The following is a 54,053-nucleotide window of genomic DNA, read 5'->3' on the forward strand; positions in this document are numbered from 1 at the left end:
TGCTGCGCGGCCTGGCGCAACCCACGGGCACGCTGATCGCGCGGCAGGTAAACGGCTGGACGCCCAAGGCCGACGTGCGCTGGCCCTACGACGCCAAGGCCGCGCAAAAGCTGCTGGCCGATGCCGGCTACCCCAACGGCTTCGAGGTCGACTTTGCCTGCAGCGCCGGCCGCTACATCAACGATGAGCAGCTGTGCCAAGCCATCACTTCACATTGGGCCAAGGTCGGCGTCAAGGCCAAGCTGCGCTCGCTGCCGTTTGCCACCTATTTCCCGATGATCCAGCGCAACGAGGCCAGCATCTACCTGCTGGGCTGGGGCGTGCCGACGTTTGACGCGTTCTACTCGCTGCAGTCGCTGATCCGCTCGCCGGGCGCGGGCGGCGACGGCAACTTCAACCTGGGCCGTTTTTCGAACCCGCAGCAGGACGCGCTGATCGAGCGCATCCAGAAGGAAACTGACGCGGCCACCCGCAACGGCCTGATCGAGAAAGCCCTGGTGCAAGACCATGAACTGATCTCGCACATCCCCCTGTACAACCAGGTGATCCCCTGGGCCGCGACCCAGAAGGTGGATGTGCCGCACCGTGCGGACAACCGCATCGACTGGCGTTATCTGAAGGTGAATTGAGCGGTTGCACGCACCCATTGAAAAAAGCCCCGGCGCTGGCCCAGCACCGGGGCTTTTTTACTGAGCGGACACACGTCTCAGGCGAGGGCGCTTTGCACCGCAGGCCGTACCGCCACGCGCTCGAAATGCGCGGCGACCTTGGGGAAACGCGCGATGTCCACGCCATCGCTGGCCAGCCAGCCGGCGATGGTGAAGAGGTACCCATCCGCCACGGTGTACTGCCCGCCCAGGACCCAGGGGCCTTCCTCTGCGTTCACGAGGTAGTGCGTCTCGATGAGGTCAAAACAGTCGGTCATGTTCTGCGGCACCTTGCGCTGCATGGCGGCGATGGCCTCGGGCTCATCGGCCCAGCGGCTGGCGCGCGGGCGGTGCGCGTGGGCGATGTGCACCGTGGAGGCCAGGTAGCTGTTGAACTCCTGCATGCGCGCAAAACCGTGCGGGTCCGTGGGGGCCAGGCGCGCGTGGGGAAAGAGCTGCGCCACATAGGCCAGGAGCGCGGGCGTCTCTGTCAAGGTGCCGTGCTCGGTGGCCAGGGCCGGCACGCGGCCCTTGGGGTTGACGGCGAGGTACTCGGGCGTGCGCTGCTGGCCGGCAGCAAAGTCGACGCGCACCAGCTGGTGCTCGGCGCCTGCCTCGTGCAGGGCGATGCGGACAGCTTGCGCGCAGGTGCCGGGGGTGTAGTAGAGCGTGAGCGTGGTCATGGATGGTTTGCTATAAATATAGGAGCTATAAGCGCATAAGGATCAAGCGCTGGAGGCCAATTTGATTTGAAAATTGGTCAATAGAGGCCACGCGTGCGGGCCATCAGCCGCACCAGGCCCAGCAGCGCATCGGTGTGGGGCGTGGGCGTCTGGGTGATCTGGCCCAGCTCGCGCACGGCGCCCACCAGTGCGTCGATCTCCATGGGCTTGCCGGCTTCCACGTCCTGCAGCATCGACGTCTTGAAGGCCCCGAGTTTGCGGGTGACCACGTGGCGGTCTTCGGGCTGCTGGTCGATGGGCAGGCCCAGCTTCTCGCCGATGGCCTTGGCCTCGAGCATCACCGCCGAGACAAAACCGCGCACCAGGTCATCGTCGAGGATGCGGTCCGTGGTGGCGCCGGTCAGCGCGCTGATCGGGTTCATGGTCAGGTTGCCCCAGAGCTTGAACCAGATGTCCCGCTGGATGCGGTCCGACACCTCCACCTCGATCCCGCCGCGCTGCAGCGTTGCGGCCAGGCCCTGCAGGCGCGGGCTCTGGCTGCCGCCCGGCTCGCCCACGATGAGGCGGTTGCCGAAATGCTGGCGCACAAACCCCGGGGCCTCCAGTGAGCAGCTGGTGTGCACCACGCTGCCGATCACGTTGCGCCCGGGTATCGCGCCGGCGATCACGCCGCCTGCATCCACCGACTGCAATGCCTGGCCCTGCGCCGCGCCGCCAAAGCCGTCCAGAAACCACCACGGCACGCCGTTCATGGCGGTGAGCACGATGGTCTGCGGCCCGATCAGCGGCGCCATGGCCCGGGCCACATCGGGCAGGCCCGGCGCCTTGACGGCCACGACCACCAGGTCCTGCACGCCCAGCGCGGCCGGGTCTTCGTGCGCGATGACTGGGGTGTGCGCCACCGAGCCATCGGGGCGGCGCAGGCGCAGCCCCTCGGCCTGGAGGGCGGCCAGTGTCGTGCCCCGCGCCACCAGGCTCAGCTCGCAACCGGCTTGTGCCAGTGCCATGCCCAGCCATCCGCCAATGGCGCCAGCGCCGTAGATACATGCTTTCATCGTCAAGGCCTTCAAATCAAGAAAAAGAACGGGCAGAAAAAGGGAGTGCGTCAGTACCCGTGCGGACGGTCCACCGCGCTGCCCGGGGTGCGAAAGCGTGCCAGCAACTGCGCCGCGGCGCTGGCCAGCAGCAGGGTGTCCACACCCACCGCCACAAACAGCGCGCCGGCGGCCAGCCATTGGCGCGCCTGGGCTTCGTTGGTGGCGAGGATGCCCGGCGCCTTGCCGGCGTTGCGGATGCGGGCGATGCCATCGTGGATGGCGGCTTGCACGTCGGGGTGGCCGGGGTTGCCCCGGTGTCCCATGGATGCCGACAGGTCGGCCGGGCCGATGAACACGCCATCCACACCCGGTGTCGCGGCGATGGCGTCGAGGTTGTGCATCGCCTCCACCGTCTCGGCCTGCACCAGCAGGCAGACCTGCTGATTGGCCTCGTGCACGTAGTTGGGGTAAGCCTGCCAGCGCGATGAGCGGGCCAGGGCACTGCCCATGCCGCGCACACCTTCGGGCGCGTAGCGGGTGGCACGCACCAGGGCCTGGGCCTGCTCGGCCGTGTCCACCATGGGCACCAGCAGCGTCTGGGCGCCGATGTCCAGGTACTGTTTGATCAAGGCGGTGTCGCCCACTGGCACGCGGGCAATGGCGTGGGGCGGCGGAGTGCCCGGGGGCAGGGCGCTGGTGGCGCTGGCGATGGACTGAAGCTGGTGCAGGATGGAGCGCAGGTCGTTGGGCGCGTGCTCGCCATCGACCAGCAGCCAGTCGTAGCCCGTGCCCGCCAAGATCTCCGCGGTATAGCCGTCGGCCAGCGCCAGCCACAGGCCGATCTGGGCCCGGCCTTGCGCCATGGCCTCCTTGAAGTGATTGGTGGGGGTGTGCATGGCGTGCATTCTGCCGATTCCTCAGACCCGCTTGCCAGGTGCGCCGCTATAGTCTGCAGCCCGCCCGTCGCTTCCTTCACCATGGCCAAAGACAAAACCATTTTTACCTGCACCGAATGCGGCGGCACCAGCCCGCGCTGGCTGGGCAAGTGCCCCGCCTGCGGCGCCTGGAACACGCTCATCGAGCAGGTGGCCGACGCCGGGCCGGGCAAGAACCGCTACAGCGGCGCGCAATTTGCGGGCCTGAACCAGTCCCAGGCCGTGATGCCGCTGTCGGCCATCGAGGCCAGCGATGTGGATCGCACCCCCAGCGGCATCGACGAGCTCGACCGCGTGCTGGGCGGCGGCATTGTGGAAGGCGGCGTGGTGCTGATCGGTGGCGACCCGGGCATCGGCAAATCCACGCTGCTGCTGCAGGCGCTCGATGCGCTGCAGCGCGCCGGCCTGCCCACGCTGTACGTGACGGGCGAGGAAAGCGGCGCGCAGGTGGCGCTGCGCTCGCGCCGCCTCGGGCTGGACCACAGCCAGGTCAATGTGCTGGCCGAGATCCAGCTCGAAAAAATCCTCGCGACCATCGAATCCATGCAGCCCGCCGTGGCGGTGATCGACTCCATCCAGACCGTGTACTCCGACCAGCTCACCTCGGCCCCGGGCTCGGTGGCCCAGGTGCGCGAATGCGCGGCCCACCTCACGCGCTGCGCCAAGGCGTCGGGCGTTGCCATCGTGCTGGTGGGTCATGTGACCAAGGAAGGCGCGCTGGCCGGCCCGCGGGTGCTGGAGCATATGGTGGACACGGTGCTGTACTTCGAAGGCGACACGCACAGCCAGTTTCGCCTGGTGCGCGCCATCAAGAACCGCTTTGGTGCCGTCAATGAGATTGGCGTGTTCGCCATGACCGAAAAGGGCCTCAAGGGCGTGAGCAACCCCAGTGCCATCTTTTTAAGCCAGCACAGCGAGCCCGTGCCCGGCAGCTGCGTGATGGTGACGCTGGAGGGCACGCGGCCCATGCTGGTGGAGATCCAGGCACTGGTCGACAGCGCAGGCCCGAGCCCGCGGCGTCTGTCGGTGGGCCTGGACAAAGACCGCCTCGCCATGCTGCTGGCCGTGCTGCACCGACACGCGGGTGTGGCGTGCATGGACCAGGACGTGTTTGTGAACGCGGTGGGCGGCGTGCGCATCAGCGAACCCGCGGCGGATTTGGCGGTGATGCTGGCCATCACCTCTAGCCTGCGCGGCAAGGCCCTGCCGCAGGGATTCCTGGCGTTTGGCGAAGTGGGCCTGGCGGGTGAGGTGCGGCCCGCCCCGCGCGGCCAGGAGCGCCTGAAGGAAGCCGCCAAGCTCGGCTTCCGCATTGCGGTGGTGCCCAAGGCCAACGCGCCCAAGAAGCCCATCGAAGGCCTGACCATCCATGCGGTGGAGCGGGTGGAAGAGGCGATGAACGTGGTGCGCGAGATCGGCTAATCCATCTGGTTGGAAGGATTCGCTCGTTCGGCGTGGGATGGGCCCGGAAGCATCTCCTCGGGCCCGCATGGCACTCATAAGACAATACCGCCCATGAATTTGCGCAACATCCTGGTGCCGCTGGGCGCCGTCGGTCTTTTTGTTTTTGGTTTTGTGGCCTACGGCTGGGCCGGCGTGGCGGCTGTGGGGGGTGGCCTGATGATGTGGGCGCTGCTGCACTACACGCGGCTGGTGAACGTGATGAAGAAGGCCGCCAACCGGCCCATCGGCTATGTGGGCAGCGCGGTGATGCTGAACGCGCGGCTGAGCGAGGGGGTGAACCTCATGCACGTGGTGGCCATGACCCAGGCGCTGGGCGAGCAACTGTCGCCCCCGAACGAGGACCCCGAGGTCTACCGCTGGACCGACGGCACGCAGTCGCACGTGACCTGCGAGTTCCGCCGCGGCAAGCTCGTGAAGTGGACGCTGCTGCGGCCCGAGGCCGAGGCGCCGGATGCAGCCGCCGGCGGGCCGCCCGCCGCCCCGTAAAATCCCGCCTTTGCGACCCACAGCAACAAAAGGATGCCCATGAGCCCCGTAGTTCCCTCGATGGCCGACCGTGACGGCAAGATCTGGATGGACGGCCAGATGGTCGACTGGCGCGATGCCAAGATCCACGTGCTGACCCACACCCTGCACTACGGCTGCGGCGCCTTTGAAGGCGTTCGTGCCTACAACACCGCCGACGGCACGGCGATCTTCCGCCTGGAAGAGCACACCGAGCGCCTCTTCAACAGCGCCAAGATCCTGCGCATGAAGATCCCGTTCACCAAGGAAGAAGTGAACGAAGCCCAGAAGGCCGTGGTGCGCGAGAACAAGCTCGAATCCTGCTACCTGCGCCCGCTGACCTGGATCGGCTCGCAAAAGCTGGGCGTCTCGCCCAAGGGCAACCAGATCCACCTGATGGTGGCCGCCTGGGCCTGGGGCGCCTACCTGGGCGAAGAAGGTTTGAAGCGCGGCATCCGCGTGAAGACCAGCAGCTACACCCGCCACCACGTCAACATCACCATGACGCAGGCCAAGGCGGTGAGCAACTACACCAACTCGATCCTCGCCAACATGGAAGCGCTGGACGACGGCTACGACGAAGCCCTGCTGCTCGACAGCTCGGGGTTTGTGTCCGAAGGCGCGGGCGAAAACATCTTCGTGATCAAGAACGGCGTGATCTACACGCCCGACCTGTCGGCCGGCGCCCTGAACGGCATCACCCGCAACACGGTGTTCCATATCGCCAAGGACCTGGGCCTGGAGATCGTGCAAAAGCGCATCACGCGCGACGAGGTCTACATCTCCGACGAGGCCTTCTTCACCGGCACAGCGGCGGAAGTGACGCCGATTCGCGAGCTCGACCGCATTGAGCTTGGTAAAGAAGACTATGTGGGCTCGCGCGGCCCCATCACCGAAAAAATCCAGAGCGCGTTCTTTGACATCGTCAACGGCCGCAATCCCCAATACGCCCACTGGCTCTCGAAAGTCTGATCACCATGTCCCAAGCCGCCATCGAACTCCTGGCCAAGGACCTGAATCCGCAAGGCGGGGTCTTCTGCCCCAGCCCCAAGGCCGACATGAAAATCTGGAACACCCACCCCAAGGTGTACCTGGACGTGGCCCGCACCGGCGAGGCCAAGTGCCCGTACTGTGGAACCGTCTACCGCCTGAAAGCTGGTGAGCAGGCCCACGCTGGTCATTGAAAAAATGAGGTTCCCCTTGAGTCGCCTTCGGCGCCTTCCCCCTCGGGGGACGACGCCCTCGCTGCGGGGCGGCCCTTGGCTTGCCGTCCCGCGCGTGGGCCGCGCCAGTTTCGGCTTCTGGTGTGCTGTGCGCAGCACCATGGAAAACTGATTGATGCCGGGTGTGGAAGGCGGCACGCAGCCGCCCACGTTGACCGTGGCGGTGCTGTCCCATAACGAGGCGCACCGCATCGAAGCCTGCCTGCGCAGTGCGGCGTTTGCGGACCAGTTGCTGGTGGTGGACAGCGGAAGCACGGACAACACCGTCGCTCTGGCACAGGCCCTGGGGGCAGAAGTTCATAGCCATCCCGACTGGCAGGGTTTCGCCGTGCAGCGCAACCGGCTGCTGGCCCACGCGCGCGGCGACTACATCTTCTTTCTGGATGCGGACGAAGTGATGACGCCGGCCTTTGCCCAGGAGCTGCAGGCCATCGTTCGCTCGGGCGAGCGCGCCGTGTGGAAGATCCGCTGGCGCATGGTCGCCTTCGGGCACGAACTCAAGTACTTTCGCTCGCAGTCGCAGATCGAGCGGCTGTTTGTGCGCAGCATGGTGAGGGAGTACACCGGTGTGGTGCATGAGGAGGCGCAGCTGCATGCGCTGCCCGGCGGTGCCGAGGTGCCGCGCCGCCTGATCCGTGCGCGCCTGCTGCATTACTCGCGCACGACGGTGCGCGGCAGCCTGGAAAAACTCACGCAGTACGTGATGCTGGGCGCGGCCAAGCGGGCCGAGGACGGCAAACGCGGCGGCGTGCTGCGCGGCCTGGCCTCCGGCGCATCGATGTTCTTGCGCCTTTATGTGTTTCGCCTGGGGTTCCTGTGCGGTGGCGCCGGGTTTCTGTATTGCCTTTTTGTGGCGCTGGAAGGGTTCTTTCGTTATGCAGCGTTGCACTATGACCAGGGCAGCCTTACGGGCCGCGTGATTCGGGGATGAAGGCTTCTTACCGCTGGTTCGGGCGCTGCGCAAGCGTCGGCGCGTTCATGGTCCCGGGGCTGGCCCTGTGGCTGCCCTCGGGCTATTCGTATGGCGCGGCGCTGCTGCTGCTGGCGGCGCTTGCCAGCGCGCCCGTGTGGTGGCGGCGGCCCGCGCCGCGCGCGGCCTGGTGGCTCACGGCGGCCGTCTCGTGCATGGCCGCGTTGTGGCTGCTTGACGTGGGCGCCACCTGGGGCTGGGGCAGCATGGACCGCCCCGTCAAATACCTGCTGGCACTGCCCTGCATTTTCTACCTGATGACCTTCGAGCCGCGCGCATCGTGGCTGTGGATGGGGGTGGCGGTGGGGGCCGTGGGCAGTGGTTTGGTCGGTATGTTCCAGGTTGGCGTGCAGGCGCTGCCGCGTGCCACGGGTTTTACTAACGCCATCCAGTACGGCAACCTGAGCATGCTGCTGGCGGTGATGAGCGGTCTGCTGCTGGTCGTGCAGTACCGGCGCTGGGTGCTGTGGCAGCGCTTGCTGCTGGCCGCGGCCATCGTGTTGGGTGCGACGGGGTCGGTGCTGTCGCAGTCGCGCGGCGGCTGGCTGGCGCTGGTGCTGTTGCTGCCGGCGTGCGCGTGGTTGCTGGTGCGCACCACCGGGCAACGGCGCGTGTACTGGGGCCTGTGCGCCCTGGCGCTGGTCGCAGTGGGCCTGTGGCACGTACCGGCTGTGGAGCAACGGGTGGATGAAGCGCGGCTTGAGGTGCAGACCTACCAGCAGCACGGCGACGGCCGCAGCTCGGTCGGCCAGCGGCTGGCCCACTGGAAACTAGCCTGGCAGATGGGCTGGGACCGGCCGCTGACCGGCTGGGGCCGCGCGGGCTACGAGGCCGAAAAGGCGCGCCGCGTGGCCGCCGGGCTGGCGCACCCCGTAGTGCTCGAGTTTGGCCATGCCCACAACGAGGCGCTGGATCTGTTTGCCAAGCGGGGCCTGCCCGGCGTGCTGCTGCTGCTGGCGTTCTACGTCATTCCGCTGGTGATGTTCTGGCCGACGGCCCGCCGCATCCGTGACGGTGCCGGCAAGATGGACCGCGAATCCCTGTCGCTGTGCCTCATGGGCGTGCTGTTGCCGCTGTCGTACATCGGCTTCGGGCTCACGCAGGTGTTTTTGGCGCACAACAGCGGCAATATGTTCTATCTGTTCATGTGTCCGTTGCTGCTGGCGGCCTTGCACGAGCGGCGCGCGCGCATCGGCTGCGGCCGGCCTTTTTGATGGGACACCCCCCTGAGCGGCTTCGCCGCTTCCCCCCGCTCTCGCATTGCTGCGCAATGCGGGCAGGGGGACGCAGCCCTCGCTGCGGGGCGGCCCTTGCTTGGCTGCCCTGGCTCAGGCCCCGCCAGTCTCGGCGGCTGCGGGCGGCGCTTGGCGCCACGAAACAATGCGATGCGAGGCCTACCTGAATGCACATCCTGCTGGTCAACAACTCCCCCATCCCGGTCTATGGCTACGGTGGCACCGAGCGCGTGATCTGGGACCTGGGCAAGACACTCGTGCAGCAGGGCCACCGCGTGAGCTATCTCGTGCCGGAGGGCTCGACCTGTGACTTCGGCCAGGTGCTGCCCATCCGCCCCGACGAGCCGTGGGAAGGGCAGATCCCGGCCGATGTGGACATCACGCATTTCCAGTTCAACCCCCGCACCGAGCTGGCCAAGCCCTACCTGGTGACGGAGCACGGCAACGCGCGCAAGCCCAAGCCGCTGCCGCTCAACACCGTGTTCCTTTCGCGCGACCACGCTGCGCGTTATGGCTCGACCGAGTTCGTCTACAACGGGCTCGACTGGAGCGGCTACGGCCCCGTCAACTTTGACGTGCCACGCCCGCGCTACCACTTTCTGGGCAAGGCGGCGTGGGGCGTGAAGAACGTGCGCGGCGCGATCAAGGTGGCCAAGCTTGCGGGCGTTGAGCTCGACGTGCTGGGCGGCAACCGCATCAACTTCAAGCGCGGCTTTCGCTGGACGCTGTCGCGCAAGATCCACTTTCACGGCATGGTGGGCGGCACGCAGAAGACCGGGCTGCTTAACGCGTCGCGCGGGCTGATTTTTCCGGTGCGCTGGCACGAGCCGTTTGGGCTGGCGGTGATCGAAAGCCTGTACTTCGGCTGCCCGGTGTTCTCCACGCCGTACGGCGCCTTGCCCGAGCTGGTGCCGCTGCACTGCGGCGTGCTGTCGGCCGAGGCCGGCGTGCTGGCCGAGGCCGTGCGCAACAACCGTTTTGATGCGCGCGCGTGCCACCAGCATGTGGTCGACCACTTCGGCGCCGAGCGCATGGCGCGCAACTATTTGCGGATGTACGAGCGTGTGCTCGCGGGTGAGAAGATCAATGCCCAGCCCCCGGTCATCCTGGGACCGGCGCGCGAACTGCCCTGGAAGAACTGAAACCCCCCTGTGTCGCCTGCGGCGCCTTCCCCCGAAGGGGACGCACCCGGTGGACCGGCAAAGCCGGATCCACGGGTGCACTGGCGTAGGGGCCGCGCCAGTTTGTGGCGCAGTGCCGCCCCACGAAGAATCGCCTGATGAAACGCGTGGCTGAAGTAACCCGCCCCCTCCGTTGGGTCTAAACCCGTCGGAGGTGGTTACACCGTTTGGCAGTCTTGCGGCAGCCGCGAGGAGTTACGGGGTTGCCTCCAACCAAAAAATTTGAGCTAAATTGGCCGCTAGCGCTTGTCCATAAAGCGTTAATAGCTATTAAATAAATAGCATTAGTGCGCTGCCAACTGGGCGGCGGCTGCCGCCAGGGCCGCACGCCATTCCGCTTCCAGCACGGCCACCAGCTCTGCAGCGGGCATGGGCCGCACTGCCGCGACGCCCTGGCCCGCCCACAGCGACAGGTGGTCCGCCCGTCCCGCTTCGGCGGATGCGCGGCGCAGTGCGCCAGTGAGCGCGTTCTGCACCGGATAGGCGGGCACGGTCGTTTCGTGCGCGTGCAGTTGCTGCAGCATGGGGTTGACGATGCCGCGCGCCGGGCGGCCCGAGAACACGCGGGTGGTGCGGGTGTCTGTGGCAATGGCCTGCGCCATGGCGTGCCGGTAGGCGGCGCCAACGCCGGACTCATCGCAGGCCAGGAACGCCGTGCCCATTTGCACGGCCTCGGCGCCCAGCGCCTGCGCGGCGGCAATGCCACGCCCGTCCATGATGCCGCCGGCCGCGATCACCGCAACGTTGCGCGGGGCCAGCGCATCGATGCATTGCGGCACCAGCGCCATCACGCCGATCATCGAGGCTGCAAAGTCTGCCTGGGAGGGCGCGGCGCCACTCCCCGTCGAACCTGCCACCCCGCCCGCGCCGGGGCCTTCCGCCAGCGGCCTGCCCGTCGGCAAGAAGGTGCCACGGTGGCCACCCGACTCCATGCCCGATGCGCACACGGCGTCCGCGCCCACATCGGCCCAGGCCACTGCCTCGGCCACCGTGGTGGCGGTGCCGATGACGTAGCAGCCGGCGCTGTGCAGCCGCTCGACCTGCGCGGCGGTCAGGATGCCGAAGGTGAAGCTCGCGACCGCGGGCCGAGCCTCGACCATGGCGTCGAACTGCGCATGGAAGTCTTCGCACCAGCGCGCGGGCACGGCGGCCTGCAGGCCGAACTCCGCGTACAGCGGCGCCAGCCGGGCCAGCGCCTCCTCCACCGTGGCCGTGTCGGGCGCGGGCGTGTCCTGCACGAAGAGGTTGAGCCCAAAAGGCCGGTCGGTGCGGCGACGCACCTCGGCGACGGCTTCGGTCATCGCCGTGGGCGAGCGCATGCCGCAGCCCAGAATGCCGAACCCGCCAGCGGCCGACACCGCCGCCGCCAGGGCGGGGGTGTCGGCCCCGGTCATGGGCCCCTGGATGATGGGCAGGCGAAGGGAGAGGGCGGTGCGCAGGCTGCGGTGGGGCATGGTGGACTCCGGTGGAGGAAATGAGAAAGCAAGGTGGCGGGCGCGCCGATCAGTCGCTCAGCACCTGCTGCAAGGCATCGAGAGCGGCGGACCGGTAGCCCTGGCGCCAGGCCAGCAAGGTGGTGATGGTGGTGATCGGCTGCTGGCTCAGCAGCGCGGCATGGGGCGAGATGCTGAGCACCGAGCGCGGCACGATGCCCGCGCAGCCGCCTCCGGCCACACTCGCCAGGATGGCGTGGTACGAGCCCAGCTCCAGCAGTTGCATGGGCTGCGGCCGCGGCGCAAACCACTCCTGTGCGATGCGGCGGTAGGTGCAGCCGGGCTCGAACACCGCCAGCGTGCCGGGCACCACATCCTGCGGGCCATCAACCGGCGTGTGGCCGGCCGGCAGGACCAGCAACAGTTCTTCGGTGAACACCGGCCGGGTTTCCAGCGCAGGGTCGGGCGGCTGGCCCGGCGGCCAGGCCACCAGCACGGTGTCGAGTGCATGGGCGCGCAGCCGCTCCACCAGCACCCGGGTCGGCGCTGTGGTCAGCTCCAGCGCCACGCCCGGCCACTGGCGGTGCAGGCGCGCCAGCGGCTCGGGCAGGCGGCTGGCGGCGGTGCTTTCCATCGACCCCAGGCGCAGGCGGCCGGCGGGCGGGCCGGGGCGCAGCGCCTGCCGCGCCTCATCGGCCAGCGCGAGCAGACGGTCGGCATAACCCAGCAGCACCTCGCCTTCGGGCGTGAGGGCCATGCGCCTGCCTTCGCGCAGAAACAGGGGCGTGCCCAGGTCCGCCTCCAGCTGCTGCACCCGCGTGGTCACGTTGGACTGCACGCGCGACAGCCGCTCGGCCGCGCGCGTGACGCTGCCTTCTGCCGCCACGGTGCGGAAGATGTCGAGCGCGGCGAGGTCGAGCACGGGGGAGGATTTTTCCATCTTGAAAAAGTATGAATCACAAAAATTCAATCTCTTGCTAAGATGATATTCAGCAGCAACGTCTCTGGCAACCCCACACCGAACTCCCACCGTGACCCCGGCATCTGCTTCCCTCTCAACCCCTTCACAGGCCCACCGGGCCGCGGCCCTGCAGGTGGCGCTGGCCGGCATGGCCGCGCTGGCGGCGGCCATGGGCGTCGGCCGTTTTGCATTCACCCCCCTGCTGCCCATGATGCTGCACGACGGTGTGGTCGACTTGCCCACCGGCAGCTGGCTGGCCACGGCCAACTACGCCGGCTACCTGGCGGGAGCGCTGCTCTACATGGCCTTGCCCTGGCTGGGCCGGCGTGTGGGCAGCGTGCCCGGCAACGCGGCCCTGGTGCGCGGCGGGCTGGTGGCCACGGTGCTGCTCACGGGGATGCTGGCCTTGCCGTGGCCGGCGTCTTGGCCGCTGCTGCGCCTGCTGGCGGGCGTGGCCAGCGCGCTGGTGTTTCTGGGCACGGCCAACTGGTGCATGGGGCGGCTGGCGCGCCTGGGGCGACCGGCCTGGGGTGGGCTGATTTTTTGCGGGCCGGGGCTCGGCATCGTCATCACCGGTTTGTTGACCAGTGCCATGGTGGCGGCGGGTTGGAGCGCCGCCGCGGGCTGGGCGGCCTTTGCCGTATTGGCGGCGGTGCTGTGCGCAGGGGCCTGGCGCGTGTTCCACAACGGCGATGCGCCGGTCACCGCGGCAGCCGGCGCGGCGGCCACCGCATCGTCCATGCCCGCACCGCGCCCTGCGGCCGAGCGGTCCCTGCTGGCCGTCGCTTATGGCCTCGCCGGCCTGGGCTACATCGTCACCGCCACGTTCCTGCCTGTCATCGCGCGCGCGGCCTTGCCGGCGGGCTCGGTCTGGCCCGATTTGTTCTGGCCCATCTTTGGCGCCGGCGTGGCGCTCGGGGCGCTGCTCTCCACACGCATCAGCCCCGCGCGGGACCGGCGCCTGCTGCTGGCCGTGGCGTATGTACTGCAAGCGGGCGGTGTGGCGCTGGGGGTGTTGTGGCCCGGGCCTGCGGGCTTTGCGCTGGGCAGCCTGCTGCTGGGCCTGCCGTTCACGGCCATCACGTTCTTTGCGCTGCAGGAGGCGCGCCATCAGTGGCCGCAGGCGGGCGCGGGCTTCACGGGCTTGATGACCGCGCTGTATGGCATCGGCCAGATCGTCGGCCCGCCCATGGCCGCCGCGCTGCTGGCGCGCGCGGGCTCGCAGGCGCAGGGGTTTGACTGGGCGCTGGGTGTGGCGGGCTCGGTGCTGCTGCTGGGGGCGGCGCTCTACGCCGTCATGGCGTGGCGCTGGCGGCAGCCGCCACTGCGCTGACCGGCAGGCGCAGCACAAAACAGGCGCCGCCACCTTCGCGGTCTTCGCAGTGCACGGTGCCGTTGTGCCGGCCTGCAATCGACCGCACCAGCGCCAGGCCCAGGCCCACGCCGCCGGCGCGCTCGCTGGCGCCGGGCAGGCGGTAGAAGGGCTCGAAGATCCGTTCGCGATGGATGACCGGCACGCCCGGGCCGCGGTCGCACACCCGTACCTCGGCATGGCCCTGGCGGCGCAGCACCGCCACCGTGATGTCGCCCGTGCTGTAGCGGCGCGCGTTCTCCAGCAGGTTGCGGATGGCGCGGCGCAGCAGCTTGGAGACGCCGCGCACGTCCACCGAGTCCGAACTCACGTCCAGGTCGGCGTCCACACGCGCGCACTCTTCAGCGGCCAGGCCAATCAAGTCCACCAGCTCCACCGTACCGACGTCCGCCTCGCGCGCATCGAGGCGGCTGGCCAGCAGGATCTCGTCCACCAGCTGGTCGAGCTCGGCGATGTTGCGCAGGATCTCCTCGCGGAATGCGGGCGAGGGCTGCTGCCCGTTCATCAGCTCCATGCCCATGCGGATGCGCGTGAGCGGCGAGCGCAATTCGTGCGATGCGTTGGCCAGCAGCGATTTGTGCGACTTGACCAGCGTCTCCACACGCGCAGCGGCGGCGTTGAACTGGCGCGCGAGGTCGGCCACCTCGTCCTGGCCCTGCTCGGGCACCCGCACCGACAAGTCGCCTTCGCCAAACTTCTGCACGCTGCGCTGCAGGGCTTCGAGCCGCAGGGTGAGGCGCCGGATGATGGGGTACACCCCCGCAGCCACTGCCAAGCCGACGATGCCCAGCAGCCAGAGGAATCCGAACGGCGGCCGCGTCCAGAACGCCACATCGCCCTGGTTGCCGCCACCGCCGCCCGGGCGGCCCCCCCGGTCCCCGCGCGGCAGGCGGGGCGCCATCTGCAACGTGAACGACTGGCCGTTGTCGGCCTCGATATGAAACTCGGCGCCCTCGCCGGGTTCGGTGGGCTGGCGTGTGGCCAAACCCTTGAACACCAGATTGCCTGTGGGGTCGCGCAGCACCATCTCGCGCGAGGGCGGCACAAACGGCTGGGTGTTTTGCGCCTTTTGGTCCTCGGCCATGCGCCAAGCCCAGCCCACGGTGAGCGTCAGCACCGCAATGCCGCCGACCACGGCAAGCCAGATGCGCAGGTACAGGCGGCGGGAGAACGGGGTGGAGAGGGACATTGATGAAAAAGCGGAGGTGCGCGCCGCAGCGGCGCCGCGCTCCCGCGGTCAGTCTTGTTGTTTTGCAAACACGTAGCCCACGCCCCGCACGGTGAGGATGCGGCGCGGGTTCTTGGCGTCGGCCTCAATGGCAGCGCGGATGCGGCCCATGTGCACGTCGATGCTGCGGTCAAACGCTTCCAGTTCGCGGCCGCGCACGGCCTCCATGATCTGGTCGCGCGTCAGCACGCGGCCGGCGCGCTCGGCCAGCGCCACGAGCAAGTCGAATTGATAAGAGGTGAGGTCGGCCAGCTGGCCACCTACGGTCACGGTGCGCGCGTCGCGGTCGATCTCGAGCGTGCCAAAACGCAGCGCCTGCGCGGCGGGTGCGCTGCCGCCGTCGGTGCGGCGGCGCAGGATGGCGCGGATGCGGGCGAGCAGCTCGCGCGGCTCGAAAGGCTTGGGCAGGTAGTCGTCGGCGCCCAGTTCCAGGCCGATGATGCGGTCCATGGGGTCGCCCTTGGCGGTGAGCATGAGCACCGGGACCTGCGCCGCGCTGCCCTGCAGCGAGCGGATGCGCCGGCACACTTCCAGGCCGTCCATGTCGGGCAGCATGAGGTCGAGGATCACCAGGTCCGGCAGCGGCCCGGCGTCGGGCCCCTGCAGCTGCGCCAGGCCACTCTTGCCGTCGGCGCGGTGGGTGACCTGCAGGCCCGACTGGCCCAGGTACTCGCCCACCATCTGCGCGAGGCGGGCATCGTCTTCGATCATCAGCAGTTGGGAGCTCATGGGGATCAGTGTAGTGGCGGGCTAAGGGACGGGCAGGTCAGGGTCTCATGCTCGGCGCGGGCAGCTTCCCCGTGTTGAAGCGGCCGTAAAGTTCCGGTAAACCGAAGTCCATGTTGCTGCACAGATGCTATTAAATATATAGCTACAAGTGCTTATCAATCAAGCGCTGGAGGCTGTTTTGACTCTGGAAGCCAGCCACACCAGCACCAACACCGGCAACCCCAGCAGCGCCGTCGACGTGAAGAAGTGCGCGTAGCCAAACGTATTGACGTAGTCGCCCGAAAAGCCCGCCACGAACTTTGGCAAGAGCAGCATCATCGAACTGAACAGCGCGTACTGCGTGGCCGAATAGCTCACGTTGGTCAGGCTCGACAGGTAGGCGATGAACGCGGCCGAGGCGATGCCGCTGGCCAGGTTGTCGGCCGACACCACGGCGATCAGCGCCGTCACGTCGTGACCATGGCCGGCCAGCCAGGCAAACAGCAGGTTGCTGGCCGCGCTCAGGATGGCGCCCAGCATCAGGATGCGCATCACGCCAAAACGCATCGACAGCACGCCGCCCACAAACGCGCCGGCCAGCGTCATGATCACGCCGTACACCTTGGTCACGGCCGCCACCTCGTCCTTGGTGAAGCCCATGTCCACGTAGAACGGATTGGCCATGATGCCCATCACCACGTCGCTGATGCGGTACACGGCGATGAGCGCGAGGATCAGCACGGCCTGCATGCCGTAGCGGCGCAAAAAGTCGGCGAATGGCTCCACCATCGCGCTCTGGATCCATTCCGCTGCGTTCCGTGCGGGCGGCAGCTGCACCGGCGCCGGCTCGCGCGAGAACAGCACCGTGACCACGCCCACTGCCATCGACGCGGCCATCACCAGATAGGCCGTTTGCCACGCGCCGTTCTGGTAGGCCGCTGCGCCCTGACCGACGGCCGGTGCCATCTCGGCGCGTGCCGCGATCCACAACACGCCCGCGCCGGCCCAGATCATCGCCAGGCGGTAGCCCGTCTGGTAGGACGCTGCCAGTGCCGCCTGGTGGTTGGCGTCGGCCGATTCGATGCGGAACGCGTCGAGCGCGATGTCCTGCGTGGCCGAGCCAAACGCCACCGCCAGCGCGCACCACACGATGGGCCCGAGTGTGAGGCGCGGGTCGCACATCGCCATGCCCACCAGTCCCGCGACCACGATGGCCTGCGACAGCAGCAGCCAGCTGCGCCGCCGGCCCAGCAGCTGCGTGAGCCCGGGGATGGGCATGCGGTCCACCAGCGGCGCCCACACCCACTTGAAGCCATAGGCCAGGCCCACCCAGCTCAAATACCCGATGGTGCTGCGGTCGATGCCCGCCTCACGCAGGCGAAATGACAGCGTGCCCAGCACCAGCAGCAGCGGCAGCCCGGCTGCGAAGCCGAGCGTGAGCATGCGCAGGCTGGCGGGCTCCAGGTACACGCGCAGGGTCTGAAGCCAGGGGGTACGCCGCGGCTCGTCAGGGGTGGCGGGGGGCGAGGATGAGGTGGAGGTGTCTGACATGGGCGGCCGGAGGTTTTGTCTATCATCGCCGACGCCCTTGCAGCGGGCTGGCCAGCCACCATGTGCTGGGCAGGCTGGCGCTGGGGATACATCGGCGCGGGCTATTATTTCCGCGACTTGCGCGAGTTCCACGCACTCCGCTGCGCAAGCCGCTCTTCCTCTTCTTCAGGTGATTTTGGTATGTGCCTTCTGTGCCCCACGCCTTCCGTTGCTGCTCCTTCGTCGCCCTGGTCGGCGCGCCGCGCCTTCTTGCTGGCGGCCGGTGCCGGCGCGGCGGCGCCCGTGTTGGCCCAGGTGGATGTGGGCACGGCCTCCAGCGTGCGCAAGCTGATCCCCGCCGAGACGCTTGAAAATTCGGCGGCCCAGCAGTACCGCCAGATGCTGGAGCAGGCCCGGGCCAAGCGCGCGCTTGCGCCAGAAGGCCACCCGCAGCTGCAGCGCCTGCACGCCATCGCCAAGCGACTGATTCCCTACACCGCGCCGTGGAACGACCGCGCCAAGCAGTGGCGCTGGGAGGTCAACCTGATCGGCAGCCAGCAAATCAACGCGTTCTGCATGCCCGGTGGCAAGATCGCCTTCTACACGGGCATCCTCGATCAGCTCAAGCTCACCGACGACGAGACCGCGATGATCATGGGCCACGAAATGGCCCATGCCCTGCGCGAACACGCGCGCGAGCGCATCGCCAAGACGCAGGGCACCAACCTCGCGCTGCGCCTGGGCTCGCAGCTGCTGGGGCTGGGTGACCTCGGCCAGGCCGCCGCAGGCCTGGGCGGGCAACTGCTCACGCTGCAGTTCAGCCGATCGGACGAAAGCGAGGCCGACCTGGTGGGACTGGAACTGGCCGCGCGCGCCGGCTTCGACCCCGCGGCCTCGGTAAGCCTGTGGAAGAAGATGGGCAACGCCACGGGCAGCAAGCAGGGCGGGCTGGCGTTTTTGTCCACCCACCCGTCGGGCCCGGCGCGCATCAGAGAGCTGGAGTCCAACGTGCCCAAGGTGCGTGGTTTGTATGAGGCGGCGAGGAAGGGCTGATCCATGGCGCGGGGGAGCGGTGCGCGGCTTTGAGCCGCGCGCTGGCCATGCTGGCGCAATCTGTCCCACTCATCGGCGGTGAACATCGGGCCTGCGCCGCCGGCTGAAGTGGGCTTGCGGCGCGGCACTCGGAACGCAATGGCGGCTGCATCAGCCGGCTGCAATGGCGGCGCGGATTGTGGTGATGTTGCGCAGGCCCGCCATCACCGTACTCGGCACAAATGCGTTTGCTATTAAAACAATAGCTATAAGCGCTTACCAATCAAGCGCTAGGCCCTGTTTTGATTCAATATCGGACTCCCGTAGCGCTCAGGTCCCACCCACATACGGATTGCTCTGGCGCTCGCGCCCAAACGTGCTCTCGGGCCCGTGGCCGGGGATGAATACCGTCTGGTCCCCCATGGGCCACAGCCGCTGGGTGATGCTGTCGATCAGGTCCTGGTGATTGCCTTGCGGAAAATCCGTGCGGCCGATGCTGCCGGCAAACAGCACGTCGCCGACAAAAGCCCGGTCGATCTGCGGCGCGTGGAACACCACATGGCCGGGCGTGTGGCCCGGGCAGTGGCGCACCTGCAGCGTTTCGTGGCCGATCTGCACCGAGTCGCCATCGGCCAGCCAGCGTGTGGGCGTGAAGTGTTGCGCAGGCGGAAAACCAAACATCGCGCTTTGCTGCGGCAGGCCGTCGATCCAGAACTGATCCCCCGGGTGCGGCCCCACGATGGGCAGCGCCAGCCGCTCGGCCAGCTCGCCCGTGCCGCCCGCGTGGTCGATGTGCGCGTGGGTCAGCCAGATCTGCTCGAGCTTCAGGTTCAGGCGCTTGATGTGCGACAGCAACAACTCCAAGTCACCGCCCGGGTCGACCACCGCGGCCAGGTGCGTGGCATCGCACCAGACGATGGAGCAGTTCTGTTGAAAGGCGGTGACGGGGACGGTGAGGTAGCGGAGCATGCGGCGGCGGTGGGTGGTAGTTGCTAACGGTGGGTGGATTTTGCAAGCAGAGCCTGAACCCACCGAACACAGCCGGTGGATTGTGCGCGCCAAGATGGGCAACCATCTCCGCGGTCCGATCGCACGGGGCGCCAGCGCTTCCCGCCAGAGACCGCCGTGGTTGCGTCCAGTTGACCAGATTGGAATCACCCCTACCCAACAACAAAAAGGGCTCCCAAAAGGAGCCCAGTTTGCTTGGCAGCATTTGCGGGGAAAACACTCCCCATGGCAGCAGCACCCGCGAAGTGCCGCCACCATGGGAAGGCCCGCAACTGCGTCAATTACATGGCGCTGAATTCGCCCGATGGGATTTGGCCCGTGCGCAGGGCTTCAGCAGCCTGGGCGCGCACCGCAGCGCGGTCGGCCGTGGACTTGTAAGTCACCACGCGCGAACCTGCTGGCTCAATGCTGCGGGTCTGGGCCACGGTGGCGGCTTCTGCAGCCACTTCAGCGCGGGTGCGGTTGGTTTCAAACTTGGTGGCGAATTGCGAAGCATCGGCTTCGTCGGCTTGGGCACCAAAGGAGGCGAAGGCAGCGACAGCGGCGATGGAGAGGAAGCGTGCAGTGTTGTTCATGATGAAAGTCCTTGAAGTTAAAAAAAGCGTCTCAAAAAAAACCGGAACAAAGAGCCAGAAGCGAAGGCTGAGAACTGCTTCAAACCGGGTTCGGTGAGTCGCCTTGCGGGTTCGGCTCATCGATGGGTTGAACTGTACGCCGGTGATGTTCAAAGAAAAACCACTCAGTCGCAAACTAACTGTTCCGGTATTGAGAACAATCGACGGCAACTTCGGAACTCTTTTGTGCTGCGTTGCGATCCTTCATCCTTGCCCTGAGCATCGCGCGTCGCTATGGGGCCTTCGCAGGCGCGATAGGTCCGAACACACGGCCAGCTGTGGATTTGGGGGGGACGTACCAAATACCCCGTGAACGTGAAAGTGAACGTGCCCCAGGCACGCTGGGGCACGGAGAGCACCTCAAGCGGCGCTACGGGAATCCCCATAGGCGGACGTGTTGTGCTGTGTAGTGTGGGTCGGGTGATGAGCTCGGCGCGCCTGAGACGTGTCAGCGCAGGCGTGCGAGCTTCATCCCACCGGCTGTTCAAGCCGGCCGTTTGCCTGCGCCCATCGTCCCCTGCAATACCGCCACCAGATGCTGCTTGGCTTCTGCAAGCTGCGCCTTGTCGGAGTCGTGCACTTTGCGGAAGAAAGCAGCGCACTCGGGTGAGCCTGCGGCTTCGGCATCCTTGATGTACTGGTCGTAGGCGAGCAGCGCCTGCGCCTTGTTCTGCATCAGCGTGATCCAGTCGTAGGCCAGATCGCTCAGCGGATGGGGATCGGCGGGTTTCTCTTGCATGGGAAGCCTCCTGGCATGTGTGAAACAACAAAGGACAAGAAAAGGGGGCACGGCAACGTACCCCCTTGGGGAGGCTCGGCTTAGCGGCCGTCGCGGTCCGAGTCGCCGGGGATCGCCCGTTCCGCTGCGTTGCTCACGCGGTGCCAGGCATCACGCGATGCGTGCTTGGCGTTTTCCCAGTCGAGCGAAGATTGGCCGCGGGCGCTGCCCCAGTCGCGGCTCAGTTCGGGCTCGATCTCGTCAAAGGACCGGTTGGGGTATTTGGAATACGAGTCTGCGCCATAGCGATAGGCGGGCTGGTAGTCGTCGTACTGCGCGCCGCCCGCGATGTAAGGGCGCGAAGAATAGTTGTCGCGCCAATAGGTGTCCTCGGCCACCGGGTCGACCTTGACGCTGCGCCCCATCGCCGCGCCGGCCACTGCGCCGACAACGGCTCCGACGGCGGCGCCCACGGGGCCCGTCAAGCCGCCCGCCAGTGCGCCGGCTGCGGCGCCGCCCGCAACACCCCCTGCTGCACCGCCGACCACAGCGCCGACGCCGGTTTTGGTTGCCGAGTGGTCCGCATCGCTATGGAGTGGGTTGTTTCGATCGCTCATGGAATTTCCTTCACGTAAAACGCCGGATGTCGGCCGGCCCGAAGGCCGTCGCCATGTCCAGCAGGTTGATGACCCTGTCACCGTACAACCCTGATTTCACGTGTTCTGTCGTCCTGCAGCCTGATCCCCGCCGTGGATGACCTACAGGTGTCAGCGCCCGCCGACAGGGCGCTTGTGCGACGTGGATAGCCTCAGTGCGTGATGCACACAGCTTGCTGGGTTGGCTTGCGGTGGCCAAGCCGCAGAAGGCGCCTTAACGCTTCTTCACCTGAAATTTCCTTCGGTATGCCGAAGGTGGCAGGCCGACTCTGCTTTGAAACAGACGGCTGAACGAACTGCTGTCCCCGTACCCCACTGCGCCGGTGATGCTCTCCAGGCTCTGCCGCGTCGTTTCCAGGAGTTGCATGGCCTTCTGCAACCGGAGCATCTGCAGATAGGCCAGCGGCGCGCTGCCCGTCGCCTCCTTGAAGCGTCTCTTGAAGTTCCGAATGCCAAAACCAAAGCGCTGAGCCACTTCATCAATCACCAGGGGCTCGGCAAAGGACTCTTCCAGCCAGTGCTGGACCTGCAGCACCTCGGCATCGTTGTGGTTCTTGGAAGCCGTCCAGAAAAAATAGGCCGACTGCCCGCTGCGCACGTGGTCAATCAACATGTACCGGCTGCATTTGTGGGCCAGACCCGGCGTGCCAAAGCGTTCAACCAGATAGAGCAGAAGGTCCATGGCGGCGGAGGCACCGCCGCTCGTCACAACGCGCTTCTCGTCGTGCAACATGCGCGTTTCGTCCAGAAGCAGGTCGGGATACCGGCGGCGAAAAAAATCTGCAAACGCCCAATGCGTGGTCGCGCGCACTCCGGGCAACAGCCCACATTCCGCCAGCAGGAATGTCGCCGTGCACATGGAAGCTACCGTGGCGCCCGCCGCATGTTGATGACGCAGCCACGGTCTGTACCGTTCGAACAAAGGAAGAGCCTCCCGCAGCGTCAACAGGAAGCCCGGTACCACCACCAGGTCCATCCTGCCCACGTCGCTGATCGCTGCATCCACCTGAAGCATCTGCCCACTCATGGTAGGGACGGCTTGCCCGTCCCACGAAGCCGATATCACCCGGAACGCCGGCGCATCCGCGAACAGGTTCGACGCCCGAAAAAACTCCTGCGCCATGGTGGCGCTGGCGGCCGAGCAGTGGTCTGCCAAAAGAAGACAAATGTCCATGGGCCATCGTATTGCAGTTATCGCAGGAAGATTGTCATTTATGCATATGGTGACTTTGGCTCGGCACGAATAGATTGGGGTGCTCGCAACCGCTCTTCACCACAACCCCATGAATCTCTGGTTTCGCCTTCTGCTCATGTTCCTGCGCCGTCCGTGGCGCAGGCCGGTCGACGCGATGGACACCACGGTCATCCGACTGCGGGTCTGGCCGCTGGACCTCGACCTCAATCGGCACGTCACCAACGGCCGCTACTTCACGCTCGCGGATGTGGGGCGCATGGACTATGTCCTGCGAAGTGGTGCCTTCCGCGTGGCACTGCGCCACAAGGCGATGCCCATCGTGGGGGACGTGTGGGGGAAATTTCGGCGAGAGCTGAAGGTCTTCGAGACGTTCGAGATCCACACGCGCGTCCTGGGCTGGGATGACAAGTGGACCGTCATGGAGCACCGCTTCCTGCGCAAGGGGAGGGTCGTCGGCGTGGTGTTGATGCGGGGGCTGTTTCGTTCGGCCACGGGCACGGTCGCACCGCAAGAATTCGTGCGCGGCATGGGGATGCCCCCAGAGTCACCCGCGTTGGCTGCCTGGGCGGCGGCATGGTGCGAAGCATGCGACAGCTTGAGCGCTGGCCTCAAGCTGTCCGAGACCGAAACCATTCAATAGGTAGCAGCTGTTGGGATCGCAGGGCGCCGTTACGTACAGCGATAGAGGATGGCCATGCATCTGGACGTCGCTAGAGGGATCACTGCCTGGGCAGACCAGCCGCCTGCGTCAGATGGGGACTCAACCCCGGGGTGCCTGGAAACCGGGCACGCCTACCATCCCGTAGGGGCCAGGAACTCCATCACATCGGTGGGTGATTGCCCCGCGACATCGACAGCCTCGCGCAAATGCTGCTCCGTGCAACCGAGCGCATTGCTCCAAAAGCGAAGGTCGTCCTCGCGCAGCGAAATCAGCGGCTGATCCTGTGCCATTTCGTCTCTGTCGTAGGCCATGGGTGAACTCCTTGGGAGGCATCGTAGGAGTCCCTCTGGGGCCATCTTGTAGGACGGCGGCTACAAAGCAGGGGTGCCCAGACCCCGCTACCGCGGTGCCAGCGGGTGCCGCTACGGGGGTATTGCGTTTAGAGGCCGCGAGGTGGACGGACCCGATGCGCCGGCCGCATTAGCCACGGGCCAGTGCAAAGTCCACCGCGGCCAGCGCATGCAATCGGGTGGTGTCCAGAACGGGGAGCACGCTGTCGGGTTGCTGGATCAGCAGCGTGATTTCCGTGCAGCCCAGAACCACCGCCTGCGCGCCGCGCTGCGCCAACGATTCGATGATGCGTTGGTAGGTCTTGCGCGACGCCTCGCGTACCACGCCCGTGCAAAGTTCCTCGTAAATGATCCTGTGCACTTCGGCGCGGTCTGGCCCATCAGGCACGAGGATTTGCAGGCCATGTGTACGTTCCAGTCGCTCGCGCATGAAAGGCTGTTCCATGGTGAAGCGCGTGCCCAGCAGACCCAGCACTTTGGCGCCGGTCTGCGAAGCTTCGTGCCCCACCGGGTCCGCGATGTGCAGGAAGGGGATGGGGACCGCAGCTTGAATTCGATCCGCGACCTTGTGCATGGTGTTGGTGCACAACACGACGCAGTCGGCCCCGCCGTGATGCAGGCGCCGCGCGGCGTCTTCCAGCATGCTGGCCAGGTCATCCCAGCGGCCGGCATGCTGCGCCTGTTCGATGGGCCCGAAGTCCACGCTGTACATCAGCAGCTGGGCGGAGCGCAGAGGGCCGAGGCGGTTGCGCACCTCCTGGTTGATGAGTTTGTAGTATTCGGCACTCGATTCCCAGCTCATGCCGCCGATGAGGCCGATCACGCGGTTGGGCTCGCTGCCCTTTGGTTCTGATGTGTTCATGCGCGCAGTATCGAGTCGCTGTATCCGGGCGTATATCATGAAATTTCAGCTCTGCCGCCTCCTCTCCAGCGATGACCCAGCCCTCCCTCTTTGTCCATGACATGGCCCTGCACGGCCTGCGGGTCGAGCTATTGAGCCGCAGGGCCTACAGTGCAACGGACCCGGTGCGGACGCATTCCCTCGGCATTGCGCTGGAGCGTCAGAAGGGCGTGCATGCCATCGGGTCCGACCACCGGGAAGATTTCGATACCTGGCCCGGCATGCTCGCGTATACGCCGCCGGGCGTCGATGTGTTCTCTGAATCCGCCACCGGCGGTGAGTATCTGGTGGCCCGCTGGACATGCGGCCTGGGCGTGCCGGCACCACGGCGCAGCAAGGGTCGTGCGTACTGGGCGGGGCATGCTGCAGCGCTTGCGGCCGCTCAGCACTTGCGCCGCCTCCTGCTCGATGCGGCACCCGATGTTCTTGCTGTCGAGCAGTCTGCGCTGGCGTTCCTCAACCTGCAGACTTCGACAGAAGGGGACAACCGTCCAGATCCGCACCCGCAGCTGCGCAGTGTCTACGGGCGCGTGCTGGACCACATTGCGCATGAATTTGCCCAGCCTTTGTCGATTGCGCAGTTGGCGCAGGCGGAAGGCAAAAGTCCGCTGCGTTTCTTGCGTGAGTTCACCCAGCTTGTGGGCACGACGCCCCACGCGTTCATTGTTGAAACGCGGGTCCAAGCGGCTCGTGCGATGGTGCGAAAAGATGCTGCGCCGCTGGCGTCGATTGCATTGGATTGTGGATTCACCCACCAGTCGCACATGGGTGTTGCCTTTCGCAAGGTGCTCGGGCGGACACCCGGGCAATACCTTGCGGCTTGGAGGCAGGGGCAATACGCATCACCGCATCCTGGCGGCAGCCTCCCCGCCAGCCAACAGCTCTCCAATCGCGGCGAGGACCTGCCCCGGCTCGACCGGCTTGGAGAGATGCAAATCGAATCCTGATTCGAGAGATCGGGTCTCGTCCTCGGGCCTTGCGAAGGCGGTCATCGCGATGGCGGGGACCCTCCCCTGGCGCTGGCTGGCGCGCGCCCTCACCCAGCGGACGAGCTCATACCCGTCCATGCCGGGCATCCCGATGTCAGAGCAGAGCACGTCGGGCATGCGGCGCTCGATGAAGTGCATGGCGGCGTAGGCGTCCGGTGCGGTGTGAACCTCGGCGCCGCACTCCTCGATGACCCGTTTCAGAAGCTCCCGCGTGTCGGGGTCGTCGTCCACCACCAGCACTGTCTGCCCTGACAGGTCTGGCGCTGAGCGGTCCATGGGGGCCGTGGCCCGGGGCTTTACGGGGTCCGTGACGGGCGCGTGGTGCAGCGGCAGGGTGACGCGAAAGGTGGCGCCCGCCCCCGAACCCGCGCTTTCAGCGCTCACACTGCCGCCGTGGAGTTCGACAAGGTGGTGCACGATCGACAGCCCGAGACCCAAGCCGCCAAAGCTGCGGGTGATCGAGCCGTCCGCTTGCCGAAAGCGTTTGAAGATATGCGGCAGAAACTCTGTCTGGATACCCACCCCCGTATCGCACACGGTGATGACCGCAGTGGATTTGCTTTGCGAGAGCCGCACCGTCACAGCGCCACCGCGGGGTGTGAACTTCACCGAGTTGGCAAGCAGGTTCCACACGATTTGCTGCAGCCGGTCCGCATCTCCGAGCACCAGCCCGGCAGGCTCCAGCTCCGCGGTGAGTGTCAGCCCGGCCGCTTGGGCGTTGGGCAACATCAGGTCATGGGCTGCACGAACACACCCTGCGGGGTCCACCGGTTTCATGTCCAGCCTGAGCTTGCCCGAGCTGATCCGGCTCATGTCGAGCAAATCGCCGATCAGGCGTGCCTGCGTGCGTGTGCTCCGCTCGATGACGTCGACACCCTTGAGCAAGTCAGGATGGCCTGCGCCGTATTTTTTCCGAAGGATGTGGACCCAACCAGTGATGGCGCTCAGCGGTGTCCGCAGCTCATGGGAAAGCGTCGCCAGGAAGCTGTCCTTGAAGGAGTTGGCCCGCTCCGCTTCGCGGCGGGCGGCGCGCTCGCTGTCGAGCAGCAGTGCCTTGTCGTTCTCTGCGCGGATGCGCTCGAGAGACTCCCAGCACCGGTCGACGACGGTGCGGACCAGCGTGATTTCTTCAGAGGTCCAGTTGCGCGGCGTCGTCTGGTGCACCGCCATCGCCGCCACGAACTTTCCGTTCTTGTGGAGCGGAACACAGATAACGGCCTGGATGGCTGTCAGGCGGTAGGCAGACAGATCCATATCTTTCGTGATTGGGTTGCTGTCCACATCCTCGTTCACGTACGGCTGGTTGGCGATCATCAGTTCACTGACCAGATCGCCAAAATCCGTAAATTTGTAGCGCCCCACAATGCTCTCGACGCCGTTGTTGTAGTCACCGATCAGATCGAAGGTGTTCTGGTCGTCAAGCACATGGGCATAGGCACAGCGGTTGACCTCCAGGTACTGGCCTAGCGCCGCAGAAGTTGTGGTCATCACATCGGCAGGCGAGCTCTGCGCCCGCGTCATTTGCGCGAGCCCGTCCAAGAACCTAAACCGCCGCTCGCTCAGCACCTTGCTGCTGGTCTCAGCGAAGGTCACCAGCACCCCGGCCACGCTTGCCTCGTCATCGCGAACGGGACTGTACGAAAAATTGAAATAACAGTCTTCCGGGAAGCCGTATCGCTGAATGGTCAGCTTGAAGTCTTCGAATCCGATGGCCTTGCCGCACAACACCTCGTCCCACATGGGCCCGATGGTGGGCCAGATTTCACTCCAGGTTACCCGCGCAGAGCCGCCCAGGGCGCCTTCATGCTTGTCTCCCAAGATGGGGCGATAGGCATCGTTGTAGAACTGGAGCAGTTCGGGACCCCACGCCAGGTACATGGGCAACCGGCACTCCAGCAGCAGCACCAGCGCATTCTTGAGGCTTTGCGGCCAATGGTCCGGGTGGCCCAGCGGGTGCATGTCCCAGGGGTGGTCGGCAATCATCCGGGCCATTTCGCCCGACAAGCCTTCGGGAGGAAACTTGAGATGGGGCATGGGCGCTTTGGGTGGTGTCGATCGGTCCGCGGGAGCATAGCCTAGGGAGGCGCTGGAATCTTGCTGTGCATGGGTGGCGCCCTGCGTGCTGCTCCCTCGGCTCGGCGTAAGTGGTTTCGAAGAACCGGCACTGGAGCGGCAACACAGGCCGTGACACGTCGACAGAGTCGCCAGCCAGCGGTGAAGCGTGCCACGCGGTGCTTGCTTCAGTTCACCCGATGGGAGCGACGCCGCAATGGCAGCACACCGACGCCTAGCCTGTAGCGCTACAGGCCGCGCCGTTCCGCGTCCCTGAGCCTTGTGAGTTGCGTCTGAGATTGGCCGTTGCAATCTGAAATTCTGCAAGGGGCTGGCCGAGCAGTGGGCAGAGGTGCACGATCCCCAAAAGTGTTTGCTCCACCAGCGCGAGCCGCTCTCCCACCAACGCCGGCGCGTCGGCCCCCACAGAGAAACCTTCGGTGCTGCGCAACACGGTGAAAGTCACTCCGGCATGGGGCGCGCCCGGCGTGTCGGCCGCCGGAAGCCGCGTCAGCGCATCCGAGATCGCCGCCGCCATGTGCATCAACGACAGTGCTGCAGACAGCAGCAGCGGCCGGGCGGGGGCATCACGGGGGAGGTCGTACAGGGCGGTGAAGGTGGACATCATGGCGGCGTACGTGCCGTTCGCGGCGTCGAGCAAGGTGCGTGCCGGCTGCGAGGCAATGTGAACGCGGTCCTCGGCGACCGGGGCGCGCATGACGGGATTGCGCGCAACGTTCCGGTGTGGACAGAAATCGCTTCGCTCGGTTTGCAGGGCCTGGTACTGGGACTTCATCTCTGCGAGCCGTCCCGCTCCGCTTGCGAACCCTCGCCCTGCACAATGATCGTGTCGATGGCGGCGATGGCCGTGTTCAGGTCGTGAACCACCAGAAGATCGTCGCTGCGAAGTTCCCGGGCGCTCAATTGATGGCGCGCAGGGCCGCAAAACAGCTGGCCTTCGCCCAGGGCCTCGCTCACTGCGCGAAGCCCGCTTTTCAACAACTCGTAGAACTCGCCAATGGTCTCGTAGTTTGGCGCCGCGGGCATCAGTACCTGTGGCAGCGAATCGCGGGGCGGCCCGGCGACTGCCCCTGCAGGGGGCGCATCGCGCTCCTCCGATCCCTCGGGACGCTCGAGAAAGATGAAGTGATCGAGGGTATCGAGATCAAACGGCGCCAGTGCCAGTTCCACAGCGGCCGGGTGGTATCCCTTGGCCACCGGGAAATTGGGTCGGTTGAAGTGGGGTCGCACCCCGATCGCAAGGGTGAGATTGGCGACCTGCGAGAGGTGGGTCATCTCCTCTACGCAGATTCCCGTCAGTTCTTTGCGCCATGCCGACACATGCGCCAATTCGTGAGCGGACAGTCCTTCGTCGACGGAGGTCTTGAGGCTGAAGGCTGCGTACAGATAGCAGCACAGGATGTTGTGCTCCAGTTCCGCCGCCTCCGCCAGGACGTGCATGAGCTGTTCACGGCTATGCATGTTCACCCGCCGCCGACTCGCACTCTCTATCCACTTCGGCTTGGGCTGTGGAAGCGCCGCCGCTGACCGCCGAACGCGTGATAAGGACCGGAAATTCGACCGACGCCGGAGCGCAGGATTGCTGGCAGGCATGCACGGTCCCCGCGCGGTCACAGAGCCTGGGCTCGCAAGATGTGGATGGGATCGGTGGCATGGTGCTGTGCTGTGTGGTTTGCGACATTGCAAGCCTCCTGCGACGGATCGGGCCGGCCTGTAGGTGCGGTCTGATTTGCGGGTAGAGGAAATGCCGCGCAGGGAGCCGTGCCATGCTGGCGCGCGGGTTCGGTTTCGATCCAGTCCTACAGCCAACCATGCTGAGGCACAGCAATCTCTTCATGCGTTTTTTGGAAGCTACCGCAGAGCGGTGCGACGGCGGGCGCGCTGCCTGCCTCAAAAGAGCCCCACGCGCCCCCAAAGTGGTCTGCATGGAGCTAACGGTTGAATAGCCCGCGCCAAAGAACCTCGACCAGCCACTTCGGTACGCATCTCTAACGGCGTCCGCACGGAAGAAAGAAGAAATGGCCCGCATTGGTTTTCATGCCTCCCACGAACAGTTCAGCCCGGGCGAGTTGCTGGATTGCGCGCGAGCCGCCGAGCTTGCCGGCTTTGATTGCCTCATGTCGTCTGACCATCTGGCGCCATGGAGTGAGCGCCAGGGTCAATCCGGTTTTGCGTGGGCCTGGCTTGGTGCTGCAATGCAGGCAACAAGCCTGCCGTTTGGCTTGATCACCGTGCCGTCCGGTTGGCGCTACCACCCCGTGGTCACGGCACAGGCCGGAGCCACTCTGGCGCAAATGTTTCCAGGCCGTATGGCTTGGCTCGCGTTGGGCAGTGGCGAGGCGCTCAACGAGTGCATGGTCGGTGCCGATTGGCCCGAAAAGCCGCAGCGCAATGAAAGGCTGTTCTGCGGCGCGCAGGTGATTCGCTCGCTGTGGCGTGGCGAGGAAGTGACTGTCGCAGCGCCGATACCCACCCGCCAGGCCAAGCTCTATACGCTGGCGACACGTCCACCGCCGCTGCTGGGCGCGGCGCTTTCGCCCGAGACCGCACGCTGGATGGGCGGCTGGGCCGATGGACTCCTGAGAGTTCACCGCCCCTTGGATGACTTGCGACGCCTGGTCGACGCCTTTCGGGAAGGGGGTGGCGAGAACAAACCTGTGCACCTGCAGGTCCACCTGTCATACGCGGCGGACGAGGCGTCGGCCCGAAGCAATGCGTTGGACCAGTGGCGCAGCAACGCGCTGGCGGCAGATCTGACTGAAAACCTGGCCACTCCCGCCGCTTTTGAGCGTGCAACGGCGAACGTAGGGCCCGCGGACATGGACGCATTCGTCCATATCTCAGCCGATGCCCACATACATGCGGCGTGGATCGAACGCTATGCCGAGATGGGCTTTGCGGAGATCTATCTCCACAACGTCGGGCGCAATCAGATCGAGTTCATCGAAGCGTTCGGCGAAAAAATCAAGCCCTTGCTTTCCTGAACTTAGAAAACAGACGCTGTGCCGCTGTAACAGATGGCGGGGTGTGTGCCTGGCATCGCCCGCACTGCCGTTGGGGACACATCCTGGTCGGCTTGCCTGACCCCGGGCGATTTGCCTTGCTCGGCAGAAGTTTGGGCGGGAGGGCAGGCGCTCAATGGCAGCAACGCAACGGGCAGCGTGGATGAGCCAGCGCAAGCACCACGTGCAAATGCGGCATGCGCCTGCACGGCATGGCCGGCTTCGCCACCCATCATCCTTGCTTTCAAGTCGCCGCTCTCTTGAAGAGATCCTCCATGCCTGCCACGCTCCCAAGCTCTACCGCTCTCTCTCCCCCCGGCATGGTCCGGGTACGGGGCGCCCGAGAACACAACCTCAAAGACGTTGACGTGGACATCCCCCGGGACGCACTGGTGGTGTTCACAGGCGTCTCAGGCTCGGGCAAGTCGTCGCTGGCCTTCGGCACATTGTTTGCCGAAGCGCAGCGGCGCTACCTGGAATCCGTGGCACCGTATGCGCGGCGATTGATCGTACAGGCCGGGGTGCCTCAGGTGGACAGCATCGAAGGTCTTCCGCCGGCGGTGGCACTGCAGCAGCAGCGCGGGACGCCCAGCACCCGGTCTTCGGTCGGCAGTGTGACGGGGATATCGACGCCGCTGCGCATGCTCTACTCGCGCGCCGGTCGGTATCCGGCCGACCAGCCCATGCTCTATGCGGAGGACTTCTCGCCCAACACGCCGCAGGGTGCGTGCCCCAACTGCCATGGCCAGGGGCGCGTGTACGAGGTGACCGAGCAGTCGATGGTGCCGGACGATTCCCTGACCATCCGCGAGCGCGCCGTGGCCGCGTGGCCATCCGCCTGGCAGGGACAAAACCTGCGCGATATCTTGACCACACTGGGCCACGACGTCGACACACCATGGCGCGACCTGCCTAAAAAGTTGCGCCACTGGATTCTGTTCACTGAAGAGCAGCCCACCGTGCCGGTGTACGCGGGATTCAACGTTGGCGAAGTGAAGGACGCAATCAAACGCAAGCTCACTCCGAGCTACATGGGCACCTTCACGGGGGCGCGGCGCTACGTGCTCCAGACCTTCGCCCACAGCCAGAGCGCGCTGATGAAAAAGCGCGTCGCCCAGTACATGGTGGGGACCTTGTGCCCGGTGTGCCATGGAAAGCGGCTCAAGCCAGAGGCGCTATCGGTCACCTTCGCCGGGCATGACATCGCGACGCTGGCGCAACTGCCGCTGAAAGCGCTGGCTGAATTGTTGGTGCCCGCGGCGGAAGGCCGGCTGGGTGATGGCGAGCCCCAACTGGAAGGTCAGGGCAGCCAAACCCGCAAGAAGCGCGGTGGGGCAGGCGCTGCCGGCGCGCACGCGGCAGCGCCCGACGTCCATCGCACGCATTGGTTGTCGGAAGAAAAGGTGATCGCGGCCCAACGACTGGCAGGGGATTTGCGCCGGCGGGTTTTGGCACTGATCGATCTGGGGCTGGGATACCTTTCGCTGGACCGGTCCACGCCCACGCTCTCTCCGGGCGAGTTGCAGCGGCTGCGGCTGGCATCGCAGCTTTCCTCCCACCTGTTTGGTGTTGTTTACGTCCTGGATGAACCGTCGGCCGGCTTGCACCCGGCCGATGGCGAGGCCCTGCTGGCGGCGCTGCAGGACCTCAAGGGCGCGGGCAATTCGCTGTTTGTGGTGGAGCACGATGTGGCCACCATGCGCCGCGCAGACTGGCTGGTGGATGTGGGGCCCGCCGCTGGCGAAGGGGGCGGCGAGGTGCTGTACAGCGGCCCGCCTGCGGGGCTGGCGCAGGTTGAGCGGTCGCAGACCCGACGCTACCTGTTTGGCGTGGGTGCTGAGGCCGGGGTGCCTTTGCGCCGACCACGCGCTGCGCAGGGATGGCTGCAGATGGAGGGCATCACACGCAATAACTTGCAGGGGCTGGACGCCGATTTTCCGCTGGGGTGCATGACCGCCGTGACCGGTGTTTCGGGTTGCGGAAAGTCCAGCCTGGTGAGCCAGGCGCTGCTGGAACTGATGGCCGCGCATCTGGGGCGGCCGCTGGTCGCAGACGCACACGAGGAGGCTTCGGGAGCGTTGGTCGGTGATGGGGAGGTGCCGGATGGGGCGCCAATACCATCTGCCTCCCCGGCGTCGGGTCGGCTGGTCGCGGGCGCAGAGCGCATCAAGCGCCTCGTGCAGGTAGACCAGAAACCCATCGGCCGGACTCCACGCTCCAATCTGGCGACCTACACGGGTCTCTTTGACACGGTGCGCAAACTCTTTGCCGCCACGCCAGCGGCACGCAAGCGCCGCTACGACGCGGGTCGGTTTTCTTTCAATGTAGCGAAGGGTCGCTGCGAGACCTGCGAAGGCGAGGGCTTTGTCAGTGTGGAGTTGCTCTTCATGCCCAGTGTGTACGCACCATGCCCCACCTGCCACGGCAGCCGCTACAACACGGCAACGCTGGAAGTTCTGTGGAACGGGCTTTCCATTGCCGACGTGCTGGGCCTCACTGTCGACGCCGCGTGCGCAGTGTTTGCCGAAGAGCCTTCGGTGCTGCGCCCACTCACGGTACTGCGGGATATCGGGCTGGGTTACCTGCGCCTGGGGCAGCCGGCTACGGAACTGAGCGGTGGCGAGGCCCAGCGCATCAAGCTGGCGACCGAGCTGCAGCGCCAGCAGCAACGCGGCGGCACCCTGTACGTGTTGGATGAACCGACCACCGGACTCCACCCGGCCGATGTGGACCGCCTGATCGCGCAGCTCGACGGGCTGGTGGCTGCGGGCAACACGGTGGTGTTGGTCGAGCACGAAATGCGGGTGGTGGCGGCCTGCGATTGGGTGATCGACCTCGGGCCTGGCGCGGGAGACGAGGGCGGGCGCATCGTGGCACAGGGCGTTCCGCTCGCGGTAGCAGCCAACAAGGAAAGCAAGACGGCGCCGTATCTGGCGCAGGCCCTGGGACAGCCCTCAGCGCAGCGCGGCGCACCGCGAGCCGGGAGTTGAGACCTGCGCGCAGCAGACCGGGATGCGCAAAGGCTGTCCTATCGGACGGCACCAAGCAGCCACGCTCTTAAATCTGCGACTGCGTCCGGCTGTCGTTGCTTGCGCGGGAACACCAGGTAGTAGCCAGCGTCGGTTTGCATCTCTGCAGGGAACACCTGCACCAGGCGCCCCAGGGCCAGGTCTTGCGCCACGAAGTCCTTTTGAACGAGCGCAACGCCTTGGCCCATCAGGGCCGCGTCAATGGCCAGGGTCGTCTGGTTGAATGAAATCGTCTGGGCGGGTGGTTGGGGGGCTGGCGGGTCGCACTGCTCCACATACTGCTCCCAAGACGATTGGGAGTCGTTGAGCAGTACGTAAGACCCGTTGCGTGGGGAGTCGCTTGCGGCCTGTAGCTGCCCGAGCAAAGCAGGGCTTCCTACTGCGACCAGGCATTCTTCCCATAGCAGGTCACTTTGCAGCCCGGGGCCAAACGAAGGGCGCCCGTAGCGCACCGCCAGGTCGACAGCTTCGGTGTGAAAGTGCGACAGGCGCTCGGTGGCGAGGATGCGCAGATCGACGCCAGGATGGAGGCGTGTGTAGTCCGGAAGCCTCGGGATGAGCCATTTGGTGGCAAAGGTCGGCGTGACGCTGATCGTCAGGTGAAGGGGCTCAGGCCGCAGGCTTTGGGTGGCATGGGCGAGCGTTTCGAACGCGCGTCGCACACCGACGACGTACCGCTGCCCGTTCTGTGTCAATGCGAGCCGGCGCGGGTGCCGTTCGAACAGCTTCAGTCCCAGCTCTTCCTCCAGCGCCCGGATCTGTTGCGCTACCGCGCCCTGCGTCACACCCAGTTCGGCTCCGGCCAGGCGGAAATTCAGATGGCGGCTCGCGACCTCAAAGGCGCGCAAGGCGTTGAGTGACGGGGTGCGGCCCAATGGATTGCTCATGGGTGTAGATTTTCTACTGGATCGGAGCAGGTGTCCTGCTCCGATCTGATCCCCAACAATCGTTGTGTAGGCGGACAATTTCAGGGTGCCATTACAGGCACACAAGGATTGTCATGACAGTAGAAAAAGTGGCCATCGTCACTGCGGGCGGAACGGGCATCGGCGCCGCCATTGCACGCCAGCTGACCGCAGATGGTTTTCGCGTCGGCATTATTTCTTCCACAGGCAAAGGCGAGGCGCTGGCCCGCGAATTGGGGGGCATCGGCGTGACCGGCTCCAGCGAGTCGGTGGAGGACTTCGGACGCTTGGTCGATCTGGTGCGGGCTCACTGGGGGCGCATCGATGTGCTGGTCACCAGTGTTGGCCGAGGACCCTTGATGGCGCTGGGCGATGCGCAGTGGCTCGAGGGTTTGAACACCTATTTGCTGGGAGTGCTGCGGCCGGCGCAGCTCGTGGTCCCCGTCATGCAAAAGCAGCGCAGCGGCGTGATCGTTAACGTCACACCAGACTGGGCGCTGGAGCCCAGCGGTCTGCCTCCTGCATCGTCGATGGTGCGATCGGGTTTGGCAGCGTTCACCAGGCTGTTTGTCGAGAGCCATTCGCAGGACAACATCCGCATGAACAATGTCCTGCCCGGCTGGATCGACACCACGCAGGTGTGGGAAGACCGACGCGTCGCGGTACCCCTGCAGCGCTACGGCAAGGCTGAAGAGGTGGCAGCCGCCGTTGGTTTTCTGGCCTCGCAGGGCGCGTCTTACATCACAGGACAAAGCCTGAGTGTCGACGGTGGGGTGAGTCGGTCCGTTCCCTGACGTGTCGTTCTCAGAGGTGCCACACGCGGCGGCGCGCGCCCTACGGGTATCAGACAGGAGCGGGCCAGGGGTCTCCGTGCCCGCGGAGTGATCTGGCCGATTCGGCGCTTGACTTAGAGTGCGCTCAAACTTTCAGAATCGTTCCCATGGGATCCCTCCTCACCATTGCCGAAGTCGCCGAGCGCACAGGATTGACCGCGCACACGCTGCGCTACTACGAACGTGCGGGCTTGATTGCGCCTGTGGCCCGTGCCGCGGGTGGTCAACGCCGCTACGCGGCTTCTGACATGGAATGGATCGGATTCCTGCTGCGCCTGCGCGAGACCCGCATGCCCATCGGGCAGATGCAGCTGTTCGCGCGTTTGCGCAGCGAGGGGAACACCACCGCCCCGGAACGGCGCGACATGCTGGAGCAGCATTTGGCACAGGTGCTCGCAGCGATTGCCGCTGCGCAGCAAGCCGCGCAAACGCTGCAAGCCAAAATCGCGCACTACCGGAATTTGGAAGCTTCCCTTCGCCACACGCCCCCGTTACCAAGCAAAGGAAGAACCCATGTCCCATGAAACCAGTCCACGTTATGTCCAAGGCCTCGCCAAGCTGCGCGAGATCGACGGGCAAGCCGGTGAGCACGTCGTAGCCAGCCTAGCCGACATCGCGCCCGACTTCGCCCGCTACCTGATCGAATTCCCGTTTGGCGACATCTATTCCCGCCCGGGGCTCGATCTGTGCAGTCGCGAGATCGCCGTCGTGGCTGCGCTGACTGCGATGGGCAACGCTGCACCGCAACTCAAGGTGCACCTGCAGGCGGCGCTGAACGTCGGCGTCTCGCGCGACGAAATCGTGGAGGTCATCATGCAAATGGCCGTCTACGCGGGCTTTCCGGCGGCACTCAACGGTTTGTTCGCCGCACGTGAGGTGTTCGGCGCGAACGATGAACAGCCGGTTGCCGCTTAGGGTCCCTGCACCTGCACCTGCACCTGCACCTGCACCTGCACCTGCACCTGGACCGGGGCATCTTGAGGAAGACTTCTTAGCGGGCCCCAGCTACAGTCAGAACGTGTGAGGCTTGAGAGATGGGCAGATAAATGGCCCTCGAAGAACGGCCCGTTTGCGCCCCACCCCTCGGACGCAGCAGCGCACAGGAGCCTCGCCGTTGACAGGTCAACGAAGAAAGGTGTTCAGATGCAGCAATCGGAAACTCCCACCCTCTATGAATGGCTGGGTGGCATGGATGTGCTGAGGCGGCTGACGTCGCGCTTTTACGAGCATGTTCACGAAGACGCCTTGCTCCAGCCGGTGTTTGCCCATATGGGAGCCGATCACCCTGAACACGTGGCCGCTTTCCTGGGCGAAGTGCTGGGTGGCCCTCCGTCCTATTCGGAGCAGCACGGCGGCCACCCGCACATGATTGCGCAGCATCTGAACCGCCACCTCACGCACGACAAGCGACGCCGGTGGGTTGAGTTGCTGCTAGCCACTGCCGATGAACTCCAGCTTCCAGAAGACCCTGAGTTTCGATCGGCGCTCGTCGGCTACCTGGAGTGGGGGTCGCGGCTCGCGGTCATCAATTCACAACCAGGGGCTACCGTGGACCACAACGCGCCCATGCCCCAGTGGGGTTGGGGCGAAGTGAAGGGTCCGTTCAAAGGCTAGGTGTGCGTGCGCAACTCCGCTGGCAGGCGCATTCTCCGCGGCGCAGTTGCGCAGTTCTGTCCTTCAGTGTCCAGCCGAGTTCGAGAACAGGTTGATGACCGCCACGCCGGCCGCAATCAGCGCCATGCCGCCGATGGCGGGTGCGTCCAACGACTGGCCAAAGACGATCCAGCCCACGGCAGAGATCAACACAATCCCGACACCTGACCAGATCGCGTAGGCCACCCCGGTAGGGATCGTTCCCAACGTGAGAGACAGGAAGTAGAACGAGATGCAATATCCAATGACCGACGCCACGCTGGGAAGCGGGCGGGTGAAACCGTTGGCGGCCTTCAGGCAGCTGGTGGCAAAGACCTCGGCAACGATGGCGATAGCCAGCAGGAAGTAGGCATTTTTCATCGCCGAGATTCTGTGCGGCGCTCTCGCGGCTGTCCAACCGCGGTGCATTGACCGCGCTCCCGTGCCAGGTCAATCCTTGACGGTGGCAGTGTTCAGTGCGCACAGCTGCCGCCGTTGGTGGCCGGGTCGCAAGGCCTACAAGCTGAAGTCGTAGTCCACCGTGATCGGGGCGTGGTCCGAGAATTTCTCGCCCTTGTAGATCGACTCCGTGCGGGCCAGCGCCGCGAGCGCCGGCGTTGCCAAGTGATAGTCCAGCCGCCACCCAACGTTGTTGGCATAGGCTTGACCGCGGTTGCTCCACCATGTGTAAGCGGTATCGGTCGCAGTGGGCTGTAACTGGCGGTAAACGTCTACGATGCCGCCGCCTTCATCAGTTGTGTGTAACAACTTTGTCATCCAGGCCCGCTCTTCGGGCAGAAAGCCGCTGTTTTTTTGGTTGCTGCGCCAGTTCTTCAGGTCAATTTGCTGGTGAGCGATGTTCACGTCGCCGCACAGGATGAACTCCCGCTCTTGCTTGACGCCCATGAGGTGTGGGTGGAATTCGGCCAGGAAGCGAAACTTCGCCTGCTGCCGCTCTTCCCCGGACGACCCGCTGGGAAAATACGCACTGATGATCGACAGCTTGCGCGATGGGGTGTCAAAGCGCAGTTCGACGTACCGGCCCTCCGCGTCAAACTCTGCTGATCCGTAGCCAACGACCACGTCCGACGGCTCGTGGCGGGTGTAGATGCCCACGCCGGAGTAGCCCTTTTTCTGGGCAAAGTGAAAGTGCCCTTGCAGGCCCGCCATGCGCTCGAACCGGTTGCTGATGTCAGCCGCCTGGGCCTTCACTTCCTGCACACAAATACAATCCGGCCGCGTGGCTGCCATCCAGCTTTCCACGCCCTTGCTGGTGGCCGAGCGGATGCCATTGAGATTGAGGCTGGTTAACTTGAACAAGGATTTCCCCATGGTGGATGTTGGTGCGCAAACCCCTGAACAGGGCCAGCTGGCACAGGAATTCGTACGTTTTGCCGTTGAATCGGGCGTACTGCGGTTCGGCGAATTCAAGACAAAGGCGGGGCGCCTGAGCCCGTATTTTTTCAACGCCGGCCTGTTTGACGACGGCCAGAAGATCGGCCGGCTGGCCGAATTCTATGCAAAAGCCCTGCTGGCCAGCGGCGTCGAGTTCGACATGGTCTTCGGCCCCGCGTACAAGGGCATTCCGCTGGCGGCCACCGTGGTGGTGGAACTGGCCCGCCGGGGGTGCAACGTACCTTTTGCCTATAACCGCAAGGAGGCCAAGGACCACGGGGAGGGCGGCACCCTGGTGGGGGCGCCCCTCAAAGGTCGGGTACTGATCATTGACGACGTGATGTCGGCCGGAACGGCCGCCCGGGAGTCGATTGCCATCATCCGGGCAGCGGGCGCCACGCCCCACGCGGTTGCAATTGCGCTGGACCGCCAGGAAAAAGCCACAGAGAATGGCCGAGACGTGGACCACAGCGCGGTCCAGTACGTGCGCCAGCAATTGGGCATGCAGGTTTGCACCATCGCCCGGCTGGCAGACTTATTGCTGTATCTGTCGGATAACGGGGAAGAGGAGATGCGCTCGCATCACGAAAACGTGCTGGCATACCGCCAGCGCTACGGGGTCAACGAAGGGTAGATCATTTGAGCAAGTCGGCGTGGATCATGGGCGGGTTTTTGGTGGCCACCCTGGGCGCCGACTTGGCCGTGGCCCAGTCACAGGGCGAGCCCGGAAGCATCTACACCTGCGTCGACCGCAATGGGCGCCGACTCACGGCCGATCGGCCTATTCCGGAATGCCTGGACCGGGAGCAGCGCGAACTCAGCCCTTCGGGTGTCACGCGGCGCCAGATCGGTCCGTCGCTCACGGAGCACGAACGTGCCGCGCAAGAGGCCCAACGCCGCAGGGAAGCTGAAGAGCAGGCGCGCATCGTGGAGGAGCGTCGGCGCGAGCGGGTGCTTGTGGCGCGATATCCCGACAAGGCCGCCCACGACGCAGAGCGCACCGCCGCTATCCACCTTGTCAACGAAGTGACGGCCACCGCAGAAAAACGCATTGCAGAGCTCAAGCAGCAACGCAAAGGCTTCGATGTGGAGATGGAGTTCTACAAGAAGGATCCGAACAAGGCCCCGATGACGCTGCGCCGCAAGATCGCTGAAAACGAGGACAGCATGGCGGAACAGCAGCGCTTCATCAGCGGGCAGGACCAGGAAAAGCGCCGAGTGCACCAGCGTTTTGATACCGAGCTGGCCCAGCTGAGAAAGCTGTGGGATGCACAGCGCCCGGCGGCAGCGAGCGTGGGGCCTGCCGCCAACTCGACCGCTCCCGCGGCCACCCGCTAGGCGCAGCGTGGCCTCGCCTCTGCAAAACGCGGTCGACTAAAAAAAGGGCCGTCAGGCCCTTTTTCTTTGCCGCAACGATGCCCGTTGCCTGGAGTGCTATCCCGCCAATTTCGCGCGCAACAACTCGTTGACCTGGGTTGGGTTTGCCTTGCCCTTGCTGGCCTTCATGATCTGGCCGACCAGCGCGTTGAAAGCCTTGTCCTTGCCTGCACGGAACTGGGCCACGTTGTCGGCGTTGGTGGCAATCACCTCGTCGATGATTTTCTCCAGCGCCCCGCTGTCGTTCATCTGCTTGAGGCCCTTGGACTCGATGATGGCGTCCACGTCACCGTTCTCGTCCGCCCACAGCGCGTCAAACACCTGCTTTGCGGCGTTGTTGGAAATCGTGCCGTCGGCAATGCGCCCGATCAGCGTGGCCAGATGCGCCGATGTCACCGGAGCCTGCTCGATGCCAATCTCTCCTGTGTTCAGGCGGCGTGACACCTCGCCCATGATCCAGTTGCTGGCCAGCTTGGCTTGACCGCAGGCTTTGGCGGTGGCTTCGAAATATGCGGCCATGGCCTTGCTCTGCGTGAGCGTGGTGGCGTCGTACTCGGGCAGACCATAGTCCGCCACAAACCGCGTGGCCATGGTTCGGGGCAATTCGGCCATCAGCGCGCGTTGCTCTGCAATCCACTGCTCTGAAATATGTAGCGGCGGCAGATCCGGATCCGGGAAATAACGGTAGTCGGCCGCATCTTCCTTGGTCCGCATCGCGCGCGTTTCGCCCGTATCCGGGTCGAAAAGCACCGTGGCCTGCTGGATCGCGTGGCCGTCCTCGATCTGCTCGATCTGCCAACGGATCTCGTAATCGATGGCCTGCTGCATGAACTTGAAGCTGTTCAGGTTCTTGATTTCGCGGCGTGTGCCCAGTGGGCCACCGGGCTTGCGCACCGACACGTTGGCGTCGCAGCGGAACGAGCCCTCCTGCATGTTGCCGTCGCAGATGCCGATCCACGTCACGATCTTGTGCAGCTCCTTGGCGTAGGCCACGGCCTCGTCGGACGAGCGCATGTCCGGCTCGGTCACGATCTCCAGCAGCGGCGTGCCGGCGCGGTTAAGGTCGATGCCCGACTGGCCCCCACCTCCGAGTGCCGAGTCTTCGTGCAGCGATTTGCCGGCATCTTCTTCAAGGTGGGCACGCACCAAGCGCACGGTTTTCTTCTCGTCGCCGAGGAAGAACTCCACCTCGCCGCCCTGCACCACCGGGATCTCGAACTGGCTGATCTGGTAGCCCTTGGGCAGGTCGGGGTAAAAGTAGTTCTTCCGGGCAAAAATGCTCACTGGCGCAATGTGGGAGCCGAGTGCCAGTCCTAATTTGATAGCACAGGCCACGGCTTCGCGGTTCATCACCGGCAACGTGCCGGGCAGGGCCAGATCCACGGCCGAGGCCTGGGTGTTGGGCTCTGCACCGAAGGCCGTGGGGGAGCGGCTGAAAATCTTGCTCTGCGTGGCGAGCTGGGTGTGGGTTTCGAAGCCGATAACGACCTCGTAGCCGTGGATCAATTTGCTGGTCGTCGTCATGTCACAGACCTCCGGGTTGGCGGAGGTGGAAATCGGTGGCTTGCTGCAGGCGGTGGGCAGCGTTCAGAAGGCGCGCTTCCTGGAAGTAGTTGCCGATCAGCTGCAGGCCCACAGGCATACCGCCTTCGCCAAAACCTGCAGGTACGCTCATGCCGGGCAGGCCGGCCAGCGAGCCGGGCAGCGTGAAGATGTCGGCCAGGTAATCAGCCAGCGGGTCATTGCCATGCTCTCCCAGCTTCCAGGCCACGGTGGGGGCCACCGGCCCGGCGATGATGTCGCAGCTCTTGAACGCGTTCTGGAAGTCGTCGGCGATCATGCGGCGGATCTTCTGCGCCTGCAGGTAGTAGGCGTCGTAGTAGCCGTGGCTCAGCACGTAGGCGCCGATCATGATGCGGCGCTTGACCTCGTCGCCAAAACCTTCGGCGCGCGTCTTCTTGTACATGTCGACCAGGTCGGTGTACTTCTCGGCGCGGTGGCCGAACTTCACACCGTCAAAGCGGCTGAGGTTGGAAGACGCCTCGGCCGGGGCAATGATGTAGTACACCGGGATCGACAGCTCGGTGCGGGGCAGCGAGATGGGCACCAGCTTGGCGCCGAGCTTTTCATATTCCTTCAGGGCTGCATCGACGGCGGTGCGCACATCAGGCGCAAGGCCCTCGCCAAAGAACTCGGCGGGGATGCCAATGCGCAGGCCGTCGATGCTGTCGTTCAGTTGGGCGCTGAAGTTTTCAGCGGGCACGTCGAGCGAGGTGGAGTCGCGGTCCGGGTCGGGGCCGCACATGGCCGACAGCAGCAGGGCGCAGTCCTCGGCGCTGCGGGCCATCGGCCCGGCCTGGTCCAGGCTCGAGGCAAACGCGACCATGCCGTAGCGGCTCGCGCGGCCATAGGTGGGCTTGATGCCCGTGATGCCACAGAACGATGCGGGCTGGCGGATGGAGCCGCCGGTGTCGGTGCCGGTGACGGCCGGGGCCAGGCGCGCGGCCACGGCCACGGCGCTGCCGCCCGACGAGCCGCCAGGGATGCGGCTGGTGTCCCAGGGGTTGCGCACCGGGGCGGGGGCGTCAAAACCGACGGGCGCCACGGCCGAGTTTTCGTTGGACGAACCCATCGCGAACTCATCGCAGTTGAGCTTTCCTAAGGTCACCGCGCCGGCTTCGGCCAGTTTGCGCACCACGGTGGCGTCAAAGGGCGACTGGTAGCCGGCCAGCATCTTCGAGCCGGCGGTGCTGGGGAAGTCGCGCGTGACGAAGATGTCCTTGTGGGCGATGGGCACCCCTTCGAGCGCGCCCGCGGTGCCAGCTGCGAGGCGCGCGTCCGCGGTGCGCGCCTGCGCCAGGGTGGCCTCTTCATTGAAGGCGACAAACGCGCCCAGCGACTGGTGCGCCTTGCCGCGGGCCAGAAAGTGCTGGGCGGCTTCGACGGCGGAAACCTTGCGACCGCGCAGCGCGCTGGCCAGTTCGGCAACGCCAAGGTCGTGCAGGGCCTGGGTGGTGGTGGGGTGAGTCATGCGTGTCTCCTGTTCACTCGATCACTTTGGGAACGAGGAACAGGCCACGCTCTACGGCAGGGGCGCTCTTCTGATTGGCTTCGCGCTGGTTGGGCTCGCTGGCCACGTCGTCGCGCAAGCGCAGGGCCACGTCCTGGACCGCAGCCACGGGGTGCGCCAAGGGGGCAACGCCAGAGGTATTCACAGCCCGCATTTTTTCCACGATGTCGAAGAAACCATTGAGCTGGGTCAGCATGCGCTCACTTTCGGGAGGTGTCAGCTCAAGCCGCGCCAAATTGGCAATGCGGCCGATGTCCTGGGGGGTCAGTGCCATAGGGAGGAGAATCTAGAGAAACCAGAAGTAAAGCTGTGATCCGCGCCGCTCCGGGGGAGTTATTCACAGGGGATCGGGTATTATCCCGGCTTTGCCGCAATACCCTCTTTTCAGCCGGTCATTGTGCGAAAAAAGCGATATTTGACCCCCACTATTCCCTGACACACCTGGCGATGGCAGGCCGAAGCGCATGCCGTGCCCGAGAGGATTTTCGAATGTTCGGAGCTTTCCGTCGGTACTTCTCCACCGACCTTGCCATTGACCTTGGCACCGCCAACACCCTTATCTTCGCCCGCGACAAAGGCATTGTCCTCGACGAGCCTTCCGTCGTCGCCATTCGCCACGAAGGCGGGCCCCATGGCAAGAAAGTCATCCAGGCCGTAGGCCGCGAAGCCAAGGCGATGCTGGGCAAGGTCCCGGGCAACATCGAAGCCATCCGGCCCATGAAGGACGGCGTGATTGCCGACTTCGTGATCACCGAGCAGATGATCAAGCAGTTCATCAAGATGGTGCACCCGCGCACGCTGTTCACCCCCAGCCCCCGCATCATCATCTGCGTGCCCTGCGGCTCCACCCAGGTGGAGCGCCGCGCCATCAAGGACGCGGCCGAGGCTGCGGGCGCCACGGCGGTTTACCTGATTGAAGAACCCATGGCCGCTGGCATCGGCGCCGGCTTGCCAGTGTCCGAAGCTTCGGGCTCCATGGTCGTCGATATCGGCGGCGGCACCACCGAAGTGGGCGTGATCTCGCTGGGCGGCATGGTCTACAAGGGCAGCGTCCGCGTGGGCGGCGACAAGTTCGACGAAGCCATCATCAGCTACATCCGCCGCAACTACGGCATGCTGATCGGCGAGCCCACCGCTGAAGCCATCAAGAAGAACATCGGCTCGGCCTTCCCCGGCTCCGAGGTGCGCGAGATGGAAGTCAAGGGCCGCAACCTGTCCGAAGGCGTACCGCGCAGCTTCACCATTTCTTCCAACGAAGTGTTGGAAGCGCTGACCGACCCGCTCAACCAGATCGTCTCCGCCGTCAAAAACGCGCTGGAACAAACCCCGCCAGAACTGGGCGCCGACATTGCCGACCGCGGCATGATGCTGACCGGCGGCGGCGCGCTGCTGCGCGACCTGGATCGCCTGCTGGCCGAAGAAACCGGCCTGCCGGTGCTGGTGGCCGAAGACCCGCTGACCTGCGTGGTGCGCGGTTGTGGCATTGCGCTGGAGCGCATGGACCGCCTAGGCAGCATTTTCACGAGCGAGTAAGCCTGCGCGCCTGTATGCTGCAGGCACTTTTTCGCTCTGAACTGCATGATTGCAACCGCTCCAATGCTTCTGTCTGAGCATGTGCCCGAGCCGCCGTTGCGCGGCAACCTCTGACGCTGCGCACGATGCCACTGGGTACCCTCGAGCGCAGCGCTCCCCCTTTCTTCAAGCAGGGCCCTTCGGCCCTTTCGCGTCTAGCCGTCTACAGCGCCTTGGCGCTGTTCCTCATGGTGGCCGACGCGCGCTTTCAGCTCACCGGACCTTTTCGGCAGGCGGTGGGCACGGTGCTGTACCCCGTGCAGTGGCTGATGCTCAAGCCGGTGGAGTTGGCCACCCGCAGCTCGGACTACTTCCAGTCCCTCACCACCGCTCAGCAGGAGCTGGACGAGGCGCAGAAGAAGATGACCACCATGGGCCAGCGCGCCAACCAGGCCGAGCAGCTGGCGCTGGAAAACAACCGCCTGCGGCAACTGCTGGCCCTGCGCGAGCGCTTGGTCACCCCCGCCCAGGCAGCCGAGGTGATCTACGACACCGCCGACCCTTACACGCGCCGCGTGGTGCTCGACCGCGGCCAGATGGGCGGCGTGGAACTGGGCTCGCCGGTGATGGATGAAGCTGGCGTCCTGGGCCAGGTGACGCGCGTGTTCCCGCTCGTGAGCGAAGTCACGCTGCTGGTCGACCGCGACCAGGCCATCCCCGTGCTCAACATCCGGACCGGCGCCCGTGGCGTGGCCTATGGCGACCCGGTGGCGGGCCACGGCGGTGGCATGGAGCTGCGCTTCATGCCTGCCAACGCCGATGTGCGCGAGGACGATCTGCTCACCACCAGCGGTGTAGACGGGTTGTACCCGTCGGGGCTGCCCGTGGCCAAGGTGGTGCGTGTCGAGCGCCGGGCCGATTCGGCCTTTGCGCGCATCTACTGCATGCCGCTCGCGCAGGTACAGGGCGCGCGCCACGTGGTGGTGCTCAAGCCGCTGGCCGACAACGCGCTGCCCCGGCCCGACCCGGCCCCCACCGCACCTGCCAAGCGTGGAGCGCGCAAAGGATGATGACGTTGGCACCCACATTGACATTGACGTCGGCATTGCTGCAGTTGACCCGACGGTACGCCGTGCAGAGGTCGGCGCGCAGCCCAGCCGGTGCGCCGCACCGCACGAAAGGCCCCACGCGATGATCATGCCGCGCGGCGAGCCGCTGCTGTTGCCCGTCAACCCCGTGTTCATCGGGGTGAGCTTGATCGCGGGCCTGGCGATCAACATGCTGCCGCTGGGACGCATTGTCTGGACGCCTGATCTGCTGATGGTGCTGCTCGTGTTCTGGGGCGTGCACCAGCCACTGCGCATCGGCATGGGCGTGGCCTTTGTGCTGGGCCTGTGCATGGACGTGAGCCAGTCGGCGCTGCTCGGGCAGCATGCGTTGTCGTACACGGTGCTGTCGTTCGGCGCGATCGCCATCCACCGGCGGCTGCTGTGGTTCAGCGTGCCCTCGCAGGCGCTGCAGGTGCTGCCGCTGTTCGCGCTGGCCCATGCCATCGAGCTTTTGTTGCGCATGGCGGCAGGGGGCATCTTTCCAGGGTTGTGGAGTTTTTTGGCTCCGTTACTCGAGGCGCTGCTGTGGCCCCTGGCAAGCTGGGTGCTGCTTGCGCCCCAGCGCCGCCCGCCCGACCGTGACCAGAACCGGCCGCTGTAGCCATGAGACAACCCCCTGAGCGGCTGCGCCGCTTCCCCCTTCTCTCGCAATGCTTCGCACTGCCGGAAGGGGGGCGCCAGCGGTGGCCTAGCGAAGCCAGTTCCACGGTGGCGCTGGCCTGGGTCGCGCCGGTTTCATCGAGCGCGTTCTTGGCTTGGCGCATGGAGTGCCGCGATGACTGAACTGCGCAACAGCGAAGCCGACGCATCGCGTTTTCGCGTGCGTGCGCTGGTCGTCGGGTTGGTCGTGTTTTTTGCGTTCGGCCTGGTGGTGGCGCGGCTGGTGTACCTGCAGGTGGTCCGGCACGAAGACCTGGCCGCCCAGGCCGAGAGCAACCGCACGGCGGTGGTGCCCATCGTGCCCAACCGCGGGCTCATCCTGGACCGCAACGGCGTGGTGCTGGCCACCAACTATTCGGCCTACACACTCGAGATCACGCCCTCGCGTGCCGGGGTGCTCGACGAAACCATCGACGAGTTGTCCAAGGTGGTCGATATCCAGAGCCGCGACCGCCGGCGGTTCAAGCGCTTGATGGAAGAGTCGCGCAACTTCGAATCCCTGCCCATCCGCACGCGTTTGACCGACCAGGAAGTGGCCCGCTTCACCGCGCAGCGCTACCGCTTCCCGGGGGTGGACATCAAGGCCCGGCTGTTTCGCAATTACCCGATGGGCGATGTCGCCAGCCACGCGATCGGCTACATCGGCCGCATCAACCAGAGCGAGAAGGCGCGCATCCAGGATTCGGAAGACGAGGCCAACTACCGGGGCACGGAGTACATCGGCAAGCTGGGCATCGAGCAGAGTTTCGAGTCCGCGCTGCACGGCACGACCGGCGTCGAGCAGATGGAGACCTCGGCTGGCGGGCGTGCGGTGCGCAAGCTCTCCAGCCATGCCGCCACGCCGGGCGACAGCGTGATGCTGTCCATCGACATCAAGCTGCAAAAGCTGGTCGAGGAGCTGTATGGCACGCGCCGCGGCGCGCTGGTGGCCATCGATCCGCGCAACGGCGAGATCCTGGCGCTGGTAAGCAAGCCCACGTTCGACCCCAACCTTTTTGTCGAGGGCATCGACGTCGAAAACTGGGCGGCGCTCAACGAGTCCATCGACAAGCCGCTGCTGAACCGCGCGCTGCGCGGCACCTACCCGCCGGGCTCCACCTACAAGCCCTTCATGGCGATGGCCGCGCTGCAGCTGGGCAAGCGCGCGCCCAGCGTGGTGATCAACGACCCCGGGTTCTACACCTTTGGCGGCCACACTTTTCGCAGCCACGAAGGCGGGCTGGGCGGCGTGGACATGCACCGCGCCATCCAGCAGTCGAGCAACACGTATTTCTATTCGCTGGCGGTGGAGATGGGCGTGGATGCGATCCACGACTTCATGAAGCCGCTGGGTTTTGGGCAGTCCACCGGCATCGATCTCAACGGCGAAGTGCGTGGCACCCTGCCCAGCACCGAGTGGAAGCGCAATGCCTACAAGCGCCCGGACATGAAGCGCTGGTTCCCGGGCGAGACCGTGTCACTGGGCATTGGCCAGGGCTACAACAACTTCACGATGCTGCAGCTGGCGCTGGCGCAGGCCACGCTGGCCAATGGCGGCATGCGCTACCGCCCGCACATGGCCAAGGCGGTGAAGAACGCGGTGACGGGCGCGATCACCGAAATCACCCAGCCGCCCGGCATCGACCTGGGCTATTTGCCCAAGAACGTGGAGATCGTGCGCAATGCCATGGTGGCGGTCAACAAGGGCGGCACGGGCACACGCGTGTTTGCCGGCGCGCCCTACACCGCAGGCGGCAAGACCGGCACCGCGCAGGCGGTGAGCCTGGGCCAGAACGTCAAATACAACGCGCGGTCGATGGAAGAGCACCAGCGCGACCACTCGCTGTACACCGCGTTTGCCCCGGCCGAGCAACCCACGATTGCGCTGGCCGCGATTGTCGAGAACGCAGGGTTCGGCGCGGCCCACGCGGCCCCGATTGCGCGGCGGGTGTTCGACTACTGGCTCACGGGTGAGTACCCGAGCGAAGAAGACATTGCAGCGGTGCAAAAGGGCCTGGCCAGCGCGCCCATCGGCAAATCGCGCAAGGCAGCCGACGTGGCCCTGCCACTGCCGTAATGCCTGCACGCGGGGGCGCGTAAAAACGGCTCTCACGGCTTTCACGGCTTTCACGGCTTTCACGGCTTTCACGGCTTTCACGGCTTTCACGGCGCGCGCGGCCCTCGCTGCACAATGTGCCGTCGGGCGCGCCCCGGGCACCGCCCCTGCAGCCTGCAGCACCGATTGCCACGCATTGGAGACAACCACCATGCAACACCCACGCCGCCGGGCCCTCGGGGCCATTCCTGTACTGCTGCTCACGGCCTGCGGCGGTGGGGGTGGTGGTGATGATCCGACGACCAGCCCGCCCGGTCCCGCCACACCGTCCGTGCCGGCACCTCCTGCGCCTCCTGCGCCTTCGGTTCCACCGTCCCCGCCGGGCGATAGTGCCTACGGCAACCTTTCTCGCGCCAGCGTGGGCGTGGGTGCCGCGCTCAACGGGGCCGTCCCTTTTCCGGCGGACAACCCGTGGAACATCGACATCAGCGGCGCAGAGGTGGACCCCAGCTCGGACCGATTGATCGCCAGCATCGGCGCTGACAAGGGTCTGTACCGGGACTTCGGCGCGGGCCTCTGGGAGGGCTCGCCCATCGGTATTCCCTACCAGGTGGTGAACGGCCAGCAGGCCAAGGTGGCGATCGACTACGTGGCCTATGGGGACGAGAGCGACCCGGGCCCTTTCCCGATTCCACTGGATGCGCCCATCGAAGGCGCGCCGGGACAAAACGGCGACCGCCATGTGTTGGTCATCGACAAGGACAACCACCGGCTGTATGAACTGGGCCGTGCGTTCGTGCGGGGTGACCGCTGGCAGGCCGATGTCGGCGCGGCGTTTCACCTTGACAGCAACCAGGTGCGGCCCGCCGCCAGGAACGGCTGGACCAGCGCCGACGCTGCCGGGTTGCCGATATTTCCCGGCCTGGTGCGGTACGACGAGGCCGCCAAGGGTGCGGGCGGTATCCGCCATGCGCTGCGGTTCACGGCGGCGCGCACCCGGCGCGCCTTTGTGCCGCCGGCCACGCACTATGCATCGTCCAGCACTGATGCCAACCTCCCGCCCATGGGCATGCGGGTGCGGCTGAAAGCGGGTTTTGCCATCCCCGTTGCATTCAGCCCTGAAGCCAAGGCGATCCTGACGGCCCTCAAGACCCACGGGATGTTCCTCGCGGACAACGGCTCGGACTGGTACCTCAGCGGCGCCCCCGACGACCGCTGGGACAACGACCGCCTGCGTGCCGAGCTGGCCTCTGTCAAGGGGCGAGATCTGGAAGTCGTGAAGATGACGGGCCTGGTCTCCCAGCTGTAGTTGCGGCGATCCAGCGATCCCGGCGGTCCCGTCGATTGCACGCCCAACGCGCGCCGGCCGCCGGTGAAGCGTTTGCTATTATTTGTATAGCTATGATCGCTTATGGGGTAAGCGCTAGGCCCTGTTTTGATTCAAAAAATGACCCGGCGGGGGCGCTGCGCTTGCCACATCAAGCCTGTGCTGGCGCCGCGGCGCGCGCGGGTGGCTGCCACTGGCTGAACACCAGCGCCGCCACGATCAGTGCTGCGCCGCTCAGGCCCGCCCAGCCCAGCCGCTCTCCCAGCAGCGCCCAGGCCGTGAGGGCCGCGAACACGGGTTCCAGCCCGAACACGATGGCGCTGCGCATAGCGTCCACGCGCTGCTGGCCCCAGGCCTGCAGCGTCACCACCACCACGCTCGCCAGCAGGCCCAGGTACAGCAGCGCCACCAAGGCGTCAGTGGGCAACTGCGGCACGGACGCCAGCCAGCCCATGCCCTCGCCCCGGCCCAGCAGCAAAAACGTGGACGCGAGCGCCATCACCGTGGCCTGGGCGGCGGCCATGCGGGTGGCCCGCAGCAGGCGCGATGCGGTGCGGCGCGCACATTCCTCCAGTGCCAGGATGTAGATCGCGTAGAAGACCGTGCTGCCCAGCGTCAGCGTATCGCCCAGGTTCCAGGGCTCGTTCTCGTGGAACATCAGCGCCATGCCGGCCAGCGCCAGGGCGCAGGCGGCCCACAGCCGCCAGCCATAGCGGCGGCCCAGCACGGCCATGGCGATCAGCGGCACTACCAGCACGTTGAGGCCGGTGACAAACGCATTGCGGTTGCTCGTGGTGCGCGCCAGGCCCTCGATCTGCAGCCAGAACGCGAGGAACAGCAACACGCCCAGTGCGCAGCCCCACCGCCCTTCATGGCGCAGCATGCCGCGCCACAGCGGCGCCAGCACCAGCAGCGCAATCACAAAACGCAGCCAGATGATCTGCAGCGCGTCGAGGTGCGCGGACAACAGCTTCATGGCGGGGAACGTGGTGCCCCACACCACCGTCACGACCAGCAGGGCCGCGAGGCCCCAACGTTCAGTGCGCATTGGTAGATATCTCCATGCCAGAAAAAGAAAAACGGCCACCCCAGGGACGCGGCAAGGTCGCGGCCGGTGTGCCCAGGCTTCAACAGGCGCAGCCCGAACGGGTGGTGGCAGGGGAGGGATGCCAGGGGGCGCCGCGTCAGCGAACCACTCCCGCATCCCGCACCGTTCAGCCTGGGCCGGGCGCCACCTGTGCCAGGCGTCCGGAGCGGTTCCGTGAAACCGCTGGAGCAGGCTCAGTGGCTGACCTGCCCCAGAAACGCCCGGATGCGGTCGTTGGCCGGGTTGCCGAAGAACTCCGCAGGCGGCGCATCGTGGGCGATGCGGCCCTGGTCGAAGAACATCACGCGGTCGGCCACCTCGCGGGCAAAGCCCATTTCGTGGGTGACCACGATCATCGTCATGCCGCCGCGCGCGAGGCCCCGCATCACGTCCAGCACTTCCTTGACCATCTCGGGGTCGAGCGCCGAGGTGGGCTCGTCAAACAGCATCACCTTGGGTTGCATGGCCAGCGCGCGCGCAATGGCCACCCGCTGCTGCTGCCCGCCCGACAGCTGCCAGGGGTACTTGTGCGCGTGGTCCTGCATGCCCACGCGGCCCAGCAGCTGCATGGCTTCGGCGTTGGCCTGGGCGCGCGGCGTGCGGCGAATGCGGCGCGGTGCCAGGGTCACGTTGTCCAGCACCGTCATGTGGCCGAACAGGTTGAACTGCTGGAACACCATGCCCACCTCGCAGCGCTGGCGCTGCAGCGTGCCGAGGTCGTCGCAGACCTCCACGCCGTCGATGGTGATGCGACCGCTGTCGTGCGGCTCCAGGCGGTTGATGGCGCGCAGCAGCGTGCTTTTGCCCGAGCCCGACGCGCCGATGATCACCGTCACCTCGCCGGTGTGGAACACAGTGGAGACATCCTTGAGCACCTGGTGCGCGCCAAACGACTTGCATACGCGCTCGGCCACGATGTAGGGCTTGGGCTGGTGGGTCGCGGTCATTGGTTGCGCCCTTCCACGTCAAAGCGGTATTCGACAGCGTTGGAGACCTGCGTGACCAGCGTGGTCAGCAGCAGGTAGGTGACGGCCACGGTGGTCAGCGTGGCAATCGGCTGGAAGGTGGCCGATTGGATGCGGTTGCCCACGTTGGTCAGCTCCACCACGCCGATTGCATAGGCCAGCGATGAATCTTTGAGCAGCGCCACAAAGTTGCTCACCAGCGGCGGCAGCGAAATCTTGAACGCCTGCGGAAACACCACGTCGAGGAACACATGCATGCGCCCCAGACCCAGCGCCCGTGCGGCTTCGGTCTGCCCGCGGGGCACGGCCAGCAAGCCTGCGCGCAAAGCCTCGGCGTTGTAGGCGCCCACGTTCAGGCCCAGGGCCACCACGGCCGCGGCAAAGTCGGGCAGATTGAGCCCCGGCACCAGCACGGGCAGGGCAAAGTACACAAACAAGATCTGCACCAGCAGCGGCGTGCCGCGGATGGCCCAGATGTACACGCTGGACACCCAGCGCACCGCCGTCCAGCGGGAGGTGCGGGCCAGCGCCGCCGCCGTGCCCAGCGCCAGGCCCACGGTGCCGCTGACCAGCGTCAACCACAGCGTGGTGCGCGCGCCTTCAGAAAACGCCTGGGCGTTGGCGCCGATGGGGTCCGGGAAGAACGACAACACATGGCCCAATAGCGAGAGGGCCAGCACTATCAGCACCAGCGCAGCGACCAGCGTGGCATTGCTGCGCTGCTGTCGGGACCAGCTTTGTGGCCAAAGAGCGAGAAGCATGGATCAGACGACCGGGGGGTCTTGGTTGGAAATCGGTTCGGCGACGGACGCATTGGCCTGCGCCGCCGTAAAAGGCAAAGGGTGCGCAGAGGCTCCTAGCCCTCTGCGCACCCTCTGTGACATCACATCAGTTGCAGCGCACGTCTTCTTTGAAGTACTTCTTGGAAACGGTGGCGTAGCTGCCATCGGCCAGCACTTCGGCAAACGCCTTGTTCCAGGCATCTGCCAGGCCGGTGTTGCCCTTGGCCATGGCGGGAGCGATGCGTTCGATGAACAACATGTCGCCCAGCTTGAAGCCGGCCTTGGCGTTCTTGGCGGCGGCTTCCTTGGCTACAAACTTGTCACTCACCCAGGCGTCCACGCGCTTGGAGATCAGGGCGCGCTGGGCGTCGGTGTCCTGCGGGAAGTTCTTCACTTCCTTCACGCCGCTGACCTTCTTCACCTGCTCCAGGTAGCTGGTGCCGGTCTGCACGGCCACCACCTTGCCCGAGAGGTCCTGGGCGTTGCGGATCTTGGCGTCCATCGCCACGATGATGCCGCCCGAGCAGTAGTGGGGGTTGGCAAACGTGACGGCCTTGGAGCGTTCTTCGGTCACGCCGTGCGAGGCGATCACGGCGTCCCAGCGGCTTTGGCTCAGGCCGGTGAGCAGAGCGTCAAAACCCAGGGTCTTCCATTCGAGCTTCAGGCCCATCTTCTTGACCACCAGCTCGGCCACTTCCACTTCGAAGCCCGTGAGCTTGGTGCCTTCAAAGAAGTTGAAAGGCGCAAACTGGCCTTCGGTGGCCACGATGATCTTGCCGTCTTTCTTGATTTCATCCAGCGTGCGGGCCTGGACGGCGAGGGCGGCGCACAGCGCCACAGCGGTGACAACGGCAGACTTGAAAAACTTCATGGCAAGGTTCCTGTGGGGGTGGTTCAGGTACAAAAAATCCGGCATGCGGGTAGGCAGGCCGGAAGGGGTGGATGCTGGCATCGCCATCAGCGATGGGCCACGTCATCAAACGGAAACGCTCAGAAATTATAGGACGCCCGTTCGATTCTGAGCCATGCAGGGCAACCCCGATGACCGCTGCCCAGGCTGGTGGTAAGCCCGCGGGTCACTGAAGCAAACACGGTGCCACCAGGGACCACCGGCCATGGCAGGGCTCTAGCCCCGCAAGCGTGTCGCCATATCAGCGCAGGAACGCGTCGTAGCCCGTCTTGAGGATCAGCGAGCTCACCACCACGATGAAGATGCCGCGCACAAACCCGGTGCCGTGCTTGAGCGCCAGGTGCGTGCCCAGCAGGCTGCCGACCACGTTGGCCACCGCCAGGGTCACCGCAAAGTGCCACCAGACATGGCCTTTGGCGGCAAACAGCGCGATGGCGGCCACATTGGTCGCGCAGTTGAGCAGCTTGGCCGACGCCGAGGCGTTGAGAAAGTCATAGCCCAGCAGCCGCACGAACAAAAACACGAAGAAGCTACCGGTGCCCGGGCCGAAAAAACCGTCATAGAAGCCGATGAGCACGCCGATCAGGCTGGCCACCAGCACTTCGGTGCTGCCCGCAAAACGGGGGGTGTGGTGCCGGCCCAGCTCCTTCTTGGCCAGCGTGTAGACCAGCACCCCCAGCAGCACCAGCGGCAGCAGCTTGCGCAAAAAATCGGCCGAGATCACCGTGACGGCCCAGGCGCCGGCAAACGAGCCGGCAAAACCCGCCGCTGCGGCCGGCAGCATGGCCGACCAGCGGATCTGCACACGGCGGCTGTACTGCCAGGTGGCCATGGCCGTGCCCCACACCGAGGCAGCCTTGTTGGTGCCCAGCAGCGTGGCCGGTGGCGCCCCGGGAAAAGCCGCAAACAGCGCCGGCACCATCACCAGCCCGCCGCCTCCCACAATCGCATCCACAAACCCCGCGAGCAGCGAGGCGAAGGTGATAAAAATCCATTCCATCGCTGGATTGTCGCACCCGGTGCGCTATCAATTCAGGACTGTTTGCGGTTGCTTTTGGAGCATGTCACGCTGCGCGCAGGCAAGAAAAAAGCGCTGGGATCGCCAGCGCCTGGAA

Annotated in this window: 54 protein-coding genes (1 of these 54 only partly in view); 25 read left to right on the plus strand and 29 right to left on the minus strand. The window is 65.6% G+C overall.

Annotated features, from left to right (window positions below; all coding sequences use genetic code 11):
• On the plus strand, positions 1–629 hold the final stretch of the coding sequence (locus ACSQ3Q_RS01550; RefSeq protein WP_436132684.1) for an ABC transporter substrate-binding protein. 952 nt of this gene lie to the left of the window's left edge; 629 of the gene's 1,581 nt are visible here — the last part of the coding sequence; the start codon falls outside the window, past its left edge; it ends in the stop codon at positions 627–629.
• A 77-nt stretch (positions 630–706) separates the two neighbouring features.
• On the opposite strand, the gene ACSQ3Q_RS01555 is transcribed toward ACSQ3Q_RS01550, so the two are convergent.
• From ACSQ3Q_RS01555 to hpaI, 3 genes are all read right to left on the minus strand, one after another.
• The gene (locus ACSQ3Q_RS01555) at positions 707–1,330 is read right to left on the minus strand and encodes a glutathione S-transferase family protein (RefSeq protein ID WP_436132685.1); all 624 of its coding nucleotides are present in this window, start codon (positions 1,328–1,330) and stop codon (positions 707–709) included.
• Between the two features lie 77 nt (positions 1,331–1,407).
• On the minus strand, positions 1,408–2,385 hold the full coding sequence (locus ACSQ3Q_RS01560) for a 2-dehydropantoate 2-reductase (RefSeq protein WP_436132686.1): 978 nt from the start codon (positions 2,383–2,385) through the stop codon (positions 1,408–1,410).
• 50 nt (positions 2,386–2,435) lie between these two features.
• Positions 2,436–3,263 (minus strand): 4-hydroxy-2-oxoheptanedioate aldolase, encoded by an 828-nt coding sequence (gene hpaI, locus ACSQ3Q_RS01565; protein WP_436132687.1) that lies wholly within the window; start codon positions 3,261–3,263, stop codon positions 2,436–2,438.
• 81 nt (positions 3,264–3,344) lie between these two features.
• Between hpaI and radA the strand changes: the two genes are divergently transcribed.
• From radA to ACSQ3Q_RS01600, 7 genes are all read left to right on the plus strand, one after another.
• Positions 3,345–4,724, plus strand: a complete 1,380-nt coding sequence (gene radA, locus ACSQ3Q_RS01570) for a DNA repair protein RadA (protein ID WP_436132688.1) — start codon at positions 3,345–3,347, stop codon at positions 4,722–4,724.
• Between the two features lie 93 nt (positions 4,725–4,817).
• Positions 4,818–5,252 (plus strand): glycerate kinase, encoded by a 435-nt coding sequence (locus tag ACSQ3Q_RS01575; RefSeq protein ID WP_436132689.1) that lies wholly within the window; start codon positions 4,818–4,820, stop codon positions 5,250–5,252.
• 39 nt (positions 5,253–5,291) lie between these two features.
• Complete coding sequence (locus ACSQ3Q_RS01580) at positions 5,292–6,242, plus strand: branched-chain amino acid transaminase (RefSeq protein ID WP_436132690.1); 951 nt, start codon at positions 5,292–5,294, stop codon at positions 6,240–6,242.
• Between the two features lie 5 nt (positions 6,243–6,247).
• Positions 6,248–6,454 (plus strand): zinc-finger domain-containing protein, encoded by a 207-nt coding sequence (locus tag ACSQ3Q_RS01585; RefSeq protein WP_436132691.1) that lies wholly within the window; start codon positions 6,248–6,250, stop codon positions 6,452–6,454.
• Positions 6,455–6,608: 154 nt separating this feature from the next.
• Entirely contained in the window at positions 6,609–7,424 is an 816-nt protein-coding gene (locus tag ACSQ3Q_RS01590) for a glycosyltransferase family 2 protein (protein ID WP_436132692.1), read from the plus strand.
• Positions 7,421–8,677 carry an O-antigen ligase family protein gene (locus tag ACSQ3Q_RS01595; RefSeq protein ID WP_436132693.1) on the plus strand — a complete coding sequence of 419 codons (1,257 nt, stop codon included), beginning with the start codon at positions 7,421–7,423 and terminating at the stop codon, positions 8,675–8,677. Before ACSQ3Q_RS01590 ends, ACSQ3Q_RS01595 begins: the two co-directional genes overlap by 4 nt.
• 188 nt (positions 8,678–8,865) lie before the next feature.
• Complete coding sequence (locus ACSQ3Q_RS01600) at positions 8,866–9,840, plus strand: glycosyltransferase (protein ID WP_436132694.1); 975 nt, start codon at positions 8,866–8,868, stop codon at positions 9,838–9,840.
• 323 nt (positions 9,841–10,163) lie between these two features.
• Here the strand turns inward: ACSQ3Q_RS01600 and ACSQ3Q_RS01605 are convergent, their stop codons facing one another.
• On the minus strand, positions 10,164–11,333 hold the full coding sequence (locus ACSQ3Q_RS01605; RefSeq protein WP_436132695.1) for an NAD(P)H-dependent flavin oxidoreductase: 1,170 nt from the start codon (positions 11,331–11,333) through the stop codon (positions 10,164–10,166).
• A 49-nt stretch (positions 11,334–11,382) separates the two neighbouring features.
• Positions 11,383–12,252: a LysR substrate-binding domain-containing protein gene (locus ACSQ3Q_RS01610; RefSeq protein ID WP_436132696.1), complete on the minus strand. Its 870-nt coding sequence runs from the start codon at positions 12,250–12,252 to the stop codon at positions 11,383–11,385.
• 169 nt (positions 12,253–12,421) lie between these two features.
• On the opposite strand from ACSQ3Q_RS01610, the gene ACSQ3Q_RS01615 reads away from it, so the two are divergent.
• On the plus strand, positions 12,422–13,606 hold the full coding sequence (locus ACSQ3Q_RS01615; RefSeq protein WP_436136914.1) for a YbfB/YjiJ family MFS transporter: 1,185 nt from the start codon (positions 12,422–12,424) through the stop codon (positions 13,604–13,606).
• Here ACSQ3Q_RS01615 and ACSQ3Q_RS01620 read toward each other — a convergent pair.
• The 3 genes from ACSQ3Q_RS01620 to ACSQ3Q_RS01630 all read right to left on the minus strand — a co-directional run bounded on the left by ACSQ3Q_RS01620 (position 13,569) and on the right by ACSQ3Q_RS01630 (position 17,132).
• Complete coding sequence (locus ACSQ3Q_RS01620; protein WP_436132697.1) at positions 13,569–14,834, minus strand: ATP-binding protein; 1,266 nt, start codon at positions 14,832–14,834, stop codon at positions 13,569–13,571. The two genes, ACSQ3Q_RS01615 and ACSQ3Q_RS01620, sit on opposite strands and share 38 nt — an antisense overlap.
• Before the next feature lie 48 nt (positions 14,835–14,882).
• Positions 14,883–15,602, minus strand: a complete 720-nt coding sequence (locus ACSQ3Q_RS01625) for a response regulator transcription factor (RefSeq protein ID WP_436132698.1) — start codon at positions 15,600–15,602, stop codon at positions 14,883–14,885.
• Between the two features lie 159 nt (positions 15,603–15,761).
• On the minus strand, positions 15,762–17,132 hold the full coding sequence (locus ACSQ3Q_RS01630; protein WP_436132699.1) for an AmpG family muropeptide MFS transporter: 1,371 nt from the start codon (positions 17,130–17,132) through the stop codon (positions 15,762–15,764).
• 180 nt (positions 17,133–17,312) lie between these two features.
• On the opposite strand from ACSQ3Q_RS01630, the gene ACSQ3Q_RS01635 reads away from it, so the two are divergent.
• Entirely contained in the window at positions 17,313–18,164 is an 852-nt protein-coding gene (locus ACSQ3Q_RS01635) for a M48 family metallopeptidase (RefSeq protein WP_436132700.1), read from the plus strand.
• A gap of 309 nt (positions 18,165–18,473) precedes the next feature.
• Here ACSQ3Q_RS01635 and ACSQ3Q_RS01640 read toward each other — a convergent pair whose 3' ends face one another.
• From ACSQ3Q_RS01640 to ACSQ3Q_RS01660, 5 genes are all read right to left on the minus strand, one after another.
• Positions 18,474–19,112: an MBL fold metallo-hydrolase gene (locus ACSQ3Q_RS01640; RefSeq protein WP_436132701.1), complete on the minus strand. Its 639-nt coding sequence runs from the start codon at positions 19,110–19,112 to the stop codon at positions 18,474–18,476.
• A 320-nt stretch (positions 19,113–19,432) separates the two neighbouring features.
• The gene (locus ACSQ3Q_RS01645; protein WP_436132702.1) at positions 19,433–19,726 is read right to left on the minus strand and encodes a DUF4148 domain-containing protein; all 294 of its coding nucleotides are present in this window, start codon (positions 19,724–19,726) and stop codon (positions 19,433–19,435) included.
• Positions 19,727–20,249: 523 nt separating this feature from the next.
• Positions 20,250–20,504, minus strand: a complete 255-nt coding sequence (locus tag ACSQ3Q_RS01650; protein ID WP_436132703.1) for a hypothetical protein — start codon at positions 20,502–20,504, stop codon at positions 20,250–20,252.
• 80 nt (positions 20,505–20,584) lie between these two features.
• Complete coding sequence (locus ACSQ3Q_RS01655) at positions 20,585–21,100, minus strand: glycine zipper domain-containing protein (protein ID WP_436132704.1); 516 nt, start codon at positions 21,098–21,100, stop codon at positions 20,585–20,587.
• 253 nt (positions 21,101–21,353) lie between these two features.
• Positions 21,354–22,313 (minus strand): GlxA family transcriptional regulator, encoded by a 960-nt coding sequence (locus tag ACSQ3Q_RS01660; protein ID WP_436132705.1) that lies wholly within the window; start codon positions 22,311–22,313, stop codon positions 21,354–21,356.
• 109 nt (positions 22,314–22,422) lie between these two features.
• Here ACSQ3Q_RS01660 and ACSQ3Q_RS01665 point away from each other — a divergent pair, with 109 nt between their 5' ends.
• Positions 22,423–22,974, plus strand: coding sequence for an acyl-CoA thioesterase (locus tag ACSQ3Q_RS01665; RefSeq protein WP_436132706.1), 552 nt, complete (start codon positions 22,423–22,425; stop codon positions 22,972–22,974).
• 152 nt (positions 22,975–23,126) lie between these two features.
• Here ACSQ3Q_RS01665 and ACSQ3Q_RS01670 read toward each other — a convergent pair whose 3' ends face one another.
• Both ACSQ3Q_RS01670 and ACSQ3Q_RS01675 read right to left on the minus strand, forming a co-directional pair.
• Complete coding sequence (locus ACSQ3Q_RS01670) at positions 23,127–23,306, minus strand: DUF3606 domain-containing protein (protein ID WP_436132707.1); 180 nt, start codon at positions 23,304–23,306, stop codon at positions 23,127–23,129.
• Positions 23,307–23,475: 169 nt separating this feature from the next.
• Positions 23,476–24,207, minus strand: a complete 732-nt coding sequence (locus ACSQ3Q_RS01675; RefSeq protein ID WP_436132708.1) for an aspartate/glutamate racemase family protein — start codon at positions 24,205–24,207, stop codon at positions 23,476–23,478.
• Between the two features lie 71 nt (positions 24,208–24,278).
• Between ACSQ3Q_RS01675 and ACSQ3Q_RS01680 the strand changes: the two genes are divergently transcribed.
• Positions 24,279–25,193, plus strand: coding sequence for a helix-turn-helix domain-containing protein (locus tag ACSQ3Q_RS01680; protein ID WP_436132709.1), 915 nt, complete (start codon positions 24,279–24,281; stop codon positions 25,191–25,193).
• Here the strand turns inward: ACSQ3Q_RS01680 and ACSQ3Q_RS01685 are convergent.
• The 3 genes from ACSQ3Q_RS01685 to ACSQ3Q_RS01695 all read right to left on the minus strand — a co-directional run bounded on the left by ACSQ3Q_RS01685 (position 25,089) and on the right by ACSQ3Q_RS01695 (position 28,769).
• On the minus strand, positions 25,089–27,269 hold the full coding sequence (locus tag ACSQ3Q_RS01685) for an ATP-binding protein (protein ID WP_436132710.1): 2,181 nt from the start codon (positions 27,267–27,269) through the stop codon (positions 25,089–25,091). The genes ACSQ3Q_RS01680 and ACSQ3Q_RS01685 overlap by 105 nt on opposite strands.
• A 253-nt stretch (positions 27,270–27,522) precedes the next feature.
• Positions 27,523–28,083, minus strand: coding sequence for a hypothetical protein (locus ACSQ3Q_RS01690; RefSeq protein ID WP_436132711.1), 561 nt, complete (start codon positions 28,081–28,083; stop codon positions 27,523–27,525).
• Positions 28,080–28,769 carry a ferritin-like domain-containing protein gene (locus tag ACSQ3Q_RS01695; RefSeq protein WP_436132712.1) on the minus strand — a complete coding sequence of 230 codons (690 nt, stop codon included), beginning with the start codon at positions 28,767–28,769 and terminating at the stop codon, positions 28,080–28,082. The genes ACSQ3Q_RS01690 and ACSQ3Q_RS01695 overlap by 4 nt, the downstream gene beginning before the upstream one ends.
• 557 nt (positions 28,770–29,326) lie before the next feature.
• On the opposite strand from ACSQ3Q_RS01695, the gene ACSQ3Q_RS01700 reads away from it, so the two are divergent.
• Both ACSQ3Q_RS01700 and ACSQ3Q_RS01705 read left to right on the plus strand, forming a co-directional pair.
• A complete protein-coding gene (locus ACSQ3Q_RS01700) occupies positions 29,327–30,292 on the plus strand; it encodes a TIGR03885 family FMN-dependent LLM class oxidoreductase (protein ID WP_436132713.1) in 966 nt (321 codons plus the stop codon).
• A gap of 293 nt (positions 30,293–30,585) precedes the next feature.
• Positions 30,586–33,300: an excinuclease ABC subunit A gene (locus tag ACSQ3Q_RS01705; RefSeq protein WP_436132714.1), complete on the plus strand. Its 2,715-nt coding sequence runs from the start codon at positions 30,586–30,588 to the stop codon at positions 33,298–33,300.
• A gap of 38 nt (positions 33,301–33,338) precedes the next feature.
• Here ACSQ3Q_RS01705 and ACSQ3Q_RS01710 read toward each other — a convergent pair whose 3' ends face one another.
• Positions 33,339–34,226, minus strand: a complete 888-nt coding sequence (locus tag ACSQ3Q_RS01710) for a LysR substrate-binding domain-containing protein (RefSeq protein ID WP_436132715.1) — start codon at positions 34,224–34,226, stop codon at positions 33,339–33,341.
• 113 nt (positions 34,227–34,339) lie between these two features.
• On the opposite strand from ACSQ3Q_RS01710, the gene ACSQ3Q_RS01715 reads away from it, so the two are divergent.
• The 4 genes from ACSQ3Q_RS01715 to ACSQ3Q_RS01730 all read left to right on the plus strand — a co-directional run bounded on the left by ACSQ3Q_RS01715 (position 34,340) and on the right by ACSQ3Q_RS01730 (position 36,691).
• Complete coding sequence (locus ACSQ3Q_RS01715; protein ID WP_436132716.1) at positions 34,340–35,038, plus strand: SDR family oxidoreductase; 699 nt, start codon at positions 34,340–34,342, stop codon at positions 35,036–35,038.
• A 146-nt stretch (positions 35,039–35,184) separates the two neighbouring features.
• Positions 35,185–35,601, plus strand: coding sequence for a MerR family transcriptional regulator (locus ACSQ3Q_RS01720; protein WP_436132717.1), 417 nt, complete (start codon positions 35,185–35,187; stop codon positions 35,599–35,601).
• Entirely contained in the window at positions 35,591–35,992 is a 402-nt protein-coding gene (locus ACSQ3Q_RS01725) for a carboxymuconolactone decarboxylase family protein (protein WP_436132718.1), read from the plus strand. Before ACSQ3Q_RS01720 ends, ACSQ3Q_RS01725 begins: the two co-directional genes overlap by 11 nt.
• A 228-nt stretch (positions 35,993–36,220) precedes the next feature.
• The gene (locus ACSQ3Q_RS01730; RefSeq protein ID WP_436132719.1) at positions 36,221–36,691 is read left to right on the plus strand and encodes a group II truncated hemoglobin; all 471 of its coding nucleotides are present in this window, start codon (positions 36,221–36,223) and stop codon (positions 36,689–36,691) included.
• 63 nt (positions 36,692–36,754) lie between these two features.
• On the opposite strand, the gene ACSQ3Q_RS01735 is transcribed toward ACSQ3Q_RS01730, so the two are convergent.
• The gene (locus ACSQ3Q_RS01735; protein ID WP_436132720.1) at positions 36,755–37,090 is read right to left on the minus strand and encodes an SMR family transporter; all 336 of its coding nucleotides are present in this window, start codon (positions 37,088–37,090) and stop codon (positions 36,755–36,757) included.
• Between the two features lie 135 nt (positions 37,091–37,225).
• Positions 37,226–38,029: an exodeoxyribonuclease III gene (locus tag ACSQ3Q_RS01740; protein ID WP_436132721.1), complete on the minus strand. Its 804-nt coding sequence runs from the start codon at positions 38,027–38,029 to the stop codon at positions 37,226–37,228.
• A 10-nt stretch (positions 38,030–38,039) separates the two neighbouring features.
• Here ACSQ3Q_RS01740 and pyrE point away from each other — a divergent pair, with 10 nt between their 5' ends.
• Both pyrE and ACSQ3Q_RS01750 read left to right on the plus strand, forming a co-directional pair.
• Positions 38,040–38,738, plus strand: a complete 699-nt coding sequence (gene pyrE, locus ACSQ3Q_RS01745; protein WP_436136915.1) for an orotate phosphoribosyltransferase — start codon at positions 38,040–38,042, stop codon at positions 38,736–38,738.
• Positions 38,739–38,743: 5 nt separating this feature from the next.
• Entirely contained in the window at positions 38,744–39,442 is a 699-nt protein-coding gene (locus ACSQ3Q_RS01750) for a DUF4124 domain-containing protein (RefSeq protein WP_436132722.1), read from the plus strand.
• Positions 39,443–39,538: 96 nt separating this feature from the next.
• Here ACSQ3Q_RS01750 and gatB read toward each other — a convergent pair whose 3' ends face one another.
• The 3 genes from gatB to gatC are packed head-to-tail and all read right to left on the minus strand — an operon-like array spanning position 39,539 to position 42,825.
• Entirely contained in the window at positions 39,539–41,005 is a 1,467-nt protein-coding gene (gene gatB, locus ACSQ3Q_RS01755; RefSeq protein WP_436132723.1) for an Asp-tRNA(Asn)/Glu-tRNA(Gln) amidotransferase subunit GatB, read from the minus strand.
• 1 nt (position 41,006) lies between these two features.
• Positions 41,007–42,512, minus strand: coding sequence for an Asp-tRNA(Asn)/Glu-tRNA(Gln) amidotransferase subunit GatA (gene gatA, locus ACSQ3Q_RS01760; protein WP_436132724.1), 1,506 nt, complete (start codon positions 42,510–42,512; stop codon positions 41,007–41,009).
• A gap of 13 nt (positions 42,513–42,525) precedes the next feature.
• Positions 42,526–42,825, minus strand: a complete 300-nt coding sequence (gatC, locus tag ACSQ3Q_RS01765; RefSeq protein WP_436132725.1) for an Asp-tRNA(Asn)/Glu-tRNA(Gln) amidotransferase subunit GatC — start codon at positions 42,823–42,825, stop codon at positions 42,526–42,528.
• A gap of 215 nt (positions 42,826–43,040) precedes the next feature.
• Here gatC and ACSQ3Q_RS01770 point away from each other — a divergent pair, with 215 nt between their 5' ends.
• The 5 genes from ACSQ3Q_RS01770 (at position 43,041) to ACSQ3Q_RS01790 (ending at position 49,176) form a co-directional block, all read left to right on the plus strand.
• Positions 43,041–44,084, plus strand: a complete 1,044-nt coding sequence (locus ACSQ3Q_RS01770; protein WP_005798130.1) for a rod shape-determining protein — start codon at positions 43,041–43,043, stop codon at positions 44,082–44,084.
• 125 nt (positions 44,085–44,209) lie between these two features.
• Positions 44,210–45,133, plus strand: coding sequence for a rod shape-determining protein MreC (gene mreC / locus ACSQ3Q_RS01775; RefSeq protein WP_436132726.1), 924 nt, complete (start codon positions 44,210–44,212; stop codon positions 45,131–45,133).
• 121 nt (positions 45,134–45,254) lie between these two features.
• The gene (gene mreD, locus ACSQ3Q_RS01780) at positions 45,255–45,773 is read left to right on the plus strand and encodes a rod shape-determining protein MreD (protein WP_436132727.1); all 519 of its coding nucleotides are present in this window, start codon (positions 45,255–45,257) and stop codon (positions 45,771–45,773) included.
• A gap of 174 nt (positions 45,774–45,947) precedes the next feature.
• The gene (gene mrdA, locus ACSQ3Q_RS01785; protein ID WP_436132728.1) at positions 45,948–47,888 is read left to right on the plus strand and encodes a penicillin-binding protein 2; all 1,941 of its coding nucleotides are present in this window, start codon (positions 45,948–45,950) and stop codon (positions 47,886–47,888) included.
• A gap of 190 nt (positions 47,889–48,078) precedes the next feature.
• Entirely contained in the window at positions 48,079–49,176 is a 1,098-nt protein-coding gene (locus ACSQ3Q_RS01790) for a hypothetical protein (protein WP_436132729.1), read from the plus strand.
• A 169-nt stretch (positions 49,177–49,345) separates the two neighbouring features.
• Here the strand turns inward: ACSQ3Q_RS01790 and ACSQ3Q_RS01795 are convergent, their stop codons facing one another.
• From ACSQ3Q_RS01795 to ACSQ3Q_RS01815, 5 genes are all read right to left on the minus strand, one after another.
• A complete protein-coding gene (locus ACSQ3Q_RS01795) occupies positions 49,346–50,242 on the minus strand; it encodes a DMT family transporter (protein WP_436132730.1) in 897 nt (298 codons plus the stop codon).
• Positions 50,243–50,475: 233 nt separating this feature from the next.
• Positions 50,476–51,228, minus strand: a complete 753-nt coding sequence (locus tag ACSQ3Q_RS01800; protein ID WP_436132731.1) for an amino acid ABC transporter ATP-binding protein — start codon at positions 51,226–51,228, stop codon at positions 50,476–50,478.
• Positions 51,225–52,007: an amino acid ABC transporter permease gene (locus ACSQ3Q_RS01805; protein ID WP_436132732.1), complete on the minus strand. Its 783-nt coding sequence runs from the start codon at positions 52,005–52,007 to the stop codon at positions 51,225–51,227. The genes ACSQ3Q_RS01800 and ACSQ3Q_RS01805 overlap by 4 nt, the downstream gene beginning before the upstream one ends.
• A gap of 127 nt (positions 52,008–52,134) precedes the next feature.
• A complete protein-coding gene (locus tag ACSQ3Q_RS01810) occupies positions 52,135–52,899 on the minus strand; it encodes an ABC transporter substrate-binding protein (protein WP_436132733.1) in 765 nt (254 codons plus the stop codon).
• A 280-nt stretch (positions 52,900–53,179) separates the two neighbouring features.
• Positions 53,180–53,938 carry a sulfite exporter TauE/SafE family protein gene (locus ACSQ3Q_RS01815; protein ID WP_436132734.1) on the minus strand — a complete coding sequence of 253 codons (759 nt, stop codon included), beginning with the start codon at positions 53,936–53,938 and terminating at the stop codon, positions 53,180–53,182.
• Positions 53,939–54,053: the final 115 nt, after the last annotated feature.

Source organism: Acidovorax sp. LjRoot129 (genome assembly GCF_964253765.1).
Classification (GTDB): domain Bacteria; phylum Pseudomonadota; class Gammaproteobacteria; order Burkholderiales; family Burkholderiaceae_C; genus Acidovorax.

What these genes read in the sequence shown, in the direction of transcription:
- ACSQ3Q_RS01555 (WP_436132685.1), bottom strand. Translation starts at nt 1,330, where the DNA reads ATGACCACGCTCACGCTCTACTACACCCCCGGCACCTGCGCGCAAGCT.
- ACSQ3Q_RS01560 (WP_436132686.1), bottom strand. Translation starts at nt 2,385, where the DNA reads ATGAAAGCATGTATCTACGGCGCTGGCGCCATTGGCGGATGGCTGGGC.
- hpaI (WP_436132687.1), bottom strand. Translation starts at nt 3,263, where the DNA reads ATGCACACCCCCACCAATCACTTCAAGGAGGCCATGGCGCAAGGCCGG.
- radA (WP_436132688.1), top strand. Translation starts at nt 3,345, where the DNA reads ATGGCCAAAGACAAAACCATTTTTACCTGCACCGAATGCGGCGGCACC.
- ACSQ3Q_RS01575 (WP_436132689.1), top strand. Translation starts at nt 4,818, where the DNA reads ATGAATTTGCGCAACATCCTGGTGCCGCTGGGCGCCGTCGGTCTTTTT.
- ACSQ3Q_RS01580 (WP_436132690.1), top strand. Translation starts at nt 5,292, where the DNA reads ATGAGCCCCGTAGTTCCCTCGATGGCCGACCGTGACGGCAAGATCTGG.
- ACSQ3Q_RS01585 (WP_436132691.1), top strand. Translation starts at nt 6,248, where the DNA reads ATGTCCCAAGCCGCCATCGAACTCCTGGCCAAGGACCTGAATCCGCAA.
- ACSQ3Q_RS01590 (WP_436132692.1), top strand. Translation starts at nt 6,609, where the DNA reads ATGCCGGGTGTGGAAGGCGGCACGCAGCCGCCCACGTTGACCGTGGCG.
- ACSQ3Q_RS01595 (WP_436132693.1), top strand. Translation starts at nt 7,421, where the DNA reads ATGAAGGCTTCTTACCGCTGGTTCGGGCGCTGCGCAAGCGTCGGCGCG.
- ACSQ3Q_RS01600 (WP_436132694.1), top strand. Translation starts at nt 8,866, where the DNA reads ATGCACATCCTGCTGGTCAACAACTCCCCCATCCCGGTCTATGGCTAC.
- ACSQ3Q_RS01605 (WP_436132695.1), bottom strand. Translation starts at nt 11,333, where the DNA reads ATGCCCCACCGCAGCCTGCGCACCGCCCTCTCCCTTCGCCTGCCCATC.
- ACSQ3Q_RS01610 (WP_436132696.1), bottom strand. Translation starts at nt 12,252, where the DNA reads ATGGAAAAATCCTCCCCCGTGCTCGACCTCGCCGCGCTCGACATCTTC.
- ACSQ3Q_RS01615 (WP_436136914.1), top strand. Translation starts at nt 12,422, where the DNA reads ATGGCCGCGCTGGCGGCGGCCATGGGCGTCGGCCGTTTTGCATTCACC.
- ACSQ3Q_RS01620 (WP_436132697.1), bottom strand. Translation starts at nt 14,834, where the DNA reads ATGTCCCTCTCCACCCCGTTCTCCCGCCGCCTGTACCTGCGCATCTGG.
- ACSQ3Q_RS01625 (WP_436132698.1), bottom strand. Translation starts at nt 15,602, where the DNA reads ATGAGCTCCCAACTGCTGATGATCGAAGACGATGCCCGCCTCGCGCAG.
- ACSQ3Q_RS01630 (WP_436132699.1), bottom strand. Translation starts at nt 17,132, where the DNA reads ATGTCAGACACCTCCACCTCATCCTCGCCCCCCGCCACCCCTGACGAG.
- ACSQ3Q_RS01635 (WP_436132700.1), top strand. Translation starts at nt 17,313, where the DNA reads ATGTGCCTTCTGTGCCCCACGCCTTCCGTTGCTGCTCCTTCGTCGCCC.
- ACSQ3Q_RS01640 (WP_436132701.1), bottom strand. Translation starts at nt 19,112, where the DNA reads ATGCTCCGCTACCTCACCGTCCCCGTCACCGCCTTTCAACAGAACTGC.
- ACSQ3Q_RS01645 (WP_436132702.1), bottom strand. Translation starts at nt 19,726, where the DNA reads ATGAACAACACTGCACGCTTCCTCTCCATCGCCGCTGTCGCTGCCTTC.
- ACSQ3Q_RS01650 (WP_436132703.1), bottom strand. Translation starts at nt 20,504, where the DNA reads ATGCAAGAGAAACCCGCCGATCCCCATCCGCTGAGCGATCTGGCCTAC.
- ACSQ3Q_RS01655 (WP_436132704.1), bottom strand. Translation starts at nt 21,100, where the DNA reads ATGAGCGATCGAAACAACCCACTCCATAGCGATGCGGACCACTCGGCA.
- ACSQ3Q_RS01660 (WP_436132705.1), bottom strand. Translation starts at nt 22,313, where the DNA reads ATGGACATTTGTCTTCTTTTGGCAGACCACTGCTCGGCCGCCAGCGCC.
- ACSQ3Q_RS01665 (WP_436132706.1), top strand. Translation starts at nt 22,423, where the DNA reads ATGAATCTCTGGTTTCGCCTTCTGCTCATGTTCCTGCGCCGTCCGTGG.
- ACSQ3Q_RS01670 (WP_436132707.1), bottom strand. Translation starts at nt 23,306, where the DNA reads ATGGCCTACGACAGAGACGAAATGGCACAGGATCAGCCGCTGATTTCG.
- ACSQ3Q_RS01675 (WP_436132708.1), bottom strand. Translation starts at nt 24,207, where the DNA reads ATGAACACATCAGAACCAAAGGGCAGCGAGCCCAACCGCGTGATCGGC.
- ACSQ3Q_RS01680 (WP_436132709.1), top strand. Translation starts at nt 24,279, where the DNA reads ATGACCCAGCCCTCCCTCTTTGTCCATGACATGGCCCTGCACGGCCTG.
- ACSQ3Q_RS01685 (WP_436132710.1), bottom strand. Translation starts at nt 27,269, where the DNA reads ATGCCCCATCTCAAGTTTCCTCCCGAAGGCTTGTCGGGCGAAATGGCC.
- ACSQ3Q_RS01690 (WP_436132711.1), bottom strand. Translation starts at nt 28,083, where the DNA reads ATGAAGTCCCAGTACCAGGCCCTGCAAACCGAGCGAAGCGATTTCTGT.
- ACSQ3Q_RS01695 (WP_436132712.1), bottom strand. Translation starts at nt 28,769, where the DNA reads ATGCATAGCCGTGAACAGCTCATGCACGTCCTGGCGGAGGCGGCGGAA.
- ACSQ3Q_RS01700 (WP_436132713.1), top strand. Translation starts at nt 29,327, where the DNA reads ATGGCCCGCATTGGTTTTCATGCCTCCCACGAACAGTTCAGCCCGGGC.
- ACSQ3Q_RS01705 (WP_436132714.1), top strand. Translation starts at nt 30,586, where the DNA reads ATGCCTGCCACGCTCCCAAGCTCTACCGCTCTCTCTCCCCCCGGCATG.
- ACSQ3Q_RS01710 (WP_436132715.1), bottom strand. Translation starts at nt 34,226, where the DNA reads ATGAGCAATCCATTGGGCCGCACCCCGTCACTCAACGCCTTGCGCGCC.
- ACSQ3Q_RS01715 (WP_436132716.1), top strand. Translation starts at nt 34,340, where the DNA reads ATGACAGTAGAAAAAGTGGCCATCGTCACTGCGGGCGGAACGGGCATC.
- ACSQ3Q_RS01720 (WP_436132717.1), top strand. Translation starts at nt 35,185, where the DNA reads ATGGGATCCCTCCTCACCATTGCCGAAGTCGCCGAGCGCACAGGATTG.
- ACSQ3Q_RS01725 (WP_436132718.1), top strand. Translation starts at nt 35,591, where the DNA reads ATGTCCCATGAAACCAGTCCACGTTATGTCCAAGGCCTCGCCAAGCTG.
- ACSQ3Q_RS01730 (WP_436132719.1), top strand. Translation starts at nt 36,221, where the DNA reads ATGCAGCAATCGGAAACTCCCACCCTCTATGAATGGCTGGGTGGCATG.
- ACSQ3Q_RS01735 (WP_436132720.1), bottom strand. Translation starts at nt 37,090, where the DNA reads ATGAAAAATGCCTACTTCCTGCTGGCTATCGCCATCGTTGCCGAGGTC.
- pyrE (WP_436136915.1), top strand. Translation starts at nt 38,040, where the DNA reads ATGGTGGATGTTGGTGCGCAAACCCCTGAACAGGGCCAGCTGGCACAG.
- gatB (WP_436132723.1), bottom strand. Translation starts at nt 41,005, where the DNA reads ATGACGACGACCAGCAAATTGATCCACGGCTACGAGGTCGTTATCGGC.
- gatA (WP_436132724.1), bottom strand. Translation starts at nt 42,512, where the DNA reads ATGACTCACCCCACCACCACCCAGGCCCTGCACGACCTTGGCGTTGCC.
- gatC (WP_436132725.1), bottom strand. Translation starts at nt 42,825, where the DNA reads ATGGCACTGACCCCCCAGGACATCGGCCGCATTGCCAATTTGGCGCGG.
- ACSQ3Q_RS01770 (WP_005798130.1), top strand. Translation starts at nt 43,041, where the DNA reads ATGTTCGGAGCTTTCCGTCGGTACTTCTCCACCGACCTTGCCATTGAC.
- mreC (WP_436132726.1), top strand. Translation starts at nt 44,210, where the DNA reads ATGCCACTGGGTACCCTCGAGCGCAGCGCTCCCCCTTTCTTCAAGCAG.
- mreD (WP_436132727.1), top strand. Translation starts at nt 45,255, where the DNA reads ATGATCATGCCGCGCGGCGAGCCGCTGCTGTTGCCCGTCAACCCCGTG.
- mrdA (WP_436132728.1), top strand. Translation starts at nt 45,948, where the DNA reads ATGACTGAACTGCGCAACAGCGAAGCCGACGCATCGCGTTTTCGCGTG.
- ACSQ3Q_RS01790 (WP_436132729.1), top strand. Translation starts at nt 48,079, where the DNA reads ATGCAACACCCACGCCGCCGGGCCCTCGGGGCCATTCCTGTACTGCTG.
- ACSQ3Q_RS01795 (WP_436132730.1), bottom strand. Translation starts at nt 50,242, where the DNA reads ATGCGCACTGAACGTTGGGGCCTCGCGGCCCTGCTGGTCGTGACGGTG.
- ACSQ3Q_RS01800 (WP_436132731.1), bottom strand. Translation starts at nt 51,228, where the DNA reads ATGACCGCGACCCACCAGCCCAAGCCCTACATCGTGGCCGAGCGCGTA.
- ACSQ3Q_RS01805 (WP_436132732.1), bottom strand. Translation starts at nt 52,007, where the DNA reads ATGCTTCTCGCTCTTTGGCCACAAAGCTGGTCCCGACAGCAGCGCAGC.
- ACSQ3Q_RS01810 (WP_436132733.1), bottom strand. Translation starts at nt 52,899, where the DNA reads ATGAAGTTTTTCAAGTCTGCCGTTGTCACCGCTGTGGCGCTGTGCGCC.
- ACSQ3Q_RS01815 (WP_436132734.1), bottom strand. Translation starts at nt 53,938, where the DNA reads ATGGAATGGATTTTTATCACCTTCGCCTCGCTGCTCGCGGGGTTTGTG.